Genomic DNA, 57549 nt, shown 5'->3' with positions numbered 1-57549 from the left:
CCGAGGCCGTCGAGGCCACCCTCACCGGTCCTGAGATCCAGATCGCCTTCAACCCCCAGTTCCTCCTCGACGGACTGCACGCGGTCGGCACCCCGTGGAGCCGCCTGTCCTTCACCCAGCCGAGCCGGCCCGCCGTCCTCAGCGGCCAGGCCGAGGCCGACGGCGACGCCGACGCGACCTACCGCTACGTGCTCATGCCGGTCCGCTTCGCGAGCTGACCCACCCCTCGCGTCACCACGGCGGTATGCCGTCCGGCTGGCGTAGCCTCGAACAGCCCAGCCCCGCTCCTTCCGCAGAAAGGCACGCGACATGCAGCTCGGTCTCATCGGTCTCGGCAAGATGGGCGGCAACATGCGCGAGCGCTTGCGCCGCGCAGGGCACGAGGTGGTCGGCTTCGACCGCAACCCCGCCGTCGCCGACGTCAAGACCCTGCCTGCGCTCGTCAAGGCGCTCGAGGCCCCGCGTGTCGTGTGGGTCATGGTGCCGGCCGGCGACCCGACCCGCGAGACCGTCGCCAAGCTCGCCGACCTGCTCGAGCCCGGTGACCTCGTCATCGACGGCGGCAACTCCCGCTTCACCGACGACTTCGAGAACGCCAAGCTCCTCGGCGCGAAGAAGATCGGCTACGTCGACTGCGGCGTCAGCGGCGGCATCTGGGGCCTCGAGAACGGCTACGGCCTCATGTGCGGTGGCGACAAGAAGTGGGTCACCCGCGCCATGCCGATCTTCGACGCGCTGCGGCCCGAGGGCCCGCGCGACGAGGGCTTCGTCCACGCCGGCAAGGTCGGCGCCGGGCACTACACGAAGATGGTGCACAACGGCATCGAGTACGGCCTCATGGCGGCCTACGCCGAGGGCTTCGAGCTGCTCGAGAAGAAGGACATCGTCACCGACGTGCCCGGTGCCTTCAAGGCGTGGAGCCGCGGCACGGTCGTGCGGTCCTGGCTGCTCGACCTCATGGTCGACGCCCTCGAGGAGAACCCCCACCTCGATGACGTCTCCGACTACACGAACGACTCCGGCGAGGGCCGGTGGACCGTCGAGGAGGCCATCGCCCTCTCGGTGCCGATGCCGGTCATCTCGGCCTCGCTCTTCGCCCGCTTCGCCTCGCGCCAGCAGAGCTCGCCGACGATGCAGGCGGTCGCAGCACTGCGGGGCCAGTTCGGCGGTCACCAGGTCATGACGATCGCCGAGGGCGACAAGCTGCGCGCCGGCGACGTGCCGACCACCGCGAAGCGCTCCGCGCGCAAGGAGTCGCCGACGAAGCAGGCCGCCAAGCGCGGCGCTGCCAAGAAGGCGAGCGCCGGGGCCCAGGCTGCTGCCTCCCGAGCCAACGTCGGCGCCGCGAAGACGGCCGTCGCCTCGGGCACGGCCACCTCGACGAAGGCGACCGACACCGCCGACTCGGCCCGCGGGCAGAAGCGCGCCGCGAAGAAGACGTCGAAGTCCTGACCAGGATCGCCGGTCCTTCTTGCACGTCCGCCACCTGACCCTCAAGGACTTCCGGAGCTATCCGAGCGCGGAGCTCGCGTTGAGCCCGGGGGTCACGACGTTCGTCGGGCTCAACGGGCAGGGCAAGACCAACCTCGTCGAGGCGATCGGCTACCTCGCCACCCTCGGGTCGCACCGGGTGGCGACCGACCAGCCGCTCGTGCGCTTCGGTGCCAGTCAGGCGATCGTGCGCGGCGCCGTCGTGCGCGACGACCACGAGACGATGGTCGAGCTCGAGATCACGCCCGGCCGCGCCAACCGGGCGCGCCTCGGGCGGTCCCCCGTGTCACGGCCGCGCGACGTGCTCGGCACCCTGCGGACGGTGCTCTTCGCTCCCGAGGATCTCTCCCTCGTCAAGGGCGACCCGTCCGAGCGACGCCGCTTCCTCGACGAGCTGCTCGTGCAGCGCCAGCCGCGCTGGTCCGGGGTGCGCTCCGACTACGACAAGATCCTCAAGCAGCGCAATGCACTGCTGAAGTCCGCAGCCCCCGTGCTGCGCAAGGGATCCCGCCGCCAGCCCCGCCCGCCGCGTGACGGGGAGGCACCGATCGACGAGGCGCGCGAGTCGGCGCTGCACACGCTCGACGTGTGGAACGACCACCTCTCGACCGTCGGCTCCAGCCTGCTCTATGCCCGGCTGCGGCTCCTGCGCGACCTCGTGCCCGACCTCGCCGACTGCTACGACGCCGTCAGCGCCGCGCCGTCCAACGCACGGGCGACCTACCGCAGCTCGCTCCACGAGGACCTCGCCGCGCGCATCGCGGCTGGCGAGGTCCCCGAGATCGACGAGCTGCGCACCGCGATGCTCGAGACGCTCGACGCCGTGCGGTCCAACGAGATCGAGCGCGGCATCTCGCTCGTCGGACCGCACCGTGACGACGTCGTGCTCTCGCTCGGCGACCTGCCCGCGAAGGGCTACGCCAGCCACGGCGAGTCGTGGAGCTTCGCGCTGGGACTCAAGCTGGCGGCATACCGCCTCCTGCGGCGCGACCTCGGCGACGACCCTGTGCTCGTGCTCGACGACGTCTTCGCCGAGCTCGACTCCGGGCGCCGCGAGCGGCTCGCCGCCCTCGTCAGCGACTGCGAGCAGGTGCTCATCACGGCCGCCGTCGGCGCCGACGTGCCCGAGGTCCTGCGTGAGCAGGGCAGCACCGTCGTCGTCGAGCTCGGCCACGTCCTTGCCCCGGACGACGCGTTCGACGAGGCCGGGTCCGATGAGTGACGACCCGCCCACGCCGGACTCACCCCCGGCAGCAACGCCGGACTCACGTGCGGACCCGCTGCCGGAGCCGACCGATGCCGACACCCGCATCGCCGACGCCGCGGCCTCCGCGCTCGCCCGCGCGCGGGCAGCCGCTGCCGAGAAGGGCCTGCGCCCGGGCATGAAGCCCAAGCGCCGCCGGCGCATCCAGGGTGACGGCGCCACGCTCTCGGGCAGCGCGCGCGACGGCCGCGACCCCGCGTTGCTCGGCGACCAGCTCGACCGGCTGCTCGTCGACCGCGGGTGGAAGATCGACGTCGCCGTCGGCTCGGTCATGGGGCGCTGGCCCGAGATCGTCGGGGCCGACATCGCCGCGCACGTCGAGCCGGTGAGCTTCACCGACGGCGTGCTCACCGTGCGGGCCGACTCGACCGCGTGGGCCACGCAGATCCGGCTGCTCGCCTCGTCGCTGCTCGCCCGCGTCGAGGAGGAGATCGGCGCCGGCGCGGTCACCGAGCTGCGCGTCGTCGGCCCCTCGGCGCCGTCGTGGAACCGCGGCACCCGCCGCTCCCCCGACTCGCGCGGCCCCCGCGACACCTACGGCTGACCCCCGATCGACAGAGCAATCCGTCGCCCTCCCGATCGCCCAAACCCCGATCGAAAGAGCAATCCGTCGCCCTTCCAGGCTCCGTGAGGGGGCCGCACCCAGGGGACGGATTGCTCTTTCGATCGCGCGGGTGTCGGTGTTCCGTCGCAGACTGTCGTCCATGACCCGATCGACCGCACCGCGCTGGCCCGCCATCATCCCGCCCTACATGCTCGAGGCGCTGGCCCAGAGCGACGAGCCCCTGGTCGCACGGCGGGCCCAGGAGTCGCTCGAGCACGACGCCGAGCTGCGGGCCTCGCGCCGCACGCCCACGGCGCGGCCGACCCGCACCCGGGCACCCCGCCGCGACGACGTCGGAGACGGGGCTCCCGGTGCCCACGGCACGGGTCCGCACCGCACGATCTCCGACGCCAAGGGCTCCCAGCAGCTCCCGGGCACGACCGTGCGCACCGAGGGCCGGCCGCCGACGGGCGACATCGCGGTCACCGAGGCCTACGACGGTCTCGGCGCCACGTGGCAGCTGTGGTCGCAGGCCTACGACCGCGACTCCCTCGACGGCAAGGGCATGCCGCTGCTCGCCACCGTCCACTACGGCCGCAACTACGACAACGCCTTCTGGGACGGCTCGCAGATGGTCTTCGGTGACGGTGACGGCGTCATCTTCGAGCGCTTCACGAAGAGTCTCGACGTCATCGGGCACGAGCTCGCGCACGGCGTCACCGAGCACACGGCCGGTCTGCTCTACCAGGGGCAGTCGGGGGCGCTCAACGAGTCGATCTCCGACGTCTTCGGCGTGCTCGTCAAGCAGCACAGCCTCGGGCAGAGCGCCGAGCAGGCCGACTGGCTCGTCGGCGCCGAGCTGCTCAACCCATCGGTGGCGGGTCGCGCCCTTCGCGACATGCGCAACCCCGGCACCGCCTACGACGACCCGCGCCTCGGCACCGACCCCCAGCCCGCCCACATGGACGACTACGTCGAGACCCGCGACGACAACGGCGGCGTCCACATCAACTCCGGCATCCCCAACCGCGCCTTCGTGCTCGCCGCGCTCGCGATCGGCGGCAACGCGTGGGAGGCGCCCGGCGCCATCTGGTATGCCGTCCTGTCGGGTGACGGCATCAGGGCCGACTGCGACTTCGCCACCTTTGCCGGTCTCACGGCGGCGGCCGCCGGCCGTGCCCACGGCGAGGGCTCGTCGCAGCAGGTCGCGGTCCGGTCGGCCTGGGAGCAGGTCGGTGTGCTGGAGCCCAGCACCACACCGCCCGCGCCGGGCGCCGGTGGCTCCGGACAGGCCGGCGACGGCAGCGGGGCATCCAGCGGTGAGGCGCCGGGTGGCGAGGCACCCGGCAAGGGCCGACCCCGGGGTGAGGAACCCACGAACGAGGGGCCGAGCGTCGACGCCCACGTCGTGCTCCGGCGCACCGGGGGCTTCGCGGGCCTCGTCCGTGAGCGCCGGCTGGCCCTGCACGAGCTCCCTGAGCGCGACGCGAAGGACTGGCAGCACCTGCTCTCGGCCCCGACGCTGCAGCGCATCGCCGCCTCGACCGAGCGCACCCATCCCGACGCCTACATCTACTCCGTCGTCTGCGACGAGGCCGGGTGCGACGTCACGCTCCAGGAGCCGCACCTGCCCGAGGCGATCCACTCCCTCTTCGAGCGCACGCTGCGCACCGACTGAGACCCGCCGCCATCGCCTCCGGGTCCGGCTTCCACCTCGCTCGGAGGCCCCGGAGCACCGGGGACGGGGCGGATCCGAGGAAGCGCCGGAGGGGCGCCGACGCCCCCATTCGTGATCCTCCCCTCGGATCCGAGGGTTTCGGGGCCGGAAAGTGGCTCTCCTGTGCGTCAGGAGGCACGTCAGGGGTGCGCAGACCGTTAGAATGACAGGGACTCGGCTCGAGCGTGTCGTCATCTCGCTCGAGCCGTCCATGTGTCGCCACTGCGGGCGACCGCATGCCCGGGCCGACGCGCCCGGGCCTGCCGTGCACAACCGAGGAGAAACGTGTCCGAGGCCGATCAGACGCCCGACCAGATGCCCGACCACAGCCTGCCCCCGAGTCTCCCACCTGTCGACGCCACGGCGCCCGACGTGCGCCCCAACGGTGTCGACTACGACGCGAGCGCGATCACCGTGCTCGAGGGTCTCGAGGCCGTGCGCAAGCGTCCAGGCATGTACATCGGGTCGACCGGCCCCCGCGGTCTGCACCACCTCGTCTACGAGATCGTCGACAACGCCGTCGACGAGTCGCTCGCCGGCTATGCCGACACGATCGATGTCACCCTCCTCGCCGACGGCGGCGTCCGGGTGCGCGACAACGGCCGCGGCATCCCCACCGACATCCACCCGATCGAGAAGATCAGTGCCGTCGAGCTCGTCCTCACGCAGCTGCACGCCGGCGGCAAGTTCGGCGGCGGCGGCTACAAGGTCTCCGGTGGCCTGCACGGCGTCGGCAGCTCTGTCGTCAACGCCCTCTCGACGCGCCTCAAGGCAGCCGTGCGCCAGAAGGGCCACGTCTTCCGCATGAGCTTCACCCACGGCGTGCCCGACGGTCCCCTCGAGCAGATGGAGGCGACCGAGGAGACCGGCACGACGATCACCTTCTGGGCCAACGACGAGATCTTCGAGACGGTCGACTACGACTTCGAGACGATCCGGGCCCGCATGCAGCAGATGGCCTTCCTCAACAAGGGCCTGACGATCAACCTCGTCGACGAGCGCGTCGAGCGGCCCGAGGTGGGCGATGACGACGTCGACCTCGACGACATCGACAACGAGATCACCGAGGTCGAGCAGGACGACGAGGCCGACGAGTCGGTCGCTGCCGCCGCGACCTCCGGTGAGAAGAAGAGGGTGACGGCCAAGAAGGTCAGCTACCGCTACGACAACGGCCTCGTCGACTACGTCAACCACCTCAACAGCAGCAAGCGCAGCGAGCCCGTGCACCCCGAGGTCATCTCGATCGAGGTCGAGGACACCGAGCGCTCCCTCAGCCTCGAGCTCGCGATGCAGTGGACCAACGCCTACAGCGAGTCGGTCCACACCTACGCCAACGCGATCAACACCCACGAGGGCGGCACGCACGAGGAGGGCTTCCGCGCGGCGATGACCAAGCTCATCAATGACTTCGCCCGCCGCCAGAACCTCCTCAAGGACAAGGACGAGAACCTCACCGGCGACGACGTGCGCGAGGGCCTCACCGCGGTCATCTCGGTCAAGCTCGCCGAGCCGCAGTTCGAGGGCCAGACCAAGACCAAGCTCGGCAACTCCGAGGTCAAGGGCTTCGTCCAGCGCGCCATGACCGACGAGTTCGGCCACTGGCTCGGCGCGCACCCCAACGAGGGCAAGGACATCGTGCGCAAGTCGGTCCAGGCGGCCGCCGCGCGCATGGCCGCCCGCAAGGCCCGCGAGGCCACGCGCCGCAAGGGCCTGCTCGAGTCGGGCGGCCTTCCGGGCAAGCTCAAGGACTGCCAGAGCAAGGACCCCCGCATCTCCGAGGTCTTCATCGTCGAGGGCGACAGCGCCGGCGGCTCGGCCACCCAGGCCCGCAACCCGCACACCCAGGCGATCCTCCCCATCCGCGGCAAGATCCTCAACGTCGAGAAGGCGCGCATCGACAAGATCCTCGCCAACAACGAGGTCCAGGCGCTCATCTCCGCCTTCGGCACCGGCATCGGCGAGGACTTCGACATCGACAAGGCGCGCTATCACAAGATCGTGCTCATGGCCGATGCCGACGTCGACGGCATGCACATCCGCACCCTCCTGCTGACGCTGCTCTTCCGCTTCATGCGTCCGCTCATCGAGGCCGGCTACGTCTACCTCGCCCAGCCGCCGCTCTACCGCCTGCGCTGGAGCAACGCGCCGCACCAGTTCGCCTACAGCGACCGCGAGCGTGACGGGCTCCAGCAGATCGGCGAGGGCAAGGGCTGGCGCCTGCCCAAGGACAACCCGGTCCAGCGCTACAAGGGCCTCGGCGAGATGAACTACGCCGAGCTCGGTGAGACGACGATGGACGTCAAGACGCGCACCCTCCTCCAGGTCACCCTCGAGGACGCCGCGAAGTCCGACGAGGTCTTCGCCGTCCTCATGGGCGAGGACGTCGAGTCCCGGCGCAGCTTCATCCAGAAGAACGCCCGCGACGTGCGCTTCCTCGACATCTGACCCGTCGAGTGCTCACTTCCTGACCCTTTGCAGGGCCCGCCAGCCCCGCTGGGACGGTCAGGAAGTGAGCACTCGACGGAGACGGCATACCTCCTGCGTGGCACTGCACTGCACTGAATCTGACTGAGAGACTAAGGGACTGACGTGAGCGACGACCTGCCTCCCATCGATGGAGACGACGTCAACGAGACGCCCGACGAGACGACCGAGCTCGATGACGTCGACGAGTCCGTCGACCAGGGCACCGCCCCGATCGAGCGCGACGACGACGAGACCGACCGTGTCGAGGCCGTCGACCTCAACAACGAGATGCAGCGCAGCTACATCGAGTACGCGATGTCGGTCATCGTCAGCCGCGCGCTGCCCGACGTGCGCGACGGCCTCAAGCCGGTGCACCGGCGCATCGTCTACGCGATGTACGACGGCGGCTACCGGCCCGACCGCGGCTACAACAAGTGCGCGCGTGTCGTCGGCGACGTCATGGGTCACTATCACCCGCACGGCGACTCGGCGATCTACGACGCCCTCGTGCGTCTCGTGCAGGACTGGTCGCTGCGCTACCCGCTCGTCGACGGCCAGGGCAACTTCGGCTCGCGCGGCAACGACGGCGCGGCCGCCCCCCGCTACACCGAGTGCCGGATGGCCCCGATCGCCATGGAGATGGTGCGGGACATCGAGCAGAACACCGTCGACTTCGTGCCGAACTACGACGGCAAGACGCTCCAGCCGGCCGTGCTGCCGAGCCGCTTCCCCAACCTGCTCGTCAACGGCTCGGCGGGCATCGCCGTCGGCATGGCGACGCAGATCCCGCCGCACAACCTGCGCGAGGTCGCAGCCGGTGCCGAGTACTACCTCAAGCACCCCGAGATCGGCCGCGAGGAGCTGCTCGAGCACCTCCTGACGATCATCAAGGGCCCGGACTTCCCGACCGGGGCGCTCATCATGGGCCACCGCGGCATCGAGGACGCCTACCGCACCGGACGCGGATCGATCATCATGCGCGCCGTCGTCAACGTCGAGGAGGTCGGCAACCGCCAGGCCCTCGTCGTCACCGAGCTGCCCTACCAGGTCAACCCCGACATGCTCGCGATGAAGATCGCCGACCTCGTCAAGGACGGCAAGGTCTCGGGCATCGCCGACATCAACGACGAGACGTCGGGCCGCACCGGCCAGCGCCTCGTCATCACGCTGAAGCGTGACGCCGTCGCGAAGGTCGTGCTCAACAACCTCTACAAGCACACGCAGCTGCAGACGACGTTCGGCGCCAACATGCTCGCGCTCGTTGACGAGGTGCCGCGTACCCTGCCGCTCGACGGTTTCATCCGGCACTGGGTCGACCACCAGATCGAGGTCATCGTCCGGCGCACGACCTTCCGGCTCAACAAGGCCGAGGCCGACATCCACCTCCTGCGGGGCTACCTCAAGGCCCTCGACATGCTCGACGAGGTCATCGCCCTCATCCGCGCCTCGCGCACGGTCGAGATCGCCCGCGACGGCCTCATCGAGCTGCTCTCGATCGACGAGGTCCAGGCCGCGGCCATCCTCAACATGCAGCTGCGCCGCCTCGCCGCCCTCGAGCGCGAGAAGATCCAGCAGGACCACGACGCCCTGCAGGAGATGATCGACGAGTACCGCGCGATCCTCGCCTCGCCGCAGCGCCAGCGCGACATCGTCTCGGAGGAGCTGCAGGCGATCGTCGACAAGTACGGCGACGAGCGACGCACCGAGATCGTGCCCTTCGACGGCGACATGTCGATGGAGGACCTCATCCCCGAGGAGGACGTCGTCGTCACGATCACCCGTGGCGGCTACGCGAAGCGCACCCGGGTCGACCAGTACCGCTCGCAGAAGCGCGGCGGCAAGGGCGTGCGCGGCGCGTCGCTGCGCGGCGAGGACGTCGTCGAGCACTTCTTCACGACGACGACCCACCACTGGCTGCTCTTCTTCACCAACCTCGGCCGGGTCTACCGCGCCAAGGCCTACGAGCTGCCGGAGGGCTCGCGCGACAGCAAGGGCCAGCACGTGGCCAACCTGCTCGCCTTCCAGCCGGGTGAGCAGATCGCCCAGGTGCTCGCGCTGCGCGACTACGAGGCGGGCGACTACCTCGTGCTCGCCACCCGCGCCGGGCTCGTCAAGAAGACCCGCCTGACCGACTACGACTCGCCCCGCTCGGGTGGCCTCATCGCGATCAACCTGCGCGACGGCGACGAGCTCGTCGGGGTCGGCCTCGCCTCCAACCGCGACGACCTGCTGCTCGTCTCGCGCAAGGGCCAGTCGGTGCGCTTCACGGCGACCGACGAGGCGCTGCGCCCGATGGGCCGCTCGACCTCGGGCGTCACGGGCATGAAGTTCCGACCCGGCGACCACCTCCTCGCGATGGCCGTCGTCGAGGAGGGCGAGAGCCCCGACGTCTTCGTCGTCTTCGAGAACGGCCTCGCCAAGCGCACCCCGGTCTCGGAGTACCGCCTCCAGGGCCGCGGCGGTCTCGGCATCCAGGTGGCCAAGCTCTCCGACAAGGGCGGCGACCTGGTCGGCGCCCTGACCGTGAGCGAGACCGACGAGGTCATGGTCGTCATGGAGAAGGGCAAGATCGTGCGCTCGCGCGTCGACGAGGTGCGCCACACCGGCCGCTCGACGCAGGGCGTGAAGTTCGCGACCCCCGACAAGGGCGACTCGATCGTCGCGGTCGCCCGCAACGCGGAGTCGGCCACGGAGGCCGAGCTCGAGGAGGCGGCTGACGGCATACCGGCTGGTGGTGCTCATGGCGTCGATGAGGACACGACCGGCGTGTCGGACGCGTCCGCGGACGGGGCGCCCGCTACGGTTCCCGGCCCCGATGGCGTACCGTCGGACGGGACCGGGACCAACGACGCTTCGTCCGAGGGCGACAGCGGAGGTGACGAATGAGCACGACCAGCGAGGGCGGGTCACTCGGGAAGACCCAGTGGGGATCTGACCCGACGGGCCCCATCACGAGCAGCGGCTCGTCGAGCAGCTCCGCCTCCACGCAGGCCGTGAGCACCTCGTCGAGCAGCGGATCCAACAGGTCCGGCGGCTCGGCGGGCAGCTCGACGACCTACTACGGCAGCAACGGCGCGAGCTTCGACTCGGGCTCGCAGGCGGCCGTGGGCTCGGGCGCCTCGGCGCCGAACACCTCGGGAGCCGACACCGGCGGCACGCCGCTCACCCGTGGTGCCGTGACGACGCAGACGGCCCCGACGAAGAAGGTCGCCCCCGCAGCAGCGGCTGCCCGGCCCGCCGCGCGCAAGGCCAAGGGCCCGCGCCGGGTCCGTCTGGCCGTCGCCCGTATGGACCCGTGGTCGGTGATGAAGATGAGCTTCCTGCTGTCGGTCGCGCTCGGCATCGCCGGCGTCATCCTCACGGCGGTCCTGTGGATGATCCTGTCGACGATGAACGTCTTCAGCGACATCGAGGGCGTGCTCCAGTCGCTCCAGACGACGACGTCCGACCCGTTCTCGATCAAGGACTACGTCGGCTTCGGCCGGGTCGTGTCGCTTTCTATCGTCATCGGCGTCATCGACGTCATCCTCATGACGGCCATCGCGACGGTCATGGCCTTCCTCTACAACATCTGCTCCGCCCTCGTCGGAGGCGTGCAGCTCACGCTCACCGACGACTGAGCAGCCAGCTCTCACAGCCCTGTCGGGGCGATCACGTATGCCGGGTGGCCCGCCACCCGGCATACGTCCGTCTGGGGGTTGTCGGCCCCACCACATCTGGCGGCGGCTGGGTCCGAACGCCCACCAGCGGGGGCCGTTTTGTGCGAGGGTCGGGGCATCAGGTAACGTTTCCCCTCGCGTCCGGTCGTCGGATTCTGCTGGTCCGGGCGGGCGCGCGACGGTGACGATGGGCCTATAGCTCAGACGGTTAGAGCGCTTCCCTGATAAGGAAGAGGTCGGAGGTTCAAGTCCTCCTAGGCCCACCATCACCTACCGTCACTGCACCAGGAGGAATCCATGCTCAAGCGACTCGTCATCATCGGCGCAGCAGTCGGCGGAGCGATCTTCCTGCGGAACAAGGCCAAGCAGCAGCAGGCCGAGCAGGACCTCTGGACGGCAGCGACCGACGACGTGCAGGCCCCGGTGGCACCCGCCGCCCCGGCAGCGACGCAGACCAGCGTCCCGGCCGACGCAGCAGCCGCCGGCGATGACGCACCGGCTGCTTCCTGAGCCGATCCGCTCGGGGTCGCAGCACCCAGCACCACCGAGGGGCCATGGCGCAATTGGTAGCGCACCTGCTTTGCAAGCAGGGGGTTAGGGGTTCGAGTCCCCTTGGCTCCACCACATCTCACCTCCGGCAAACGCACAACGCCGGCGTGAAGCTCTGCACAGGATGAGTGACTATCCTGACAAAATGCCTGACTACGTTGCGTCGTCATAGCCGTCCTCGCGCTCGTGTTGAGAACCGGAAAGACGGCGTCCATCACGCTGGCACGGGCCGCAGCTCGTGCCGATAGACCGTGTCGGTGACCACCGTCCCCGGCGTGGCCCATGAGGCGCAAGATCTTCTCAGTAACAAGCCTGCGCTCGGAGAGGATCGACACGAACGAGTGCGCAGTTCGTACGGCCTCCAGCGCGTGACGTCAGTCCCGGCACCAAACTTGAGCGCGTCCCGGAACATTCGCCGTACGTTGTGTGCGTCCTGCTCGATTCCGAATCTCGACGGAAACGTAAGGTCGTGGTCCTCCCACCGCGCCCCCGCTCGCTCACACCACACGGCTTGGTTCTGACGATGCCGTCTGAGCACAGCGACGACGTATCCCGAGACTGCGAGCGTCCGTCGAGACTTCCGCGTCTTCAAGGCGCCACCGGCGCTGACCGAGCGCCACACCTCGACGTGCAGCACCCCTCGCCTTACGCGAACCTCCGCAGCGAGATCCGAGCTCGCATCGACGATGCCTGGGAACGGTGCCTCGAAAACCCGGGGGCTTCCGCGCGCACGCTTTGCGGCCTGCAGCAGCGGATCAGCCAACGCGGGATCCCGTACGCAAAGCGCCTACGGGCGCCAGCCTCTTCGCGGCCCACACACGAATCGGAGCAACATCCCTCATCCTCATGCACAGCGACCGCCAATGCATGAATGGAGAACGGTCAACTCGCGCCGCCCTGGGGCAAACTCCCTGGCGATCAGACGGGCCCGAGCGAGAAGGCGGTCTTTGAGGTGCTCGTGATGGAACTTCTCAACTCGGCTCTGACCGAACGGCATTCAGCAGATCGACAAACACCAAAGCCATGGGAAAATGGTCACCAGCCATTGACGCCGCGGCTGCCGCTGGGAAGTCTGTGTGTTGCGGTCGGGGCCGCGCCGAGAGAAAGGCCTCGAGGCCGTACCTGGCGCATACGAAGACTCCCCACAATCGCGCGGTCCGACCGTTGCCGTTTGCGAACGGGTGAATGCGCACCCATTCCCCATGCGCCCACGCCGCCAGTTCCAGAACGACGAATTCGTCGGAATCGCCCAACTCCGCACCGAGCGGAAACCGAGAATCAGCGCCAGCAAGCTTGCGCTTTAGCTCTTCTATGAAACTCGTTATCTCCCGACTCACGTTCCGGGCGGGCACCCCCGCCAAGTAACCCACCCCCGTACGGACGCCCACCTCGTAGGCGCGGAGCATCGGTCGTCGTGAGTCGCCGCGGAAGCCGCCTCGGTACTCGGCCTCGGGCACGTGGGTCCCTCGAAGGAGGTCCACATGCGGCTCTTCCCATATGAGTGTGGGGTGAGCGCGACACGCGAGGCGGCGGCCTGAGCCGGGGATGGGTCGAGGTCCCGGAGGATCAGAGGACTCTTACCTCTCCTGATCTCTAGGACCTCGACGTGCCCGAGCCTACGTCGTGCTGCTCTGCGCTGGGCGGCTACTGCGACCGTTGTGACCTTCTTGTCGGCCTGGACGGCTTGCGCGTGACTGCCGTGGCCCGCGACGACCGCGGCGGGTTGACCATCACCGTGGAGTCCGAGCCGGCCTTGATGGGCTGCCCATCCTGTGGGGTGGTGGCCCACGGTCACGGACGCCTCGAGGTGCGGCTGGTGGACGCCCCGTGGGCCGGGCGGCCCGTGACGGTCGTGTGGCGCAAGCGACGCTGGGTCTGTCCCGAGTCGTCCTGCCCGCGGGTCTCGTTCGTCGAGCAGGACGAGCGGATCGCGCGGCCGCGGGCGCTGCTCACGGTGCGGGCGTGCCGGTGGGCGATCGAGCAGATCCGGCGGGAGCACGCCTCGATCCATGGGCTCGCCCGGCAGCTCGGCACGACCTGGGACACGGTGTGGACCTCGATCCGGCCGCTGCTGCAGGCCGCCGCCGCGGACGAGTCCCGCTTCGCCGGAGTCACCACCCTCGGGGTCGACGAGCACGTGTGGCACCACGTCAACCCGATCAAGCGGGGACCGAAGGCGCTGACCGGAATGGTCGACCTGACCCGCCAGCCCGACCCGAAGGAGCCCGGCAAGACCGTCGTGAAGGCACGGCTGCTCGACCTCGTCGTCGGCCGCTCCGGCCCGGCCTACGCCGGCTGGCTCAAGCAACGCGGCGAGGAGTTCCGTAGCTGTGTCGAAGTGGCGACCCTCGACCCGTTCCGTGGCTACAAGAACGCGATCGACGACCAGCTGCAGGACGCCGTCGCCGTGCTCGACGCCTTCCACGTGGTCAAGCTCGCCGGCCATGCCGTCGACGAGGTCCGGCGTCGGGTCCAGCAGGAGATCCACGGCCACCGCGGCCGCAAGAACGACCCGCTCTATCGGATCCGGAACATCCTGCACGCCGGCGCCGAGCACCTCACCGAACGCCAACAGGCCCGCCTGTCCGCAGCGATCGCCGCGGACGAACGCCACGACGAGGTGTGGGTCGCCTACCAGTGCGCCCAGCAGGTCCGCTCCGCCTACCACCAGGCCAGCCACGCCCGGGGCCGCGTCGTCGCGGAGAAGATCCTCGCCAGCTTCACCTCCTGCCCGATCCCGGAGATCGCCCGCCTCGGCCGCACCTTGGCGCAGTGGCGTGAGGCGTTCCTCGCCTACTTCACCACCGAAGGCGCGAACAACGGCGGCACCGAAGCCATCAACGGTCTCATCGAGCTCCACCGACGCGTCGCCCGCGGCTTCCGCAACCGCGAGAACTACCGCCTGCGAATGCTCCTCATCGGAGGGGGCCTCAACCTATGACCCCACACTCATATGGGAAGAGCCCCACATGCCAGCGGCTTGCCCAATCTCGCCGAGGAGCCTCTCGTCTCTGACTGTGGTCAACGATTTGCGCGACCAGAGCAGCCCCATTCGCCTCGAGCGTTGGAAGGTCAGCCGGCAGGTCTGCGTTCCACGGAGTCGGCGCTTTCGGTCGCCCTCGCCCCCCTGCCGCCCCCGCGATGGCTGTCTCCTAGTCCTCGATGTGCTTTGCGCCCAGCAAATCCTCACCACCGTACTCCGGAGCACGCCCGATTGTGCCTGAACGTAGACGTTGTATGGCGGCCGCTCTAAGTTCACTCGTCGCCTCTGACATGACGGTCTCGAACGAGTTCTGGCCATCAGCCATCCGAGACAGCCTTGATGGGGTGCCAGTCGTGAACCAGTGAAGCGCGGCCTCCGGGCCCAGTTGGGTGGTGAGCGAAGTCAGGGCTGCCCTCAGCCGTAGAAGCCGCCGAAGGGTTACTGGTCTGGGAACCGCATCCGGGTTCCGTAGCCAGTTGTAGTAGGTCTGTTCTGAGACGCCCACAAGCCGCGACACATCAGCGTTTGCCAAGTTAAAGAACTTGGCCAACGCCTCCCAAGCATTCGCGCCAGCATGCTTGGGCGAGTCAAGCTCGGACTCGACTCGAGGATACTCTGTTGCCCTCTTGCCCATTTCTTGAACTAGTGATGCAAGCGCCGTGGCAGTCGTTCGACGAGCAACGTCGGTGAACGCATCGACAAAGTTCCGCGTAGAGAGCTCCGCGAGAAGGACAGCGCGGCTGCGCCCTGACGTGCGTTCGAGATGTGACAGGAGGTCACTTACAAGGGGAGTTTCGCTGACCTTCCATCCGCTGAGTGTGGCGATGGCGACGCTACTGCTTGTGGGGGTCCTAGACGGATATTCGTCCCAACTGGACGCGTGCTCGAACTCGGAGAGGTCGTGGACACTCGTTGGTTCAAACAGAATCGTCAACTCTTTCTCCTCCCTCTATTAGTGCTGCTAGGCCTATCTCGCTAAAGGAGGCCTCGAATAGTGAGGTTACCGTTCGGTTCAATTCCTCGAGGAGGTTCGACACGTTCTCAACGGCAAAAGGCATGCCCGCCTCACGATAAGCGTCAAAGTCTAGAAGGAAGCAAAGCTCTTCGTCCGGGGCGCGTACGGTCCCATAGCGCGCATTTAATATGCAGCCACTCCCAAGGTCAAGAACGCTCCGGCCATCGACATCCTGGCTCGCCTGGGCGAGCTCCGGCACAGTCAGGGGACCACACAGCCACGGAGCCACGAACTCTGAAAACTCTGCGGGACGTTCGAACTTCCGGCCAGCGAGCCGAGTACCCCTGACGATGTTCACGTATCGGAGCCCGACGCGCGCTTCCAGTTCTGGCTCAGCTTCTTGACTGACAAAAGTGACCAGTTCCTGGAACCTCGGGAGGAACTCCGTCCACGTTGTGTACCCCGTCGTCTCCAGTGCGAAGGCATCAGGTTCCAAGGTGATGTGCCAGTCATTTGCCTCAGAACTCAGCCGGTGACCGCGGCGACGGTCCACTTCGAGCTGCTCGACCTGAATACCGCTGGCCTGTTGTATCAGCTGAGTTCGCGGACCTGACAAGCGAGTTATCTTTGGGTACGCCTCGCTAAAGCCCTCCCGCAGGCGGAGCGCGAGACGAGGCTCGGCCAGACGGAGGTTCTCCTCGATCCGGACCTGGCACACGACGAGGGACAGCGGAGATCGAGCGAGACGGCGTACTACGGGTGCAGGCAGTTGGAGGGTCATGCGTGCCTCTTCATGGTCGCTATGGTGCCGTATTTATAGTGTAGTTGAAGTGGTTTTCGACAAGGTAGCAGGGCAACGGGTCGTCTCGCGTCGGTGACTCACCGGCCGAGGTGATGGCGGCGCATCCACAACGAAGCCGGAGACCTGCCCACGAATCTCGCCCCCAACGACCGATCCACGACCCGGGCGTCACACATCCGCTGGCGCGTGCTTGTCGCACATCACCCGGCACAGGACTTGGGATCCCTCTGCGAGCGCGTGCGGATTTCTGTACTGGCTCAAGCGCGCCTCCCACGCGAAGAAGCGGTACTCCGCGTGGGGACCCCCGCTCCGGCGCTGGCGCACCTACGCGCACCTCAGCTCACCCCGCTCCTGCTACCGGTACGGACCGTTGCCGATGTGAAGGCCACCACTACGTGAATCGTGTGAATACGGACACGCCCAGCTTGAGCTCCGGCTATGGCCGCAGCCAGGAGGGAGTCGATGCTGAGACGTGCGATTCCGCCGCTCGGCGCAGCGTTCATCGCCGGCTGCCAAGCCGTTTCCGCAAGCCTCGCCTCGCGGGCGCCCCCACCCTCACGACCACGGCGACAATGACCGTGACCATCACGCACGAGGTCACGATCACCTTGCCGGCCGTAACCGTGCGCCACCACCGCCGCACCTTCACGGAGACTGTGGCAGGGGCCCTTCCCGACCGACAGACGCCACCGATGAGTACCTCGCGTGGCGTCGGGCGCATCGGGCGGCCGCTTACAATGACGGCGCAGCGGTGGTTCAAGCGTGCGTGAGCGGCGGGCTCTGGATGTCTTGACCAATCACCGCCCGCCGGGGTGGGGGTGGAGTTGCGACGGCGAACCATCGCGAATCGCTGGCAACTGAGCTAGGGACCACCGTCACGACACTTCGTGCAAACGACTATCAGCCCTGGGGGAGTAGGGAACCTCAGACGACGACGCTCGCCATCGCGAAGTCTGCGGCGGGCATCGAGGTGCGTAGGCGCCACGTGATGGCAATGGGACGCTCGCCCCGGTGCTCCACATAGTCCGCCTCACCCAGGAACACGTAGGGCGCACCTGTGCCGAACGCGGAGACCTTCCGCGCCCTCGTGAACAGCAGGACGTGACTGCCCTCAGCCCGGTGGTTGAGGTAGCGCTGACCGGTCCTCGAGGCGACTGTCGTTCCGGACTGCGACTCCCAGTGGAAGAGCTGTGGACTGATCGCGTAGTCCTCGTACATCGTCGTCGGTGAGTACTCCGCCTCCGACTTCTCCAACGTCACGAGGAACGCGTCGGCGCCTGCCTTAGGAGCGAAGAGGACTCCTTCACGGAAGCTGTTCGCCTTGCGGCCGTCGATCGAGACGTAGTCGAGGGCGGCAACGATCTCCTCGCGTGTGTAGCGGGCATGCACCCGGAGGGGTCTTTGCCACAGGTCGCCGGACAGACGAGACGTGACGCGCTCCGCTCCCTCCAGCCCGAGACCAATGACTGCCCGAAGGTCCTCTCGAGCAGCGACCTCGCGTCGAAGGGCGTCGAGAGCTGCATCGTAAGAAGCGAATCCGCCGCCGTCCGGCCAGAGCGTGAAGATGAGCATGCGCCCGAACGCCTGATGGATTGGGTCCGCGTCGCCGTAGCGCGGAGCGTCGTCGGCGAGCCAGGTCAGGTAGGCAGCCGCCCTGTCGGGGTCGTCCACGTGGCACAAAGCGCGTACCCGCTTGAGAAGGGCCTCCTCGAGAGGTCCGGGTGCGGCAACATCACGACCGGCCTCTCGGCGCAGGCGTGCCCAGGAGCGCCCAGCGCCAGACACGACATCAGACAGCTCGACACCAGCGTCGTGCAGGTACGTCCCGAGGTCGTCGGTGGGGTGAGCGCGCAGCTCGGACGCCAAGCTCGGCCACCGCCTGGTCACCTGGCTCTTGATGTTCTCGAGCACGAGCCGCTGACTCTGTCGGTCGAGGATGATCTGGGTACCGGCCGGAAGGAATGGGAATCCGTGCTCGACGTCGCCTTGGAGGGCAGCACGAGTGCTGCCGGTCATGGCCCGGAATCGCTGGTCGAACCGGAATTCCTTGCGGTGGTGACCGACGAAGTCGAGCGCGGTCAGGACTGCCTTGTCCCGGGCGCGACGCAGACCTCGACCCAGCTGTTGGAGGAAGACCGTCGAGCTTTCGGTGGGACGCAGAAACAGCACCGTGTTGATGGCGGGCACGTCGACGCCCTCGTTGAAGACGTCGACGGTGAAGACCACCTTGAGGGCGCCGGTGGCGAGGTCATTAACTGCGTCGTCGCGCTCTGCCGAAGGCGTATCACCAAGCACTGCGGCCGACGCCACCCCGGCCTCGTTGAAGACACGCGTCATGTACCGCGCGTGATCGCGCGAGACGCAGAACCCCAGTGCCTTCATGGTGCTGAGATCGGCGACTTTGTCCCGAACCGCCTTGAGGATGATCCGGGCACGTGCGTCATTGCCCGTGAAGAGGTTCGACAGCTCAGCCAGGTCGTACGCCCCGGCCTTCCAGTCGACGCGGGTCAGATCCATCCCATCGGCGACGGCGAAGTAGTGGAACGGCGTCAGAAGATCGGCCTTCAAGGCGTCCCACAGACGCAGCTCGGCTGCCGTGCGCCCCTTGAAGAAGGACCGCACGTCGAGGCCATCCCCACGTTCGGGAGTAGCGGTGAGCCCCAGCAATTCTCGTGGGGTCAGGTGATCGAGGATGCGATGGTAGGTGGTTGCTTGCGCGTGGTGGAACTCGTCGATCACGACGACGTCATACGCGTCGGCCGGCACGTTGGTGATCCCGTAGGCCGACAGGGATTGCACAGAGGCGAACACATGGTCCCAACGCTCGGGTCGATGCCCGTCCACGTAGAGCTCGCCGAAGTTGGCGTCGCTGAGAACCTCTCGGTAGGTGCGCAGTGACTGCTGGAGGATCTCGCGCCGGTGCGCGATGAAGAGCAGTCGGGGCAGCGCTGGGCGACTAGCAGCCAGCCGCCGGTAATCGAGGGCTGCCACAACCGTCTTACCGGTGCCAGTTGCAGCGACGAGCAGGTTGCGGTGGCGGTCGTGGACGGCTCGCTCGACATCGAGCTGGTCGAGCATCTCCTGCTGGTAGGAATACGGCCGCACCTCGAGGCCTGAGAGCGTCAAGGTGATCCTGTCGTGGACTCGCTTCCCGGACGCCTCGGCCAGAGCATCGTCCAGACGGTCTCGATCGAGCGCGGGGTCGTAGGTCTCGAACGTCTCGTCGTTCCAGTAGCTGTCGAACGTCGCCAGGAACTTCTGCAGCAGCGCCGGGGTGGAAACCGCGGACAACCGCACGTTCCACTCCACACCGTCGAGCATCGCCGCGCGTGAGAGGTTGCTCGATCCGACGTATGCCGTGTCAAACCCCGTGTTGCGACGGAACAGCCACGCTTTGGCGTGCAACCGCGTGCGCTGCGCGTCGTACTGCACCTTGACCTGCGCACCAAAGTCCCGCACCAGCCGATCCAGGGCGGCACGCTCGGTGGCGCCCATGTAGGTCGTGGTGATGACGCGCAGCGGTGCTCCACGATCTCGGAGCAGCTCCAGGCGATCTTCCAGGAGTCGTAAGCCGTACCACTTGACGAAGGCCATGATGACGTCGGCGCTGTCGGCACTCGCCAACTCGGCCCGGATCTCGTGCCCCACCCCCGGCTCTCCAGGCGCGTTGGTGAGAAGTGCGGCATCCGACAACGGCGTGGACGGCCGGTCAACGACCAACCCGAAAGACTGACCGGCGCCGGGCTGCGAGAGCACCGCGAGGAGCTGCCCCGCCTCCGCCAAGGAATCCTGCTGCGAACCCAGGTTCTCGACCAGCCGATTGACGAGGGCGAGTCGGCCTTCCGCGCTCCTTTCCGCGCGCAAGGCACGCAGCGTGACATCCCGAACGTGGCGGGCGAGAACCTCTGGCTCATCTGCCTCGTCCACCAGGCCGCGGTGAATCCCTGGGGCGGGCAGCCCTTCGAGTCGCTTCTCCAAGGCCCGCGTGATCAAGCTTTCGTAGAGGCCCTCGAGCAGACTTTCGTCCCCATTCGTCACCTGAGGCAGCTTGCCAGGCCAAGGCAAGGAAATCCGTCACATCGCTCCGAGACCGACCGAGGTGCCCGACCGGGTGCCCGGTGCGAAGGGCCGTCAGCTCGTCCGGTGCCAGGTGACGTGCGCGTCATCGGTGAGCGTGTCGGTCGCGGCGTCGTACACGTAGCCCAGCACGAGCCTCTCCCGGAACACGTTGCCCCCAGGCAGGCACGTGAGCGTGCCGACCATCGTCAGGGTGTCACCGTCCGGGTATCCGGGCCCCTTGACCATGGCCGGATCGCCGCCGCAGGCGCTGCTGGCGACGTCGTCGAAGTAGGACATCGAGTACACGTGGGCGCCTGACCCGACGATGGTGAGTGTCTGGTTGCTGCCGTCGGTGTCGATAGACGTCCAGGTGCCGGCGAGAGGTCCGCTGGCCGCCGAGGCCGTAGGCGCGAGAACGGCGCCCGCGACGACGAGGACGGCACTGAGTGCGAGGGCTTGGCGAGTTCGCTTCATGAGATGACACCTTCCTGGTGGGCGTGAGTGTTGCCCCCGAAGCCCCCGAGCTCCCCCGTTTCTCCCCAACTCCCGAGTGTGCTCCTGGCTCCCCGGCTCCGTCACGGCTTCCGCCCACATCGCCGCTCGCGACACACAGCCGAGGCGGAGGTTCGTCACCGATCGCGAGAGTTGCACCGAAACGACCGCACGGCCGCAATGACCTGACCGGCCCGCCGACCGACTGGCGCGCAACCTGCGTAGTGTCGAGAGCGCACCCATCGAGCCCCACCGAGAGGACACACTGTCGTGACTTCCGTCCTGCATGTCGCCACCACCGGCTCCGACCAGGCAGACGGGTCCGAGGCCAGCCCCCTCCGCACGATCAACCACGCCGCGCAGCTCGCCCAGCCGGGTGACACGGTGCTCGTCCACGAGGGCGAGTACCGCGAGTGGGTCAAGCCCAAACGAGGCGGCCTCAGCAACACCCGCCGCATCACCTACGAAGCCGCCGCCGGCGAGCACGTCGTCATCAAGGGCTCCGAGCGCATCACCGGTTGGCAGAAGGACGAAAACGCCTCAGCTCCAAGCGAAGACGTCTGGACCGTCACCGTCCCCAACGAGCTCTTCGGCGACTTCAACCCCTTCGCCGAGGAGATCGTCGGCGACTGGGTGGTCCGCCCCATCGAGGACGGCCAGCGCAAGCACCTCGGCGACGTCTACCTCGACGGCCGCAGCTTCTACGAGGTCGGCAGCCCCGACGAGGTCCGCCACCCCACCCGCCGCACCGAGGTCCGCGACGACTGGACCGAGCGGACGGTCCCCATTCACGACCCCGACCAGACGGCATACGTCTGGCACGCCCGTGTCACCGCTGACACGACGACGATCTGGGCGAACTTCCAGGGTGCCGACCCCAACGAACGCCTCGTCGAGATCAACGTGCGCCGCTCGGTCTTCTACCCCACCGAGCACCACGTCGACTTCATCACCGTCCGCGGCTTCGAGCTCTGCCAGGCCGCCACCCCCTGGGCGCCCCCGACGGCCGACCAGCCCGGGCTCATCGGCCCGAACTGGGCCAAGGGCTGGGTCATCGAGGACAACGTCATCCACGACGCGAAGTGCGTGGCGATCTCCATCGGCAAGGAGGCCTCGACGGGCGACAACAACTACACCCGCCGCGGCGACAAGCCCGGCTACCAGTACCAGCTCGAGTCCGTCTTCTCCGCCCAGCAGATCGGCTGGGACAGGGAGCACATCGGCAGCCACGTCATCCGCCGCAACACGATCTACGACTGCGGCCAGTGCGCGATCGCCGGCCACCTCGGCTGCGTGTTCTCCTCCATCGAGGACAACCACATTCACCGCATCGCCCTCAAGCGCGAGTTCTACGGCCACGAGATCGCCGGCATCAAGCTCCACGCGGCCATCGACGTCGAGATCACCCACAACCGCATCCACGCCTGCTCGCTCGGCATCTGGCTGGACTGGCAGACCCAGGGCACCCGCGTCGCGCGCAACGTCCTCTACGGCAACTCGCGCGACCTCTTCGTCGAGGTGAGCCACGGCCCCTACGTCATCGACCACAACCTGCTGGCCTCCCCGGTCTCCATCGAGTCCTTCAGCCAGGGCGGCGCCTACGTCGGCAACCTCCTCGCCGGCACCCTCGGCCTCATCCGCGTCATGGACCGCGCCACCCCCTACCACCGCCCGCACAGCACGCAGGTCGCCGGCTACGCCGTCATCTACGGCGCCGACGACCGCTGGATCGGCAACGTCTTCGCCGGCGGCGAGATCGACGACGCCTACGGCACCGACGCGCACACCTTCGACGGCGCTTGGGTCGGCACCGCGGGCTACGACGGCCACCCCTCGACGTTCGACGACTACCTCGCGCTCATCGACGCGCAGCCGCCGGGCGACCACAACCGCTTCCCCGACGTGCCGCAGCCCGTCTACATCCGCCACAACGCGTATGCCGGCGCCGCCCGCCCGTATGCCGCCGAGGACGCCCCGCTGCACCTGTCGTCCGCGTCGTTCACCGTCGTCGATGAGGGCGACGCGGTCTGGCTCGAGGCCGACCTGGCGGAGGAGTTCGACGGGCTGCGGGTCGGGCTCGTCACCGGCGCCGACCTGCCCCGGGTGCGCTTCGTCGACGCCGACTTCGAGGAGCGCGACGGCTCGCCCGTCGTCATCGACCGCGACCTGCTCGGGGAGCGCAAGCACGCCGACGGGTCCTATCCGGCGGGTCCGCTCACCACCCTGGCATCGGGCACCTCCCGCATCCGCGTCTGGTGACCGTACGCGTGTGGTGACCGGCCCATCACGTCAAGCCTCGCGGGAGCGGCCGTCCCGTCGACCGATGAGGACGGCCGCCACGGCGAGTGCGAGGTCGGCGACGACGAGGACGGGCAGGCCGTGCGACTCCTCGGACCTCGTCGTCAGCGCCACCCACTGCGAGAGGGAGTAGCCGAGGGTCCCGATCGCCCACGTGGCCAGCAGCACACGCCCGACGGCGACGGGGCGCACGACCACCGCTCCGACTGTCGCGATCATCGTGAGCACCGCCCAGACGTAGGCGACGCCCGCCTGGTAGCCGGTGTCGCCGATCGAGCCCAGATACGCCGCGAACCCGGCGATGAGGATCGTCGTGATGGCGCCGAGCGCCACAGCTGCGATCGACCCGGGGTCCCGCCAGACGACGCGGCCGAAGGGCACCGGGTTGCGCCACGCCGCCACCACAACGGCGACGACCCCGCAGGCGACGAGGACCGCCAGCCCCGCCACGGCCAGCGACGCGCCGACATCCTGCGCATCCGTGCTCAGCGCTGCGAGCTCGCCGGCGAAGCCCAGGAGGGTCGCCCCGGCGACGGCTGACACCGCGAGCAGGAAGCCGAGCGCCACCTCCGTGCGCACCCGCGGGGCGAACATCGTGACCCCTGCTGCCACGGCCATCAGCCCGGGAGTCACCATGGTCAGCACCAGGCCGGGGGCGTCATCCGCGAAGGTCTGCCCGTATCGCCAGGGCAGCATGAGGCTCGCGAGGAGGAAGAGCCCGCCGACGATCGCCGTCAGGCCGGCGACGACCCGCAGCCGCTGTCTCGGTTGCGCCCCAGGCCCCTCGGTTTTCCGATCTGCCATCCCCGCCGGCGCGCCCGCCGGCTCGGTGCGGGGGGGCACGGCCGTAGGACGCTCACCTATCGCCCCCGCCTGCACGCTCGCCCCGCTGCCGCCGCTCGGCACGGCTGACCCGCCCGTGGGCACCTTCTCCGAACTCGCGGCACCCAGCACCGATGCGGTGACGGGAACCACGACGGAACCGGTCGGGCTCGACACGGTGAGGCTGCCGGCATACGACCGGCCGGTGGGCGAGAAGGTCACGGTGACGAGCCCGCTGTCAGCAACAGCGGCGAGTGGTGGCACGGCCTCGACGCTCACCTCACGCGCGAGCGGTACCCCGGTCACCCTCAGCTCGCGGCGGACCTCGAGCACGTCGTCGGGTGCGAGCTCCCCGAAGTCGACGACCGGCGGGCTCACCTGCGGGGCCGCCCAGGTGATGACGCTGCTCGCGTCGTCGGCGACGACCTTCGCGTCCGTCGAGGCGACGACTCGAAGGGCCTCGAGCGCGCCGAGGGCAACCGCGAGGTCCGGGTGGGCCAGCCGATCACGCAGCTCGCTGACTGCTCCGCGGCGGTAGGTCGGGTCGGGCTCTCGAAGCGCAGCGGCGATGGCGTCGGGGATCGGCGCGGCACGCAGTCGGCGCCGACGGCTCCTGGCGAGATAGAGCTCACCGGACATCTCGACATCCCGGCCGGGCGTCTGTCGGGGATTCACCTCCTTGACCCGGTCGAAGACGTAGTCATAGAGCTCGTTGAGCGAGATGAGACCGTCCTCGTCACGGTCGGCATCACCCGTTCGCAGACCCTCGACCACGGCCGAGGTGAAGACGGACGGCGAGCTCTCGAGGTCCGAGGCGAGGGTGGTCCCCTCGAACGCATACTCCATGGCGCTCGAGGCGCTGATGACCGCCCGGCCCCGACCTCCCCCGAGCCGACCCGCCGGAAAGCTGTCCATGACGTTGACGGGGCCAGCCGCCCGCACCGTCACCCCCTGGCCGAAGGCACCGCCGTAGCAGCAGTCAAGGAAGAGGACGATGCTGCGGGCCCTCGAGCTGCGCATGCACCGCTGGATGAAATCCGCTGCGACGGCGGTCGATCCGAGTCGATCGGGTCGGGTGTTCCTCGCCGCGATGAAGAGCTCGCCGGCGTCGCTCTTGAGGCCGTGCCCGGAGAAGTGCAGCAGCAACAGGTCGTCCGGACGGCTGTCGGCGAACAGGTCGTCGATGTGAGCCTGCACCTCGTAGGACGCGGCGTTGTGCACGACCGACACGTCGAAGCCGCCCACCTCGGGGTCGCCGAGCACGTCGGCGAGGGCGCGCGAGTCCGCCTGCGGCGCTCGCAGCTGACCCAGGCTGGGGTGGTCGTAGGTGTCGTTGGCGATGATGAGCGCCCGCCGGGAGCCGGTGGCACCGGCGGGGCCGGCCGGGCCAGCTGGGCCACCCAGGCCGCCGGCAGCGCCAGCACTCGCGCCCGCTGTCATGGCGACTCGCGGACCTCGTGGCGCGCGATGAAGAGGTCGACGAGACGCTGCTGCTCGCCCGTCGTTGCTCCGGTGAGCTCGAGCGTCTCGCCGGAGATCTCCAGGCGCACGGTCCGCGGCGCTGCGTGGCCGCGGCCGAGCCAGTCGCGGACCGACGCGATCAGCGCACTGAGACCGCCTGAGCCGAGGATCGCGATCGCCAACGTGCTCACACTGGCGGCATCCACGCCCCGCGCCCCGGTCGGGACGTCGGTGGGCGGGCTCTCCGTCACCTCGAGGACGGGCTCCTGCACGAGCTGCGCGCGCAACTGCCGGTGGAGCAGGTCGGTGCGCGCCTCATCGGCCCCGCTCTCGGCGAGCCACAGCTGCACGGTCCTGGCCATCGGTCCCACCTCACGGCGCCGAGCTCCTACGCGACCGATGGTACTCGCGTGGCGTGATCCGGTCCGGCTCTCCGCGGCGGCGTCCCCCTTGCTCCTCGGCGCTGACTCAGCCCTTGGGGGCGTGCCGCATCAACGCAGTCCTCAGAGGCGGGTCAGCTTGGAGTAGGGGCTTGCGACGCGCACCCGCTCGGAGCCGAACGCGACGATGACGCAGCCCCCTCCGACGGCCTTGACCTCGCCGAGGCCGTACTTGTCGTGCGCAACGCGGTCGGCGACGGCAAGCGTCGGCACCTCATCGGCAATGCGCTCGGCGAAGGGGCTGGACTTGAGGCGGCTTCGTGGAGTGTTCACCTCCCCATGATCCACCCTCGACAAGGTCGCCACGCCGCACGCCCGGACACGACTTGGGCAACATTCTTCGGGCCCCACGCCCTCCGCCCTGGTCTTCCCGCCGATTCCCGGCCCCTCACCGACAGGATCTGCGGCCCGTTCGACAGCCTTCGACACCGCCCCTTCCGTTGACCCGGCGCCCACGCCCCGACCCGGGCAGACTGCCGTCATGAGCGGGAGCGAGGGCACGTCGGCGTCTGACCTCACCGAGGCGCTGGGTCGCCAGGGGGTATGCGTCGTCGCGGGCTGGGCGACCAACGCGGCAGGCCTCGTGCACGCCAAGTCGATGCCTGTCGCCCGCACGGACGCCTTCGTCACCGCCGGCGCCGGGATGTCACCCGTCCACCACGGCTACGCCCTCGACGGCACGATCCAGCTGACGCCGTTCTATGACGCCGTCGGCGACCTGCGGATGCGGCTCGTGCCCGAGGCCGTCCGCGTGCTCCCCGGAGGTCTGGCCGTCGGGCCGACCCACGTCGTCACGCAGGACGGCGAGCCAGACCCGACCGGGCCCCGCCACGTCCTCACCCGTGCTGTCGAGCGGCTCGCCGAGGCAGGCCTGACCGCCCTCGTCGGCCACGAGCTCGAGTTCGTCCTCGTCGCTCCCGACGGCTCGCCCCTGCCGCCCGGCGCCTGGACCCCCTACGGCCTGTCGGCGATCGTCGACCGGAGCGCCATCATCGGCGAGCTCCTCGAGGCCGCTGACGTGGCGGGGCTCGGCGTCGAGCAGGTGCACGCCGAGTACGGCGCCCACCAGCTCGAGCTCTCCCTCGCCCCGCGATCGCCGGTCGAGGCGGCCGACTCGGTCATCCTCCTCAAGTCGCTCATCGGGGTCGTCACCCGCGCCCACGGCCTGGCCGCCTCGTTCTCGCCCGTCCCGATCGCGGGCGCTGTCGGCAACGGCGCCCACCAGCACCTCTCGCTCCGGTCCGGCGACGCGAACCTCTTCGACGCCCCGCAGACGCCACCCCTGACACCCGCCGGAGGTCATGCCGTCGCCGGCATCCTCGACGGACTCCTCGGCGCCCAGGCCGTGCTCACCGGGTCGATCCTCTCCGGCCCGCGCCTGCGACCCGGCATGTGGTCCGGCGCGACCGTCTGCTGGGGCACGGAGAACCGTGAGGCGGCTCTCCGCTACCTCCGCGCCGGGCCGGCCAACCCCCACGGCGCCAACGTCGAGGTCAAGGTCATCGATCCCTCCGCGAACCCCTACCTCGCCACCGCCGCCCTCCTCGGCCTCGCCCTCGACGGCATCGAGCGCGAGCTCCCCCTCCCTCCCGAGATCGTCCGCGACACAGGGCAGCTCGACGATGCCGCCCGCGCCGAGGCGGGCCTGACGCTCGTCCTCGACGACCAGGACGCCGTCCTCGACGCCTTCGCCGGATCGGCCGCGGAGCGAGTCCTCGGCGAGCACGCCGCCGCCGCCCTGCTCGCCGTCCGCCGCCACGAGCGCACCGCCTTCGGCGACCTCGACCTGGAGCAGCTCTGCGAGCGTCTCCGGCTGCGTTGGTCGATCTGACATGGGGGCGCCGTGGGAGGGCCCCGCACGCGACCTGCTCGCCGAGCTCGGCACCATCGCGCTCATCGACCACCACGTGCACGGCGCCTTTCGTGCCTCCCCGAGCGAGGCGGCATACGGCAACGCCCTCAACGAGGCGGACACCGACCCGCTGCCCCCGGGCGTCGATCCCTTCGACAGCCAGGTCGGCTTTGCGATCCGCCGCTGGTGCGCGCCGGTGCTCGGGCTCGAGCCCCACGCGACCCCCGACGCCTACCGGGCGCGGCGGGCGGAGCTCGGTGAGGCCGAGGTCAACCGCCGCTTCCTCACCGCTGCGGGAGTGAGCGACTGGCTCGTCGACACCGGCCACCGCGCCGACGACCTGCTCACCCCCGCGCAGCTGGCCACCGCGAGCGGCGGCCGTGCGCACGAGGTGGTCCGCCTCGAGGCCCTGGCCGAGCAGCTCGTGTCGGCGGACACCCCACCGCAGAGGTATGCCGCCGCCTTCCGCTCGCTGCTCGCCGAGCGGGTGCGTGGCGCGGTCGCCGTCAAGTCGGTGATCGCCTATCGCGCGGGCTTCGACGTCGACCTCACCCGGCCGAGCGACGCCGTGGTCGCCCGGCACGCCGCGGCCTGGGCGCGTGATGCTGCGAGAGCAGGGTCGGTGCGGCTCACCGACCCGCGGCTCATCGCCTTCGGCATCCACGAGGCGATCGAGCTCGGTCTGCCCCTCCAGCTCCACGTCGGGCTCGGCGACCGCGACATGGACCTGCGCCGGTCGGACCCGCTGCTGCTCACCGACTTCCTCCGCCAGCCGGCCGTGCGCCGGGTGCCGGTCCTGCTCCTGCACTGCTACCCCTTCGAGCGGCAGGCCGGCTACCTCGCCCAGGCGTTTCGCAACGTCTACCTCGACGTGGGTCTCTCGGTGAACTTCGTCGGCGCGCGCTCGGCCTCGCTCGTCGCCCGCAGCCTCGAGCTCGCGCCCTTCGACAAGGTGCTCTACAGCTCCGACGCGTGCGGTCCGGCCGACCTGCACCTGCTCGGTGCCCGGCTGTGGCGCCGGGCGATCGCCCGGGTCGTGGGCGGCTTCGTCGCGGAGGGCGACTGGTCGGCCCCCGACGCGAGCCGGGTCGTGCGGATGGTTGCGCGAGACAACGCGCTGCGCGCCTACCCCCGCCTCAGCAGATCGAGTGGGTGAATCCTCTGGCGCCGAGGCGGCTGCAGTGTCATGCTCGAAGGAAGCAGGGCTTGCAGGACGGCCGTCGCGCCCAGGCGCACAACGCAGGATCGACGGCTCGTGGGCGTTTTGCGGAGAAAGGTCGTTTTCAGATCCTCCCGATGTGATGCAATCTTCACCGAACCCCTCGCGCAACCACCCGTTGTCGTTCTACGATGGTGGGTAGCGAAGGGTTGGGCCCGCACGAACCGCGCCCAGCCCTTCTGCTTGTGCTGGCTCGCACTGTCCCCCTGTCGGTGCGAGCCGGCTCACGCAGAGAAGGACCCGGATGCCTTTGGCACCCGGGTCCTTCTCTGTCTGGCGACTGGTGCCGCGCGGGGTCGTCTCCCGCGCGGCCAGCGGTCAGCTCGGGCTGTCGCCCTCGTCGGCGAGGCGGGCCTTGGCCGAGCCACGCGGTGAGGACTTCGTCGAGGCGCCGTTGATGGTGCCACCCTCGACGGCGTCGGAGGTGATGGCGTCGGAGTCGGGCGTCGCGTCGACCGCGGTGACCTGACCGTCGAGCTCGTCCGTCACCTCGTCCTTGACGCCGATGGCAGCGTCCTTCGCGTCGCCCGCCGCGTCGACGGCGACGTCCTTGGCATCGGCAGCGGTGTCCTTGGCCTCGTCGACCGCCTCACCGGAGTGGTCCTTGGCGTCGGCGATGGCCGACTGACCCTTGGCCGCGAGGTCGCCGGCCTTGTCCTTGGCCGCGTCGGCGAGCTCGGCGCCCTTCTCCTTGGCCTTGGCGGCAGCGTCGGTGACGGCCTCCTTGGCCGCCTCGACCTGCACGGCGGCCTTGTCCTTGAGCGTGCTGCCGGTCGAGCCGTAGCCGCTCGTGCCAGCCGCACCGGGAGAGGTCTCGAGGGGCGTCGCCCACGGGTCGTCGGCCTTCTGCTGCTGCTTGCGGAACGCCGCAACCGCAGCCACGGCGGCTGCCGCCAGACCGATGCCGATGAGCCACTTCGCGCGGCTGCGACGACGCTTGGCGACGGCCTCACCGGTGAGGACGGCATACGCGTCCTTGCTCCGGTCGCCGGCGACGTACGCGGCCTCCCTGGCGTGCTCGAGGTGCGGACCCGCAGCCTCCATCGCCTGGTGCGACCCGGCGGCGATCGCGGCGGACGCGGTCGCGAGGGCAGCACCCACCTTCGGCAGCACCGTCTCGACGAAGCTCGCCTGGGCGGCCTCCACCTTCGGCTTGGCCCGGTCGGCGGCCTCGTGCAGCGCCTCGCCGGCCACCTCACGTGCCTGGTAGGCGAGGTCGGCCAGGCGTTCCTTCGGGGTCTCCGTGGCGTCCTGGATCACGGGCGTCGCCGCAACCCTCGCCTCGATGAGCTTCTCCTTGGCCACCGCTGCGGCATCACTCGCCTGGTCGGCTGCGGTGCCCTTGAGGGCGTCGAAACGCTCCCCTGCGGCATTGCTGACGTCGATTGCCGCTGCGCGTGCCTGGTCTACAGCCGCCTCCGTGCGGGACTGCTTGGTGCGAAACATGCGTCCTCCTAGGTCCAACCGTCCTTACCCATCCTGCCAACATCCGCCACGCGACACACCGCCCTTGGCGTATGCCGTGTCGTCGCGGCGCAGATCACAGTCCGTGAGGCGGTGGCGGGGTCGCGCCCGGCCCCCCGGCCGTCGGCGGGCGCGGAGCGTCCGGGTCGAGGGGGAAGGTGCTGGCTCCGGGCGAATCCGGCTCTGCTGCAGGCGATCCCGCAGGAGGCGGGGTTGACGTGGTCTGCGGGTTGCTCGGCGAGCCCTCCGCGACCTTGTCGACTCCCTTGCCGACGGCCTCCTTGGCCTTGGCAACCTTGTCGGCGTACTTCCCCTCGGTCTTGGTGTCGACGGTCGTCGCGGCCTTCTCGACGAAGCCGTCGATCTTCTCGCGGTGCTGGGCGGTCACGTCCCCCGCCTTCTCGCGGGTCTGCTTGGCAGCGGCGGTTGCCGCCTCCTGCAGCTCCTTGGCCTTCTTGTCGAGCTCGAGCTCCTCGGCCTTCTTCTTCAGCTTGTCCAGGAACGACATCAGGGTCCTCTCGTCTGTTCGGTCTCGTGTCGTGTGCTTCTGGTGTCGTGCAGTTGTCTCTGGGCAACGACCCGCCTGGCGCGCACGTGCCCGACCGGACGGCATACCTGCGCGTCGTGCAAGGATTGGCCCATGAAGGCAACGTTGCACACGAACCACGGAGACATCGTCCTCGAGCTCTTTCCGCACCAAGCGCCCAAGACCGTCGAGAACTTCGTCGGCCTCGCCAAGGGTGAGAAGGACTACAAGGACGATGCGGGCCGCACCTCGCCCACGCCGTTCTACGACGGGCTCATCTTCCACCGCATCATCCCCAACTTCATGATCCAGGGCGGCTGCCCCGTCGGTCAGGGCTTCGGTGGCCCGGGCTACACGTTCGACGACGAGATCAGCCCCGACAAGGACTTCACGAAGCCCTACATGCTCGCCATGGCCAACGCCGGCAAGCGCATGGGCAAGGGCACCAACGGCTCCCAGTTCTTCATCACGACCGCGCCCACGACGTGGCTGCAGGGCAAGCACACGATCTTCGGTGAGGTCGCCGACGGTGCGTCGCGCGAGGTCGTCGACAAGATCGGCGCCGTGGCGACCGGCCCGAACGACAAGCCGCGCGAGGACGTCATCATCAACTCGGTCACCATCGAGGACTGAGCAACCCACCCGCACGACCCTGAGGCCCGGCCGATGGCCGGGCCTCACGAGACAGACGAGACGGCAGGGATTCCTTTGTCCAACAGTGGAATCGGTGGATCCGGGGGGAACTGGGGCCCCGGTGGCCAACCCCCGGTGGGCACCGGCCCGGTGAACCCCCCTGTCGTGCCGCCTGTCTGCCCGCGCCACCCCGACCGCGAGTCCTACGTGCGGTGTCAGCGCTGCGGTCGCCCGACGTGCCCCGAGTGCCAGCGACCCGCCGCTGTCGGCATCCAGTGCGTGGACTGTGTCCGGGAGGCCGCTCGCACGAGCCCGACGGCCCGCACCGTCTTCGGGGGGCGTGCGACCGACGGCCGACCGGTCGTCACCCTGACGATCATCGGCCTGTGTGCTGTCGTCTACCTGCTCCAGCGCGTCGCCCCCACCATCACCGACCGCTTCTCCTTCGTGCCGGCTCTCGGCTGGACCGAGCCATGGCGCTTCGTCACCGCGGCCTTTCTGCACTCGCCGTACACCGTCTTCCACATCCTGCTCAACATGTTCGCGCTGTGGTCGCTGGGGCAGTACCTCGAGCCGATGCTCGGTCGGGCCCGGTTCGCCGCGATCTACCTCCTCAGCGGCATCGGCGGCCAGGTGGCCGTCGTCCTCCTCGCGGGATCTCCGACGATCGTCGGCCTCAACACGGGCATCGACGAGGCCTGGCTGACGCCGGTCGTCGGGGCGTCGGGGGCCATCTTCGGCCTTTTCGGAGCCCTGCTCATCCTCAACCGCCACCTCGGTCGCTCCTCGGCGGCGATGTATGTCGTCATCGCGATCAACGCGGCGTTCGGCTTCCTGTACCCCAACATCTCCTGGCAGGCGCACCTCGGGGGCTTCGTCGTCGGCCTCGCGTGCGCGGGGGTCGTCGTGGCGTTCCGGGGGCGCCGGCCGCAGCTCGTCTGGGCGGCCCTCGGCGGCATCGCCGTCGTGCTCGTCGCCGTCACCGTCGTGAAGTACCTCAGCATTCCCGATGTCATCCGCATGATCGACTCGAGCACCTTCAGCTGAGGCGCTTCCATCTGGCGGCCACCGCTGGCACGTGCTGGCCGGTGACCGGACGGCAGCGGCCGAGCACATCGTCGATGTGCTCGGCCGTTCTGCGTGTGCGGGCGGGTCTGGGAGGGCTGGGGGTCCGCTTCTGGTTGTCCACCGCTGTGGACAACGCTGTGGACGTAGTTACAGCCGTGTCATTCATGCACAGGGTGGGGAAAACCTTGTGGATAACCTGTCGATCAGGGTGTGGACCGGTGTGGACGAGGGTCCGGACCGGTTCCCTCAGCCCGCGCAGGCCGTCCCGGCCGTGCATCGTGGGGTCAGCGCCAGCGCATCGTCATGATGAAGCCGCCCATGAGCAGGGCGAAGCCGATGCCGAGGTTCCAGACGCCGATCGCCTCGATGGGGTACTTGTAGGCCGTCACGTAGTAGACGACGATCCACAGCAGTCCGAGCACGAGCAGGGTGATGAACACCGGTGCCCACCAGGTCGGGTTGGGCTCGGTCGCCTTGCTGCGGGGCGGCGGGGTGTAGGTGGTCGACTTGTGGTCTCGACCCTTCGACTCGGGCACTGCTCTCTCCTTGCTGTGAGGTGAGCCAAGGGTAACCAATGGCGATGCCGACCGTGGCCGGCCAGCGGACGCGGTGACCTCGCGACGCCTCGGGGCAGGCGCACGAGGCACAATGGTGTCGGCGCGGAGGGCCCGCGCCGAGCGAGGACCACGATGACGAGCGCCACCCCGCCTGTCGACTCCCCGGAGCCGCAGACGGACGAGCCGGCCGAGGGGCAGCAGACACCGCCCACGGCCGCTGCGTCACGCCCGCGCCTGACCTGGCGGCTCGTCGTGCCCGTCGTCACCGCTGCGGCGGGCCTGATGTTCGCGATGAGCTTCCAGGCGGCCCAGGGCAGTGACCTGCGCGCCGACCGCGACCTGCCCCAGCTCATCATGGACGGTGACGCGAAGGTGTCGGCCAAGGCCGCCCAGCTCGACGCCCTGCGCGCCGAGGTCGACACCCTGTCCAAGACGAGCGCACCCTCGGACCAGCGTCTCGCGAGTCTGGGCGAGCGCGCCGATGCGCTCGCCGAGACCGCCGCGACGACGAAGGTGCGAGGCAGCGCCATCGAGGTCACCCTCGACGACGCCCACCGCACCGTCGACTCCCTGCCCGACGGCTTCACGGCCGACGACATCGTCGTGCACCAGCAGGACGTGCAGGCCGTCGTCAACGCCCTGTGGGCCTCGGGCGCCGAGGCGATGATGATCCAGGACCAGCGCGTCATCTCGACGAGCGCCGTGCGCTGCGTGGGCAACACCCTCATCCTCCAGGGCCGGGTCTATGCCCCGCCCTATCGCATCACGGCCATCGGCGACGTCGAGCGCATGCAGCGCGGCCTCGACGGCGACACCGCCGTCGGCATCTACAAGCAGTACGTCGACGCCGTCGGCCTCGGCTGGTCGCAGAAGTCGCTGGGCACGGTCGAGTTCCCGGCCTACTCCGGCTCGGTCGACTTCCAGTTCGCCACCCCCCTCGAGTGAGAGCCAGATGACCCGCATCCTGGTCGTCGACAACTACGACAGCTTCGTCTACACGATCGTCGGCTACCTCGAGCAGCTCGGCGCCGAGTGCACCGTCGTGCGCAACGACGCGGTGGCACCCGAGGAGGCGGCGGCATACGACGGCGTCGTCGTCTCGCCCGGCCCCGGCACGCCCGAGGAGGCGGGGGTCTCGATGGCGATCATCGAGGAGTGCGCCCGGCTCGCGAAGCCGATGTTCGGCGTGTGCCTCGGCCACCAGGCGCTCGGCGTCGTCTGCGGCGCCACGGTCGACCGCGCGCCCGAGCTGCTCCACGGCAAGACCTCGCTCGTGCACCACGACGGCATGGGCGTCCTCGAGGGGCTCCCCGACCCCTTCACGGCGACGCGCTACCACTCGCTGACGATCGACCCCTCGACCCTGCCCGACGAGCTCGTGGCGACGGGCCACACCGACTCGGGCCTCGTCATGGCGGTGCGCCACCGCGACCTGCCCCTGCACGGCGTGCAGTTCCACCCCGAGAGCGTCCTCACCGAGGGCGGCCACCGCATGCTCGCGAACTTCCTCGCCATGTGTGGCGACACCGGAGCCGTGGCGCGCTCCGAGGGACTCAGCCCCCTCGTCACCGCCGCCGTCTGACCCGGAACCCGCCCGTGGCGGAGTCCGGGGACCTCCGGCCCTTGCGGGTGCAGCAGCCCGGGTTACGTTCGAAGTGAGGGAGCCTGCGGGCGGTGATCGTCCCGGGGCGATGGGGCGCAAGCAGCGTCCGGGTGGGCGTCGGACGGAAGGATCTGACCGCGATGACCAAGGAGCTGCACACGAGGAGCACGCACGTCGACGCCCCGGTGGAGAAGGTCTTCGACTACGTCAAGGACCCGCACCACTTCTTCGAGGCGTTCGACGAGGAGTGGCGCCGCCACATGGCGATCGTGGACGTGCACATGACGCCGGAGGGAGTCGGCACGACCGCCAGGCTGATGGGGCGGATGTTCCTCGTCTTCCACATGGAGTGGACCCTGACCCGCGAGGAGTACGTCCCCAACGAGCGCATCGTCGACAAGGCCAACACCGGCGGGGTGTGGAGCTTCACGTTCGCGCCCGATGAGACCGGCACGATGCTGACCGGGTCGTTCGGCTGGGACAGCAAGGTCCCGATCGTCGGTGAGGTCATGGACCGGTTCGGCTGGAACGGCGACAGCGACCTCGACCTCATGCTCGCCAACCTCAAGAAGGCGATCGAGACCTGACGCCCGTCAGCACGGACCCCTGACCGGTGGCACCCGCCCACTAGGAGGTCAGCCGCACACCTTCGGGCCGGGCGCGCACCGCGTACGAGGTGTGCGTGGCCCTGAGGTGTGCGGCTGGCGCCGGGGTCAGGGTGCCGGGGTCAGGGTGCCGTCGTCGCGGTGTCCGTCGGCGTGCCGGTCGGCGTGTCGGTCGTGGGCGGGGGCGCCGTGACGGTCACCGTCGGGATCGGGGTGGCCTTGGCCTTGGCGACCTTGACCTTGATGTCGGTGCCGGCCTTGACGACCGCGCCCTCGCGGGCCACCTCGAGGACGGTGCCCGGCGTCTTGTCGGACTCGACGTCCTCGCGCACCGGGTTGACCCCGGCGTCGTTGAGCGTGGAGGCGGCGATCGCCCAGTCGCGGCCGACGAGCCCCTGCGGCACCTGCACGTTGCCGGTGGCGTAGTAGACCTTGATCGAAGAGCCCTGAGCCACCTGCGCGTTCGCCGGCGGGTCGGTCTTCGTCACCTTGTCCTTGGGCTGGTCGGGAGTGTTCTCCTCGACGAAGTCCGAGACCGTGAAGCCCGCATCCTCCAGCGCCTTCTGGGCCTCGTTCTTGTCGAAGCCGGTGACGTCGGGCACGGACCCGTTGTCAGGACCTCGTGACACGACGAAGCGGATCGTGGAGTTCTCGGCGACCTGGGTGCCCGCGACCGGGTCCTGGGAGATGACATCGCCCTCGGCCACGGTCGTGCTGGCAGCGGTCGACTTCTGGCCCTGGAGGTTCGCCGTTTTCAGGGTGTTGAGCGCTGTCTCCTCGTCCATGCCGGTGATGCGTGGCACGGCCACCTTGACGACCTCGGGGGTCTGGTTGCCGAACCACGTCGCCGCACCCCAGCCGATGAGGCCGAGCACGAGCAGCGCGAGCACGACGATGACGGCCGTGCGCCTGCCGCTGCCCGACCGCTCCTCGTCCTCGTCGCGGCCGACGGGCGGCAGGGCGCCACCGCCGAGCGCGGGCTGCACCGCGGTCGGGGTGCCCGCGACGGCATACGCCGAGGGCAGCGTCTGGGTTGCCGCTGCCCCGACGGCCGCGCCGGTCGCGAGGGCCGCGGCGCTGATGGGGCGGCCGAGGCGAACGTTCTCGAGGTCGACACGGAAGGCGGAGGCGTCCTGGTAGCGCACCTCGCGGTCCTTCTCGAGGGCGTGCAGCGTCACGGCGTCGAGGTCGCCGCCGACCTCGTGGTTCCACACGCTCGGGGGCTGCGGCAGCTCGCCGACGTGCTGGTAGGCGATCGCGACGGGCGAGTCGCCGACGAAGGGCGGACGGCCGGCGAGCAGCTCGAAGAGCAGGCACCCGGTCGAGTAGAGGTCGGAGCGCGCGTCGACGGTCTGGCCCTGCGCCTGCTCCGGCGAGAGGTACTGCGCGGTGCCGACGACCGACTGGGTCTGGGTCATCGTCGCGGCGGTGTCGGCGATGGCGCGCGCGATGCCGAAGTCCATCACCTTGATGGCGCCGGTCGCGGTCACCATGACGTTGGCGGGCTTGATGTCGCGGTGCACGATGCCCATGCGGTGGCTGTAGGCGAGGGCGTCGAGGATGCTCTCGGTCACGCGGATCGCGTCGCCCGGATCGAACTGGTGGCGCCGTGACAGCTGCTGGCGCAGGGTCTCGCCGTCGACGTACTCCATGACCATGTAGGGCAGCGTCGTCGGGTGGCCGCCCGGGCCGGGGACGGTCGACTCGTCCTCCCCGGAGTCGAAGATCGCGACGATCGACGGGTGGTTGAGGCCCGCCGCCGACTGCGCCTCGCGCCGGAAGCGCATGAGGAAGTTCGCGTCGCGGGCAAGGTCCGACCGCAGGATCTTGATGGCCACCTGCCGCCCGAGCCGGCTGTCGTGCCCGAGGTGCACGTCGGCCATGCCGCCGCGGCCGATGAGCTCACCGACCTCGTAGCGTCCGCCGAGGATGCGGGGTGGGGTGGTCACGTCCATTGCCTCTGTCGCCTCGTTCGGGGGGTGCGGGTCGGTGCGCCGGTCGGTCGGCGGCGTCTCGTCGGCCGGAGCGGGTGCTCGGCCGGGCCCCACGTCGGTGGGACCGCCCGGTCCACCCTGCAGCGCCTCGGTCTCGTCTTGGCTCATCTGCCGTTGCCCTTCCCCTTGCCGTGTCCCTTGCCGTTGCCCGCCTTCTGCCCCGAAGGCGGCGGCACGGGTGCGACCGTCGCAGGCGTCTGCGACGCTGCTGCCTTGGTCGAGCTCTTGGTGGTCGTCATGCTCGTGATGGTGCTCGTCGGGCTCGCCGTCGACCCGGTCGGAGCCGGTGTCGTCGGAGCAGGGGCCGGGCTCGTCGAGGCCGCCGGCCGCGCCGCGCTCGGCTCGCTCCCACCGAGGGCCGAGCCGAGAGCGACGGCCCCGCCGCCGATGACGAGGGCTGCCGCAGCGGCGACCCACGCGATCCTGCGCCGGTCGGGGCGCCCGGGTCGCACTCCCGTGTGTCCCGGTGCCGTATGCCGTGCCGCCCGGCTCACGGGAACGCCGCTCGCCGCGTCGGCGACGACAGGAGTTGGCAGCCGCCGGGTCGCGGTCGGTGCCAGCTCCGGCGGTGCCGGCTCGTCCCACGTCCAGTCCATGGCTCCCGTGCGCTCGTCCGCTGACGGAGCCATGGTTGTGGTCGGCTCGGCCGTGGCGGGGAGGGCTGCGGTCGCGGCGAGTGCGCCGGACGGCATACCGGAGGGGTCGGAGGCGGGGACGCCGAGCAGCTCCAGCCCGACCGTGTGAGCGTCAGCCGGCCGCTGCTCGGGGTCCTTGTGCAGGCAGGCGGCCACGAGGTCACGCAGGTCGGCGGGCACGGAGTCGGGCAGCGGCGGCGGCTCGTCGGTGACGTGCGCCCGTGCCGTGGCCACCGGGGCGCCCCGGTCGAACGGCTTGGCGCCCGTGATCAGCTCGTGCGCGACGACGCCGAGCGCGTAGAGGTCGCTCGCGGCGGTCGCGGCGTGGCCGAGGGCTTGTTCGGGGCTGAGGTAGTCGGGCGTGCCGAGCACCTCGCCGACGAGCGTGTGGCCGGCCGTGTCGTCGGCGCGCGAGATGCCGAAGTCGGTGAGCTTCGCCCGACCGTCGGGCGTGACGATGATGTTGGACGGCTTGACGTCGCGATGGACGACGCCGGCGGCGTGGGCGGCCGCGAGAGCCAGCGCCGACTGCCCGACGATCCGGCGCACCTCGTCGGCCGGGAGGGCTCCGCGCTCGCGGATGAGGTCGGAGACGGTGTGGCCGGGCACGAGCTCCATGACGATCCAAGCCCGGTCGTCCTGCTCGCCGTAGTCGAAGACCGACGCGATGTGGGGGTGGTGGAGGCCGGCGGCGTTGCGGGCCTCGTCGCGGAACCGGGCGGTGAAGGCGTCGTCATCGACCCCGTCGGCCCGCATGACCTTGACCGCGACGTCGCGGCCGAGCACCTCGTCGGTCGCCTGCCAGACGTCGCCCATGCCTCCCGCGGCGATGGGGGCGGTGAGCACGTAGCGTCCGCCGAGCACGGCTCCGGGCACGAGCACGGACGGGTCGGAGTTCGCGGGGGTCGCGCAGTTCGCGGGGCCGGTCACTTGAGCACCGCCTCCATGACCGCCTTGGCGATGGGGGCGGCGACGCGGCCGCCGCCGACCTCGCTGCCGGTGACGCCGCCGTCCTCGACGACGACGGCCACGGCGACCTGCGGGTCGTTCGCCGGGGCGAAGCTGATGAACCACGCGTGTGGCGGCTTGCCGGGGTCGTGCTGCGCGGTGCCGGTCTTGCCGGCCACCTCGACGCCGGGGATGGCGGCGCGGACGCCGCTGCCGTTGTCGACGACGGAGACCATCATCTTCGTCAGCGTCGACGCCGTCTCGGGCGAGGTCGCCTGCGACAGCTCGACGGGGTCGGGGGTCGACTCGATGACGTCGAGGTTGGCGCTGCGGACCGAGTCGATGAGGTAGGGCGTCATGACCTTGCCCTGGTTGGCGATGCCTGCCGCGACCATGGCCATCTGGAGCGGCGTCGTCTTGACCTCGTACTGTCCGATCGCCGACTGCGCCGCCTGCGGGGCGTTGAGGTCGGGCGGCACGGTGCTCGTCGAGACCCGCATAGGGATGGTCAGCGAGTCGCCGAAGCCGAACTTCGCCGCCTGGGCTCGGATCTTCTCGCCGCCGAGCTCGAGGCCGAGAGAGCCGAAGGCCGTGTTGCACGAGATCTCGAGGGCGTGGATGAGCGTCGTCTTGTTGTTCGGACCGCAGGCGCGGCCGTTCTCGTTGGGCAGCGTCGCGGTCGTCAGCGGCAGGTCGAGCACGGCCGGCCCCGGCACCTCGGAGTTCTCGTCGCTCAGCAGGCCCGTCTCGAGGGCGGCCGCGGCCGTGACGACCTTGAAGGTCGACCCCGGCGGATAGAGCTGGTTGATGGTGCGGTTGAGGTAGGGCTTGGTCGGGTCGGTGGAGAGCTTCTCCCAGGCGTTCGCGGCCTTGTTCAGGTCATGGCTCGAGATCGGGTTGGGGTTGTACTGCGGGTGGCTCACCATCGCGAGGATCGCCCCGGTCTTGGGGTCGAGTGCGACGACCGCGCCCTTGCTGGCGCCGAGGGCGTCGTCGGCTGCCTTCTGCGCCTTGGCGTCGATCGTCAGCTCGAGCGTCGCGCCCGCCGTGCGCCGGCCCGTGAGCAGGTCGGTGATGCGCCGCACGAAGAGGCTGTCGGAGTCGCCCGAGAGCAGGTCGTCGGCTGCGTGCTCGAGGCCGTAGGGCGCGCCCACCTGGTAGGAGTAGAAGCCGGTGACCTGCGAGTACAGGTCGCCCTGGGGATAGGTGCGCAGGAAGCGGTACTGGTCATCGACCGGCACGGACTTCGCGATGGCCTGGCCACCGACGATGATCGAGCCGCGCTCGCGGGAGTAGTTGTCGAGCAGGGTGCGCTTGTTGGCGGCCATCGCCCCGAGCGTCTTGACCTGCGCGAACTGCACGACCGTCGAGGCGACGAGCAGCGCGGTGAAGAGCATGGCGATGACCACGGAGATGCGGCGGATGGGGGTGTTCACGACATCCTCACCACCTGCGTGACCTCGGCGGGCGACGGGTCGTCGGAGGCGACGCCGACCGGGATCTCAGGCATCGGGCGACGGGCCTGGTCGGAGATGCGCAGCAGGAGGGCGACGATGACCCAGTTCGCGAGCAGCGAGGACCCACCGAGCGACATGAAGGGGGTCGTCAGGCCGGTGAGCGGGATGACCCGCGTGACGCCGCCGATGACGATGAAGAGCTGGAAGGCCACCGAGAAGGTGAGGCCGATGGCGAGCAGCTTGCCGAAGCCGTCACGCACGCCGAGGGCGGTGCGGATGCCGCGCTCGCAGAAGATGAGGTAGAGCACGAGGATCGCGACCGACCCGAAGAGGCCGAGCTCCTCACCGAGGCTCGAGAAGATGAAGTCGCTCTCGGCGAAGGACGTCAGCCACGGGCGGCCGGCGCCGAGCCCGGTGCCGGTGAGGCCACCGGACGCCATGCCCCACAGGCCGTTGGCGAGCTGGTTGGAGCGCTCGAGGTTGTCGGGCGAGAAGGGGTCGAGCCAGAGGTCGACGCGCTTCTGGAAGTGCGTGAAGGCCGACAGCGCGAAGGCCACGGCAGCGCCGAAGAGCAGCAGGCCGATGGCGATCCACGACACCCGCTCGGTGGCGACGTAGAGCATCGCGACGAAGAGGCCGAAGAAGAGCAGCGCCGTGCCGAGGTCCTTCTGGAAGACGAGGATGAGGACCGCGAGCAGCCAGGCGACGAGGATCGGCCCGAGGTCGCGCCCACGCGGGAAGGTGAAGCCGAGGACCCGCTTGCCGGCGAGCGAGAGCACGTCACGGGTCTGCACGAGGTAGCCGGCGAAGAAGATGGCGAGCGCGATCTTGGCGAACTCGCCGGGCTGGAAGTTGAGCGGCCCCAGGCTGATCCAGATCTGCGAGCCGTTGATCGTCTGGCCGAGGCCGGGCACGAGCGGCAGGAGCAGCAGCACGAAGCCGACCGCCATCGAGACGTAGGTGTAGCGCCGCAGCAGCCGGTGGTCGCGCAGCACGATGATGACCGCGACGGCCAGCGCCACCGCCAGGGTGGTCCAGATGATCTGCCGGTAGGCGTCGCCGTCGGTGCCGAGCTTGCCGCGGGCGAGGTCGAGCCGGTGGATCATGACGAGGCCGAGACCGTTGAGCACCGTGGCGATCGGCAGCAGCACCGGGTCGGCGTAGGCCGCCTTCCAGCGCAGCACGAGGTGCACGGAGAGCACGAGCACGGTGAAGCCGCCCGCGATGGGGATGATGTTGGCCGGCACCGTGCCGTTGCGGTTGAGGTCGGTCGTCACCCACGCGAGCAGCACGATGCCGATCGCGAGGACGAGCAGGCCCAGCTCGGAGTTGCGCCGGGTGCGCGGGGTCAGCGGCTCGACGGTCGTCGTCACGCGGACACCCCCTCGAGCAGGGGGCGCTCAGCCGCACCCGCCGCCGCCGGCGGCGGGGTCGCCGGGGTCGTGAGTCTCGGGAAGGTTGCCGAGCCGCCCGGCGTGACCGGGGTGGTCGGTATGCCGGTGCCTGGCGTCTGCGGGGTGGTGGACCCGGGCGTCGGCGTGGTCACCGACGGGGTGGGCGTGGGGTTCGAGCCGCACGGCGTGCCGGTCGCCGCCATGAGCTGGCAGCGGATCGCCTCGGCGCGCAGCGCCTGCACCTTCGCCTGCGCGTCGGGCAGGTCGCGGGCCGGGATCGTGCGCTGCACGGATCCCTGCACGTCGACCGGGAGGTCGGACATCTCGACGTCGCTCGCGCTCTCGACCCGCGAGAGGCTGATCGGCCCGAGGTCCTGCGACACCCCGCGGAAGATCGCGACGCGACCGGCGTCGGCGGCCACGAAGAACTGGCGCTGGGACCAGGCCCACGCGGCATACCCCCCTGCGGCGAGGATGGCGACGACGACGACGGCACCCGTGACGCGCCTGATGATCCGCGATCGGCGCGAGCGGGGGGCCTCCTCGGCCAGCTCGACCTCGTCGTCGGCCTCGGCGGCGGCCCGCCCGGTCGCCTCGCGCGAGAGGGCGGCGGCCTTGGCGGCCGGAGAGGTGGGGATGGGGCGGGTCTGGGTGCGCAGGCTGCGGCTCGCTGCGGCGCCGACCACCTGCGGCACCGTCGAGGGCAGGTCGTCGCCGTCGGCGTCGACGACGTCGGCCACGATGACGGTGACGTTGTCGCGGGTGCTCGCCTTGAGCGCCACCTCGATGCACCGCTCGGCGGCATCGGCCGGTGATGCGGCCTCGCGGAGGATCTCCTCGATGACGTCGGCGCCGACGAAGTCGGACAACCCGTCGGAGCACAGCAGGAAACGGTCGCCGATCTTGGCCTCGCGCAGCGACGTGTCGGGCTCGTCGTCGGGCTGGCCGGTCATGACGCGGGTGACGACGGAGCGCTGTGGGTGCTGCCCGGCCTCCTCCTTGGAGATGCGGCCCTCGTCGACGAGCTGCTGGACGAAGGAGTGGTCCTTCGTGATCTGGCTGAAGGTGTCGCCGCGGAGCATGAACGCGCGGGAGTCGCCGATGTGGGCCATCGCGAGCTTGTTGCCGGTGCGCAGCATGACGATGGTCGTGCTGCCCATGCCGGTGAGGTCGGCGTTGTCGCGCATCGCCTTGGTCAGCTTGGCGTTGGCGCTGCGCAGCGCCTCCTCGAGCAGGCCGATCGCCTGATCGGCGGTGACGTCCTCGGCATCGAGCGGCGCGAGCTCGCCGACGATCATCGAGCTCGCGACATCGCCCGCCGCGTGCCCGCCCATGCCGTCAGCGAGCACGAGGAGGTTGGGTCCGGCATACCCCGAGTCCTCGTTGCGGGCCTTGGGACCGAGGCCGAGGTCGGAGCGCGCGGCATAGCGCAGGGCGATGGCCACCGATCAGCCCCGGAGCTCGAGGACGGTCTTGCCGATGCGCAGGGTGGTGCCGATCTCGACGGGACGCGCGGAGGTGAGCTTGTCGCGGCCGATGAAGGTGCCGTTGGTCGAGCCGAGGTCCTCGACGACCCAGCCGCCGCGGTTGGTCGGGTCGGGATAGATGCGGCAGTGCCGGCCCGAGGCGTAGTCGTCATCGAGCACGAGGGCGCACTCGGGGTTGCGGCCGATGAGCAGCCCGCCGCTGCGCAGCGGGAGGGTCGTGCCCGTGAGCGGACCCTCCGTGACGACGAGGGTCGTCGGCGCACCCTTGCCCCGGCCGCGGCCCCAGCGCGGAGCGGGGGCACCGTCGGCGGGAGCAGAGACGGGAACGGGCGCACCCGGGGCCCCTGCGGCACCGGCGGCGACTCCAGCAGCGCCAGCGGCACCACCGGCACCGACGGCGGCCGGTTGCGGTGCGCGGGCGGCCTTGCGCTGCTCCTTGGCCTGGCGCTTGGCGGCCTTGCGCTGGCCGCGCCGGCTCACGGCCGTGCCGTAGAGGTCGGTGCGCAGCACCGCGACGACGCTGAAGATGAAGATCCACAGCAGCGCGAGAAGACCCAGCCGCAGCAGGGTGAGGGTGAGCTCACTCATCCGTCACCGCCGCCCGGCACGGAACGTCGCCGAGGTGCGGCCGAGCGTGACGCGGTCACCGTCGTGCAGGCGCTGGCTCGAGATGCGGTCGCCGTTGACGAACGTGCCGTTGGTGGAGTTGAGGTCGCGGATCGAGGTGATGAGGTGCGGCCCGTCGGTCGTCACGCGAATCTCGCTGTGCCGCCTCGAGACTCCCGGATCGTCGACGACGATGTCTGCGGAGTCGTCTCGGCCGAGCGTCGTCAGGCTGCCGAGCAGCGGGTAGCGGTCGCCGTTGATGTCGAGCCACGGGCGCGAGGACGGGTTGGTGCGCGGCGCCGGGCGGGGCGGCACCGGCCGCTCGTCGACGACGGTGCCGCTGGGCACGCGCGGCGGCACGCCGCGGGCCGGGGCGGCTGGGGGCGGCTCGAGGTCCTGGCCGCCGCGCTTCGAGGTGGCCGGGCGCACGCGGAAGACGCCCGTCTCGAGCCCTTCGCCCTCGATGAGGTTGACCTCGAGGGGGCCGTGCGGCTGGTAGCCCTGCGAGTCGGCGTGCTCCTGGGCCGCGGCGACGAGGTCCTCGGAGAGCTCGTCCTCGTAGTCGCCGAGCCGCTCGTAGTCCGTCTCGCTGAGCTCGATCGTGTAGAGGTTGGGCACCATGGCCCGCCCGTGACCGAGCAGCGCCGCGCGGTCGTCCATGGCGCGCCGGATCGCCGAGGCGATCTCGACCGGCTGGACCTCGGACTTGAACGCCTTGGCGAAGGCACCGTGGACCGCCTTGGCGAGCCCGTGCTCGACTCGGTTGATGATCCCCACCGTGGTGTCTCCTTCTGCCTCTGAGCGCTTCATCGTAACGGGCGGGGCACCCTGCAGCCCCCACCGACAAGCCCGCAGCACGGCATACGTGCGCGGGCTGTGCCGCGGCTGTGGACGTCACGCCCTGGCGTCCACAGCCACGGGCAGCGGGTTTGCCGCGAGCGGCAGTCGTGGGACGATCACACGGGGTGCCCGCACCGGGTGGCCGCGCAGGTCGGGCCCCCGGTGGGCGCGGCAGAACTGCGGCAGACGGCAAGGAGTGCTCGATGAGCAAGGATGAGACGGGAAGCGACGAGGTCCGGGGGCTGCCCGGATACCCGGCCAACAACTCGATCCCGAGCGGATTCGCACTGCCGATCCCGCTGGCGCCGGCGCCGACCCACCTCGAGGAGGCCGAGCCGGCCGACCCGTGGTCGTCCACGTGGGAGGACACGTCGTGGCACATCAGCGGCGACACCGACGAGACGACGAACGGTGTGCCCGCGTCGGGCGTCGTCAACGGGGCTGACGGTGTCGACGCTGTCGACGGGGTCGACAGCACCGACTGGTCCGACTCCTACGAGTACGGCGGTGAGTACCCCGCCGGCTACGGCCAGTACGAGCAGAACGGCTCGCACGGAGACGCCGCTGCGACATGGACCACGGCCGACGACGGCCTGGACGGCGCCTCGGCGCCGGCGAGCTGGGAGACGTGGGAGCCGTCCGACGGCTCGACCGAGGGGGACACAGTCATGAGCACGAACCACTGGGCCGAGCGGCAGCACGATGCCGACGTCGCCGACGCCTCGCAGGAGGAGTACTCCGGCTGGACGCCGGCGGGCTACGCCGGGGGCGACGTGTCGCCGACCATCGGCTCCACCGACCACACCGCCGCGATGCAGGCGTATGCCGCCCGCCCGGCCCTCGACCCAGACGTGGCCGCCGCCGTCGAGGAGGGCTACGTCGACCCTGCCGAGCTCGAGCGGTCGACCGCGCTGCGCGGGCCGTCGGACCCCGACACCGGCTACGACCTGACGCCCGTGCGGTCGCGCGCCGGCACCTCCGAGCGGCCGAGCGCCGAGGACCTCATCACGGCCCGGTCCAAGGGCGAGCGGCAGAAGGTCAAGGCCAACTCCGGGCTGCGCAAGGCCTTCGGCCTGGGCCCGAGCGTCAAGGAGCTGCTCGAGCGCGACCGGGTCGACCGCATCGCCCGACCCCTCAACGGCCGCAAGACGATCATGGTCATCAACACCAAGGGCGGCGGTGGCAAGACGCTCGTCACGATGATGCTCGCGAGCTACCTCGGCCGCTACCGCTCCGGCTCGGTGCTCGCGTGGGACAACAACGAGACCGAGGGCACTCTCGGCATGCGTGCGCCCTCGCAGCCGCACCACCGCACCGTCGTCGACCTGCTCGCGGCGCTCCCGCAGATCGCCCGCGACCCGAACGCCGGCACGAGCGAGCTCGAGCACTGGGTGCGCGAGCAGCGCGGCCTCAGCTTCGACGTGCTCGCCTCGGCCGACGACGACGAGGCGATGCGCATCATCGGTGAGCAGGAGTTCGAGGACCTCCACACGCAGCTGTCGCGGTTCTACCGGATGATCGTCATCGACACCGGCAACAACCGCCTCTCGCCCAACTGGCTGGCGGCGGCGGCCCGGGCCGACATGCTCGTCTTCGCCACCTCGCTCAAGGACGACACGTCGGTCGTCGCGGCCAAGAACCTCGACGCCCTCGTGACGATGGGGCGGGGCGACCTCGTGCGCAACGCCGTCTGCGTCATCTCGCACACCTCGGCGAAGGGCAACGACGTCGGGGCCGGCGTGCACACCCGCGAGCACTTCGAGCAGTGGGTCAGGGCCGTCGTCGACATCCCCTACGACCCGATGCTCGCTCCGGGCCTGCACCTCGACCCGCTCAAGATCGCCAAGAAGACGCACGAGGCGTGCATGGAGATGGCGGCCGTCGTCGTCGACGGTCTCTGACAGAGTCGTGTCGCTCATCGCGATGACCGGCGCCGCCGGTCGCATCGCGACGGCCATCCGGCCCCTGCTGCTCGAGGCCGGGCACTCCCTCGTGCTGTGCGACGCCGCCGAGGTGTCAGCCGTGACGCCGGGCGAGCGGGTGGTGCGTGCCGACCTGCGTGACATCGACGCGCACGTCGCCGCCTTCGTCGGCGCTGACCTCGTGGTGCACCTCGGCGCCCTGGCCGACGAGCGTCCCTGGCCCGACCTGCTCGCCGTCAACGTCGACGGCACCCGCGCGGTGTGCGAGGCGGCGCGGCTGGCCGGGGTCGACCGGCTGCTCCTGGCGAGCTCGGTGCACGCGGCGGGCTACCTGCCTGCTGACTCGACCGCAGCCTGCGACGGGATGCCGCTGCCCGCTCCCGACACGTACTACGGCGTGAGCAAGGCGGCGGTGGAGGCACTCGGGGCGCTCTTCGCCGGGCGCTTCGCGATGACGGTGGTCAGCGCCCGCATCATGGCCTTCAGCGCTCGCCCCGTCGGCGCCTACGGCCTGCACTGGTGGCTCTCGCCCGCCGATATGGCGCGGCTCGTCCTCGTCACGCTGACGACGCGAAACGGTGGACACCACGTCGTGTGGGGCGTCTCCCGCAACACGCGCAGCCACGTCGACCCGGCTCCGGGGCTCGCCATCGGCTTCGACCCGCAGGACGACGCCGAGCTCCACGCCGCCGAGATCGAACGCAGCGGTCCGGCCGGTTCACCCCGTCTGCTCGGTGGTGTGTTCGCCGATGCCGACTACCGGCTCGGTGAGCCGCACGGCGGCCCGACTGCGCCGCGCTAGGAGTCCTGCGCGAAGGCACGGTAGGCCGCCGCGGCAGCCTCGAGGTAGCGCTGGATGGCGGCGCGCTCGCTCGGGGTGAAGTCCTCCGAGACGGCGTCGAGCCGCTCGAGCAGGTCGGCGAGCTGGCCTCGCACCGCGGCCTTGGCGCTCTCGGTCGGCACGAGCCGCACCCGCCGCCGGTCTGCCGGGTTGCGCTCGCGCAGCAGGTGGCCGGCGGCCTCGAGCCGGTCGATGAGGTCGGTCGTCGCTGCGGGAGTGATGCCGAGGCGCGAGCTCAGCTCTCCGGGCCCGAGCTGCTCGGCGGCATACGCGATGTGGCTCATGGCGGCGAGGTCGGTGGGGTGCATCGTCATGCGGCGCGCGAGGGCCGTGCTGGCCTCGGAGCCCGCGGTGGCGAGGTCTCGCAGCGCCACGGTCTCCGGGGCATGCGGTGGCCGCCCGGAGGCGCCACTGCTTGACGGACCTTCCATCTGGCGATTGTATGGCCGTGACAGATACTACGGTCGTCTAACTATTAGGCAGGATGCGCCGATCCGGCCCTCGCAGAATCGAGGTCATCGTGTCCGACGGGAACTCACGCCGCCGCTGGTACGGGCTCGTCGCCATCAGCATCGCGGTCGCTCTCATCATCGTCGACTCGACGATCGTCAACGTGGCCGTGCCGAACATCGTCAACGATCTCGGCCTCACCTCGTCGCAGGTGCAGTGGGTGCAGGAGTCCTACACGCTCGTCTTCGCGGCCACCCTGCTCATCTGGGGTGCGCTCGCCGACCGCATCGGGCGCCGGCGGATGCTGCTCATCGGCGTCGTCGTCTTCGTCGTCGCGTCCGGGCTCGCCGCCGTCGCGAACTCGGGCGAGGCGCTCATCGGCGCCCGGATCATCCAGGGCTTCGGCGGGGCGATGATCCTGCCGACGACGCTCTCGCTCATCAACGTCGGCTTCACCGGACGCGACCGCGGCATCGCCTTCGCCGTGTGGGGCTCGACGATCGGTGGCATGGTCGCCCTCGGACCGCTGCTCGGAGGGTGGCTGACGACCTCCTTCTCGTGGCGGTGGGCCTTCGGCATCAACCTGCCGATCGGCCTCATCATCGTGGCCGGGGTCCTCCTCTTCGTCGACGAGTCGCGCGCCGACGAGGACCGGGGCATCGACGTCGTCGGCGCCCTGCTGTCGGCGGTGACCTTCGCGTCCCTCGCCTTCGGGCTCATCGAGGGGCGCACCTACGGCTGGTGGAGCAGCACGAAGCCGTTCGAGCTCGGCTCGTGGACGTGGCCCTTCGCCATCTCGCCGGTGCCGGTCGCCTTCGCCATCACGCTCATCGCGGGGAGCATCTTCGTCGTGCGCACCCTGCGACGCACCGCCGCGGGACTGCCGACCCTCTTCCGCTTCGACCTGTTCGGCATCAACTCCTTCCGCAACGGCAACATCGCCGCGCTCATCGTCAGCCTCGGCGAGTTCGGCATCGTCCTGTCGCTGCCGCTGTGGCTGCAGAACGTCCTCGGCTACACCGCCTTCCAGACCGGTCTCGTGCTGCTCGGCCTGGCCATCGGCTCGTTCACCGCCAGCGGGATCTCCGCCGCGCTGAGCCGTCACCTCCAGCCCGCCGCGATGGTCCGCGCGGGCATCGTGGCCGAGATCGTCGGCATCGCGGCCCTCGGCCTCGTCATCAGCCCGACGTCGTCGTGGCTCGCCGTCGTGCCGTGCCTCTTCGTCTACGGCTTCGGCGTCGGGCTCGCGACCGCCCAGCTCACGGGCGTCGTGCTCGTCGACGTGCCGGTCCAGCGCAGCGGCGAGGGCTCCGGCCTGCAGTCGACGGCGCGGCAGATCGGCTCGGCGCTCGGCATCGCCATCCTCGGCACCGTCCTTTTCACCACGGCGGCGGTGAGCCTGGAGAACGGCCTCGAGGACCTCGGGGTGCCGCCCGCTGCCCGCACCGGCATCGTCAACGCCGTCGTCGACAGCGCCGGCGGGGCCATCCCGGGGCTGTCGGGCGACCCGCGCACCGCAGCCGCGGCCCCCGTGGCGCAGCAGGCGTTCTCCGACGCGACGCGGAATGCCGCCTTCACCGCCGCCGGCTTCCTCGTCCTCGGGCTGCTCGCCACCCTCTCGCTCGGCGACCGCCCTCGTGGGCGGCACGCACCGGGGTATGCCGCCCAGGAAGGCCCCGCAGACACCCCCGCTCTCACCTAGGGCTGAGACCCAGACGGGGACATCACACGGCACGGCGCCTCTGGGGTGCGCCGTGCCGTGTGGTGTGGGAGCGGGACCGAGCCCACGGGGCGCCACCCGGTTTGGCGATCCGGCGCGGCATACAGCACACTGTGTCCTTGTCACGCGCGAGTGGCGGAACGGCAGACGCGCTGGCTTCAGGTGCCAGTGTCCGAAAGGGCGTGGGGGTTCAAATCCCCCCTCGCGCACGCGATGACGAGGGGCCCCAGTTCACGGAACCGGGGCCCTTTGCGCTGTCGTGGGGGCCCTTCGTCATCGCGTATGGACAGGTGGATTTGGGAGGAGCCGGAGCGAAGCGGAGGCGACGGTTCCCCCCTCGCGACAGTTCTCCTCCGCGCCTGAACCCGCACTGTCCGGCTGGGAGCGTTACTCAATCCATCGGCAAGGCAGATGTTCGCGGGCCCGCGTCGGCGGGTATGGGAGGCCCGTGCCTCGGGGGCACGGGCGGGAGTGTGCCGCCCACGCGATGCGGCCACCACCGCACGCGGTCCCGTACCATTCCTGCTGACGAAGGCCTCCGAGATGTCGAACGACGTGCACCTTCTGTCCGAAAGGCCCGAGGTGCTGACATGAACCGTTTGCAGGAAGGATTCGTGCTCGGCCACCGCTATCGCCTCGAGAAGCGGATCGCCTCCGGCGGCATGGCTGACGTCTGGGCCGGCACCGACGACGTGCTCCAGCGCAGTGTCGCGGTCAAGGTCATGCGTCCCGACGCGGACCACGAGCGGCTCTTCGCCCTTCGCTTCCGCGACGAGGCGGTGCACTCGGCAGGGCTCATGCACACCAACATCGCGACGGTCTTCGACTACGGCGAGGACGACGGGCTCGCGTTCCTCGTCCAGGAGCTCGTCGACGGTGAGCCGCTGTCCAAGATCCTCGCCGAGCGCGCCCCGCTCGACTCGGGTGAGGTGCGCTCGATCCTCGGGCAGGCCGCCCTCGCGCTCGGGGTGGCCCACGAGGCCCGGGTCGTGCACCGCGACGTCAAGCCCGCCAACATCCTCGTGCGACCCGACGGCGTCGTGAAGCTCACCGACTTCGGCATCGCGCGTGCCCTCGACGCCAGCGGTCACACCCAGCACGGCGAGATGCTCGGCACGCCCAACTACATCAGCCCCGAGCAGGCCCTCGGTCACGCCGCGACCGGCGCCAGCGACCTCTATGCCCTCGGCGTCGTCGGCCACGAGATGCTCTCGGGCAAGCGTCCCTTCGACCGGGGCACCCCGATCGCCACAGCTCTCTCGCACGTCAACGAGCCGCCGCCGCCACTCCCTGACGAGATCCCGCAGGACCTGCGTGAGCTCATCGCCGACTGCCTAGAGAAGGACCCGGAGAAGCGCCCGGCCAACGCCAACGACATCGCGGTCCGCCTCGGCCTCGGCGACCAGGAGGCGATGGGGCTCGCGCTCGGCTTCGCGCAGGCGCTGACGAGCTCGGCCGGCGACCTCGAGGACCAGCTCGCCGCCACCCAGTTCATGGCGAGCCCCGTCCAGGACTGAGCACGCGAGATGGAGCGCACGCGCCGGTGCCCAGCGCCGGCCTGCGGCCCGTCCAGGGCTGGCGCGCCCGCCGTCGCGACCTAGGCTGGACTCATGGCAACCCTGCCGCTCTTTCCTCTCGGCACCGTCCTCATGCCGGGCGCCCAGCTGCCGCTGCAGATCTTCGAGCCGCGCTACGTCGCCCTGCTCCGTGACCTGCTCGCGGGGCAGGACGAGCGCTCGCCGCTCTTCGGGGTCGTCGCGATCCGCGAGGGCTACGAGGTCGGCGACGACGGCGTCCGGGCGCTGCACCCCGTCGGGTGTGCGGCCCTGCTGACCCAGGCCGCGGCCCTCGAGGGCGAGCGCTTCCTCGTCGTCTCCGTCGGCACCGACCGCTTCCGCCTCGACGGCATCGACCCCGCGGCGACCACGCCCTACGTGACGGGCGACGTCACCTGGCTCGACGAGCCCGAGGGTGACGACCTGCGCGTCACCGCCCTCGCCGAGCGCGTGCGGGAGCAGCTGCTCGCCTTCGCCGCCCTCCTCGGGCAGGACGAGCCGGAGCTCCCCGAGGACAACCGGCTGCTGTCGTACGCCGTCCCGCAGGTCGTGTCGCTCGACCTGCCCGACCGGCAGTCCCTCCTCGAGAGCACCGACACGGAGTCCCGCCTGCGACTCGGCCTCGCCCTCGTGCGGCGCGAGTGCGAGTTCGCGACGGCGCTGGGGGCCGTGTCACCACCGCCCCACCCACCGATGAACCTCAACTGAGCCCAGGCATCTCGCCCGCCCGGGAGAACCGGCGTCGTAGGGTCGGGGGCGTGTTCACGACTCCTCAGGTCAACCTCTACTCGCGCGACGTGGAGCGCACCGCCGCCTTCTACGCCCACCTCGGCTTCGTCGAGTCCTTCCGCACCCCGATGCTCGGTGCGGCCGAACACATCGAGCTCAAGCTCGAAGGACTGACGCTCGGGGTCGGCTCGGCCGAGGCGGGGCGCCGCGACCACGATCTCGACATCCGGCTCGACGAGCGGGGACGCGGCGCCGAGATCGTGCTCTGGACCCACGACGTCGAGGCGGCCTTCGCGCTTGCGACGCGCATCGGGGCCCGTGTCCTGCAGGAGCCGCACGACGTGCGCGGCCTGCGCATCGCCTACGTCCTCGACCCCGACGACAACCCGGTCGAGTTCGTCCAGCACCGCGACGTCAGCGACCCCCCGACCACGCAACCCATCGCGTAGCCGCGTCAGGCGGCGACCTCGGCGGGCCGGATGCTCCGCCAGGTGAGCACCCCGGCCACGACCGTCACGACGACGAGGGTGATGGCCAGCCACACCGGCAGGTCGACCGCGAGCAGCACGATGACCGCGACGAGAGCCACGGCCCCCGCGACGAGCGGGGTGTGGTGCCATGCGACCGCCGCACCCCAGGCCCGGCTCGCCGTACCGCCGACGGATCGCCTCAGGCCCGTCGCCCGCGGGCCGCTGCCGGTCACTGCCGTCACGATGACTGCGGCGAGGGCGAGCCAGCCGATGATGCGCAGGATGTCGCGCAGCCGGTCCGTCACCGCCGTGACGACGGAGCCCGCGGCCCCACGGTTGGCCGGATTGAGACCCGAGATGGCGTAGTCGCTGCCTACCCGCACCGCGACGAGGGTGAGGAGTGCTGCCACGAGGACGCCGCCGAGGGTGAGCATCGTCGCGCGCCAGCGGCGACTCGCGAGCAGGACTCCACCGATGAGCAGGCCGAGGTTCACGACGAGCAGCACCCAGGGCAACCCCTTGATGAGCTGGTAGGTGGTCTTGGCCTGGCTGAGGCGCTGGCCGTCGCCGACAACGATCGTGCCGCCGACCTCCGGGAGCTTGGACGCGCCCGGCACGCCGGCGTCCTCGAGGGCGACCTTGACCTTTGCGGAGAGAGCCGACAGGTCCACGACGAGCTCGCCGCTGTTCTGCTGGGTGAGCACCGCGGTCTCGCCCTCGAGCAGGCGGATGAGCTGGGTGTGCGCCACCTGGTTCGCGCCCGTCCAGACGTTGGCGAAGGCCTCACTCGTCACGACCTGGTCGACGATCCGCCGCACCAGAGCCTCGGTGCGGTCCTGGATCGGAGACTGGAGCAGGCTGAGGGCCTGCGCGAGCTGGGGCGGCGTCCCCTTCTCCACGAGCGCATCGGTGAGCGAGCCCATGATGTCGAGCTTCGACAGCTCCGTCATGATGCGATCCGTCAGCTGCACCTCGACGGCGGCCTGCACCTCCGGGTCGCTCGCCAGTGGACCGACGACGGAGAGGTAGGAGTCGGTGTTGGTGACGGTGTCGCGCACCCAGAAGGAGGTGGCGGTCACCGGCACGAGCACGCAGCCGATCACGATCATGAGCGCCGAGAGGATGGAGAGCCATCGTCTGCGGGGCGAGACCGGCTCTGCCGTGGGATGCACGGGCGTGCCCGGAGGTGACGCAGTGGTGGTCGGCGTCGTGGGGACCGGGACGGTGTCGCCGTTGGAGCTCATACTCCCAGCGTGGCTCCCCGCGGCGCCGGGGGCCTCATCCGTGGGGAGTGATTCCCGCTCAGCGCAGAGCGTGCAGCACCTCGACGGCGACGACCCAGGTCGCGGCGGCACAGACGAGGACGAAGCTCGCGTTCCACACCGCCCGCGGGAGGTGGCTGAGGGCCGCGAGCACCCCCGGGTCGCTGCCGGAGCTGTGGTCGCCGAGCACGGCCGACAGGTGGCGCCAGGCGCCCACGAGGAGCACGCACCCGAGGCCGAGCAACACCTGCGGCTGCAGGGTGTCGCTGCGCCACCACCAGAGTGCCCCGAGCCAGGAGAGGGCCGCGAGGACGACGAGCACCGTGAGGGCCGACCGCACCCGGATGAGCGCGAAGAGGAGGATGACGATCATGGCGGTGATGACGGGCGCCGACCAGCCCCGCAGCGCCGCCCAGACGACGCCCGCCCCGAGCAGGGCCGGCATCGGGTAGCCCGACCACGTCGAGACGATGCGCCCGGGCCCGCGGGAGGGACCGCGCGTCACCGCGTGCCCCGACATGTCGCCACGCAGCACGAAGCCGGTGAACTGTCGGCCGGCGACGATCCCGACGCCTGCGTGCCCGAGCTCGTGCACGAGGGTCACCCCGAGGCGCACGACCTGCCACACCGGCGGCGTGATGACGACGATGAGGGCGAGAAGCAGCACGATCGTCAGCTGGGGTGCGTTCAGCGCGACCTCACCCGACGCCGGGCGGGCACGGGCCGCGATTGCGTCGAACCACTCCACGGACAGCAGAACCTAGCCGACGGTCCTGTCACGTCGGACCGGGCCTCCGGCACGAACCGTCAGCCGATGAGCGCGCCGGGGTGCCGCGAGGTCAGCACCTCGAGGAGGAGACGGTGCAGCTACACGTCGACGCCCGACGCCTCCCCCAGTCGCACGACCGCCCCGGTCCACGCGTCGAGCTCGGAGGGCCTGCCCTCGAGCAGGTCGCGCTGCAGCGAGGTCGTCGCGTCGGCGGGCTGGTCGTCGACGAAGGCCATCGTGCCGGCGACGACCTTCTCGGGCAGGTGGATGCCGCGGGCCCGGGCCAGCGTCTCCACCTCGCGCATCGCGTCCTGCAGCAGGGCTCGACGAGCCGGGTTCGAGCGGAGCTCGCCGATCGTCGCGTCGAGGGCCGCCCCGAGCCCACCGAAGGGCACGACGAAGAGCATCTTCGACCACAGCTCCGCCCAGATGTCGTCCGGCACGGGCGAGACGGCGCCGGATGCCGTCACGGCCTCGCGCAGCCGGGTGACGCGTGCCGAGGGGGCCCCGGGCAGGGTCGACCACTCGTCGAAGGCGAGCGACGCCGGCCCTCCCGCGTGGGTGATGCGCCCCGGTGCGTCGATGTAGGCGAAGATCTTGGCGATGCCGGGCAGCACCGCCTCGCGCCCGACGACCGCGGCGACCTGGTCGGGGGCCTCGACGCCGTTCTGGGTGGTGACAACCGCCGTGTCCGACCCCATGAGGGTGGGCAGCACCTCGAGCACGGGCGCGAGCTGCCACGTCTTCACGGCGAGCAGCACGGTGTCGACCTCGCCAATCGAGGCCGGGTCGTCGGTGACGCGCGCCGGCTCGACCGTGAAGTCGCCTGCCACGCTCGTGACGACGAGCCCGTGGTCACGGATCGCCTCGAGGTGCGGCCCGCGCGCGAGGAACGTGACCTCGTGGCCGGCTGCCGCGAGCCGCCCGCCGAAGTAGCCGCCGATCCCACCCGTGCCGAGCACCGCGATGCGCATGAGCGTGCCTCCTCGTCGCCGGGCCCGCCGTCGGACCCACCGGACCATCATCGCGCCGCGCTCACCGCTGGCGGTAGCGTCGGTGAGCGACGTCTCGTCGGGACGCATCGGAGACAGGACATCAGCCCATGGCGCGGTCATGAGAGTTCTCGTCCTGTCGGACACCCACGCCCCGCGGCGGTGGAGGGCGTGCCCGCCGGCCCTGCTGCCCGAGCTCGACGCCGCCGACGTCATCCTCCACGCGGGCGACGTGTGCACCCCCGACGTGCTCGACCTGCTCGCCGGCTTCGCGCCGCTGCACGTCGTCATGGGCAACAACGACGTCGCCGAGGTCGCCGAGTGGGGGGCTCCCGAGACCCTCGAGCTCGAGCTCGCAGGCCTGCGCATCGGCATGATCCACGACAGCGGGCAGCGGCAGGGCCGCACCGCCCGACTGCGCCGGCGCTTCCCGACCGCCGACCTCGTCGTCTTCGGGCACTCGCACATCCCCCTCGACGAGACGGGCGACGGCGTGCGCATCCTCAACCCCGGCTCGCCCACCGACCGCCGTCGTCAGCCGGCAGGCACCTTCGCCGTCCTCGACGTGCGGGACGGCACGCTCGTCGAGGCCCGCATCGAGCAGCTTCCACGCTGACGGCGAGGTCAGAGCTCGCGCACGTAGCAGAGCATCCGGTAGTCGGTGCCGGGCTCGATGTTGGCGAAGCCATGCCGCTCGTAGAAGCGGCGGGTGTCCACATCGATCTCGTCGACGTTGATGTGCATCTCGCCGGCCCCGCGCTCGCTAACCCTGCGCAGCGCGTCGACGAGGATCAGCGTGCCGATCCCCCGGTCCCGCAGCGTCGGTCGCACGTACAGCTCCTCGAGCTGAGCGAGCGGCCCGTCGTGGTAGGGCGTCGGTCGAAGGGTGAGCAGCGCCAGGCCGACGGGGATCGGGTGCGCGTCGGGTCCGTCGGGTCCGACGGGTCCGTCGTGGAGGTCGGCCTCGGCGAGCAGGACGAGCACGTCGTCCCGCATCAGCAGCGACCGGAACCGCGTCGTGAACTCCGCGGCCGTAGGGCCCGACGTCTCGAACTCGTCGTTGAAGTCGCGCAGCATCCCGCCGACCGTGGAGGAGTCCGCGACCGTGGCGAGCCGCACCGACGCCCGAAGCGGGCCGTCGACCAGCGGCGGCTCCGGCGGCTCCGGCGGCTCCGGCGGCACCACCGGTGTCACCAGCCCCAGGAGCCGGGGCCGCCCTTGAACGGGCCGACGACGCGGTCGGTGATCCAGCCGCCGTAGAAGCCGCCCTCCTGCGGCCGGACCCGCTCGCCGTCGACGAAGCACGCGTCGACGAGCCCGGGCATGACGGCGACGTGACCGGCCAGGACGGCATACGCCGCAACCGGTGTCGGGTAGTGCCACGCGGCCCGAGGAGCCCGCCGCCCACCACCGACGACGTCGAAGTACGCCGCGCGTCCCTTCCACTCGCACCACGCCGTGGCTGCCCTCGACGGGAACGAGGCGCCGGGCACGAAAGGCGCCCTGGGAAGGTAGTAGTGTCGGCGGGTGGCTCGTCTCGAGGACGCGCAGCGACGACCGGGTGCGGGCGACGACTCACCCCGAGGGCACCTCGACCGAGCTCGTCGCTCGGCTCCACGGCGGGCGGGCGCGGGTAGTCCCAGACCGACTCCTGCCCGGGCCCTGCGGCAGGCGCCCGGCCGGCTCACGAGCTGCTCCCGCAAGATCTCCTCGAGCCCGCGGGCGAGCGGTCGATGTCGGAGACGTTCGTGTAGGGCGCGAGGCCCTCCGCAGCCCACCCGTGGGCCGAGCCCGAGGTGGTGGCTGCACTCCCACGCGTAGAAGTGCCCGGCGGGCGCGTTGACGCCGCGCTCGGCGAGCCCCGCGCGCAGGTCCTGCGGGTCGTGGCCCTCGACGGTGATCAGCAGCGTCGGCGTGCGCCGCTTCGCGAGGCGTATGCCGTGAGGCC

At 70.3% G+C, this 57549-nt stretch carries 48 protein-coding genes, 3 tRNA genes and 1 pseudogene (1 of these 52 only partly in view); 28 read left to right on the top strand and 24 right to left on the bottom strand.

The genetic code is table 11. The annotated features are described in order from the left end of the window. From dnaN to FBY41_RS21920, 11 genes are all read left to right on the top strand, one after another. A protein-coding gene (gene dnaN, locus FBY41_RS21970; protein WP_141847232.1) for a DNA polymerase III subunit beta crosses the window boundary here: on the top strand, positions 1 to 218 show its end. The gene continues 910 nt to the left of window position 1, outside the view; the window shows 218 of its 1128 coding nt (coding positions 911-1128); its start codon lies off the left edge, out of view; it ends in the stop codon at positions 216 to 218. A gap of 91 nt (positions 219 to 309) precedes the next feature. Further along, positions 310 to 1452: a phosphogluconate dehydrogenase (NAD(+)-dependent, decarboxylating) gene (gene gnd, locus FBY41_RS21965; RefSeq protein WP_141847229.1), complete on the top strand. Its 1143-nt coding sequence runs from the start codon at positions 310 to 312 to the stop codon at positions 1450 to 1452. Between the two features lie 19 nt (positions 1453 to 1471). After that, complete coding sequence (gene recF, locus FBY41_RS21960; protein WP_141847227.1) at positions 1472 to 2713, top strand: DNA replication/repair protein RecF; 1242 nt, start codon at positions 1472 to 1474, stop codon at positions 2711 to 2713. Next, positions 2706 to 3299, top strand: coding sequence for a DUF721 domain-containing protein (locus tag FBY41_RS21955; RefSeq protein ID WP_141847224.1), 594 nt, complete (start codon positions 2706 to 2708; stop codon positions 3297 to 3299). Before recF ends, FBY41_RS21955 begins: the two co-directional genes overlap by 8 nt. Positions 3300 to 3459: 160 nt before the next feature. Continuing rightward, on the top strand, positions 3460 to 4977 hold the full coding sequence (locus tag FBY41_RS21950) for a protealysin inhibitor emfourin (protein WP_141847222.1): 1518 nt from the start codon (positions 3460 to 3462) through the stop codon (positions 4975 to 4977). 354 nt (positions 4978 to 5331) lie between these two features. Next, positions 5332 to 7461, top strand: a complete 2130-nt coding sequence (gene gyrB / locus FBY41_RS21945) for a DNA topoisomerase (ATP-hydrolyzing) subunit B (RefSeq protein ID WP_141847460.1) — start codon at positions 5332 to 5334, stop codon at positions 7459 to 7461. Positions 7462 to 7770: 309 nt separating this feature from the next. After that, complete coding sequence (gene gyrA, locus FBY41_RS21940) at positions 7771 to 10368, top strand: DNA gyrase subunit A (RefSeq protein ID WP_375869900.1); 2598 nt, start codon at positions 7771 to 7773, stop codon at positions 10366 to 10368. Beyond that, entirely contained in the window at positions 10365 to 11102 is a 738-nt protein-coding gene (locus FBY41_RS23695; protein WP_260439971.1) for a DUF3566 domain-containing protein, read from the top strand. The genes gyrA and FBY41_RS23695 overlap by 4 nt, the downstream gene beginning before the upstream one ends. Before the next feature lie 228 nt (positions 11103 to 11330). Then, positions 11331 to 11407 (top strand) — tRNA-Ile (locus FBY41_RS21930). 31 nt (positions 11408 to 11438) lie between these two features. After that, positions 11439 to 11651, top strand: a complete 213-nt coding sequence (locus FBY41_RS21925) for a DLW-39 family protein (RefSeq protein WP_141847218.1) — start codon at positions 11439 to 11441, stop codon at positions 11649 to 11651. 38 nt (positions 11652 to 11689) lie between these two features. Continuing rightward, positions 11690 to 11765: transfer RNA gene (locus FBY41_RS21920), tRNA-Ala, on the top strand. Between the two features lie 896 nt (positions 11766 to 12661). Here FBY41_RS21920 and FBY41_RS24310 read toward each other — a convergent pair. Continuing rightward, positions 12662 to 13096 carry a Fic family protein gene (locus FBY41_RS24310; protein ID WP_141847458.1) on the bottom strand — a complete coding sequence of 145 codons (435 nt, stop codon included), beginning with the start codon at positions 13094 to 13096 and terminating at the stop codon, positions 12662 to 12664. Between the two features lie 200 nt (positions 13097 to 13296). On the opposite strand from FBY41_RS24310, the gene FBY41_RS21910 reads away from it, so the two are divergent. Further along, complete coding sequence (locus FBY41_RS21910) at positions 13297 to 14631, top strand: ISL3 family transposase (RefSeq protein WP_446496954.1); 1335 nt, start codon at positions 13297 to 13299, stop codon at positions 14629 to 14631. Between the two features lie 211 nt (positions 14632 to 14842). On the opposite strand, the gene FBY41_RS21905 is transcribed toward FBY41_RS21910, so the two are convergent. From FBY41_RS21905 to FBY41_RS21890, 4 genes are all read right to left on the bottom strand, one after another. Beyond that, a complete protein-coding gene (locus FBY41_RS21905) occupies positions 14843 to 15607 on the bottom strand; it encodes a hypothetical protein (RefSeq protein WP_141847215.1) in 765 nt (254 codons plus the stop codon). Next, positions 15591 to 16409: a TIGR04255 family protein gene (locus FBY41_RS21900; RefSeq protein WP_141847213.1), complete on the bottom strand. Its 819-nt coding sequence runs from the start codon at positions 16407 to 16409 to the stop codon at positions 15591 to 15593. Before FBY41_RS21900 ends, FBY41_RS21905 begins: the two co-directional genes overlap by 17 nt. 945 nt (positions 16410 to 17354) lie before the next feature. Further along, positions 17355 to 20447 (bottom strand): DUF3427 domain-containing protein, encoded by a 3093-nt coding sequence (locus tag FBY41_RS21895; RefSeq protein WP_141847456.1) that lies wholly within the window; start codon positions 20445 to 20447, stop codon positions 17355 to 17357. Positions 20448 to 20561: 114 nt separating this feature from the next. Continuing rightward, positions 20562 to 20963 (bottom strand): hypothetical protein, encoded by a 402-nt coding sequence (locus FBY41_RS21890; protein WP_141847211.1) that lies wholly within the window; start codon positions 20961 to 20963, stop codon positions 20562 to 20564. A gap of 288 nt (positions 20964 to 21251) precedes the next feature. On the opposite strand from FBY41_RS21890, the gene FBY41_RS21885 reads away from it, so the two are divergent. After that, the gene (locus tag FBY41_RS21885; RefSeq protein ID WP_141847209.1) at positions 21252 to 23240 is read left to right on the top strand and encodes a right-handed parallel beta-helix repeat-containing protein; all 1989 of its coding nucleotides are present in this window, start codon (positions 21252 to 21254) and stop codon (positions 23238 to 23240) included. 30 nt (positions 23241 to 23270) lie between these two features. Here FBY41_RS21885 and FBY41_RS21880 read toward each other — a convergent pair whose 3' ends face one another. The 3 genes from FBY41_RS21880 to FBY41_RS21870 all read right to left on the bottom strand — a co-directional run bounded on the left by FBY41_RS21880 (position 23271) and on the right by FBY41_RS21870 (position 26275). Further along, entirely contained in the window at positions 23271 to 25541 is a 2271-nt protein-coding gene (locus FBY41_RS21880; protein ID WP_141847207.1) for a caspase family protein, read from the bottom strand. Next, positions 25538 to 25924: an effector-associated constant component EACC1 gene (locus FBY41_RS21875; RefSeq protein WP_141847205.1), complete on the bottom strand. Its 387-nt coding sequence runs from the start codon at positions 25922 to 25924 to the stop codon at positions 25538 to 25540. The genes FBY41_RS21880 and FBY41_RS21875 overlap by 4 nt, the downstream gene beginning before the upstream one ends. A 141-nt stretch (positions 25925 to 26065) precedes the next feature. Next, the gene (locus FBY41_RS21870; RefSeq protein WP_141847203.1) at positions 26066 to 26275 is read right to left on the bottom strand and encodes a hypothetical protein; all 210 of its coding nucleotides are present in this window, start codon (positions 26273 to 26275) and stop codon (positions 26066 to 26068) included. Between the two features lie 208 nt (positions 26276 to 26483). Between FBY41_RS21870 and FBY41_RS21865 the strand changes: the two genes are divergently transcribed. Continuing rightward, positions 26484 to 27833, top strand: coding sequence for a glutamine synthetase family protein (locus FBY41_RS21865; RefSeq protein ID WP_141847201.1), 1350 nt, complete (start codon positions 26484 to 26486; stop codon positions 27831 to 27833). Between the two features lies 1 nt (position 27834). Then, entirely contained in the window at positions 27835 to 29010 is a 1176-nt protein-coding gene (locus tag FBY41_RS21860) for an amidohydrolase family protein (RefSeq protein WP_141847199.1), read from the top strand. 381 nt (positions 29011 to 29391) lie between these two features. Here the strand turns inward: FBY41_RS21860 and FBY41_RS21855 are convergent, their stop codons facing one another. Both FBY41_RS21855 and FBY41_RS21850 read right to left on the bottom strand, forming a co-directional pair. Next, on the bottom strand, positions 29392 to 30519 hold the full coding sequence (locus FBY41_RS21855; protein WP_141847197.1) for a hypothetical protein: 1128 nt from the start codon (positions 30517 to 30519) through the stop codon (positions 29392 to 29394). A gap of 94 nt (positions 30520 to 30613) precedes the next feature. Next, positions 30614 to 31045 carry an antitoxin gene (locus FBY41_RS21850; protein ID WP_141847195.1) on the bottom strand — a complete coding sequence of 144 codons (432 nt, stop codon included), beginning with the start codon at positions 31043 to 31045 and terminating at the stop codon, positions 30614 to 30616. Positions 31046 to 31177: 132 nt separating this feature from the next. Between FBY41_RS21850 and FBY41_RS21845 the strand changes: the two genes are divergently transcribed. Continuing rightward, complete coding sequence (locus tag FBY41_RS21845) at positions 31178 to 31696, top strand: peptidylprolyl isomerase (RefSeq protein ID WP_141847193.1); 519 nt, start codon at positions 31178 to 31180, stop codon at positions 31694 to 31696. A gap of 279 nt (positions 31697 to 31975) precedes the next feature. After that, on the top strand, positions 31976 to 32743 hold the full coding sequence (locus FBY41_RS21840; protein ID WP_311769427.1) for a rhomboid family intramembrane serine protease: 768 nt from the start codon (positions 31976 to 31978) through the stop codon (positions 32741 to 32743). Positions 32744 to 33048: 305 nt separating this feature from the next. Here the strand turns inward: FBY41_RS21840 and FBY41_RS21835 are convergent, their stop codons facing one another. Then, a complete protein-coding gene (locus tag FBY41_RS21835) occupies positions 33049 to 33300 on the bottom strand; it encodes a cell division protein CrgA (protein ID WP_141823846.1) in 252 nt (83 codons plus the stop codon). 153 nt (positions 33301 to 33453) lie between these two features. Between FBY41_RS21835 and FBY41_RS21830 the strand changes: the two genes are divergently transcribed. The 3 genes from FBY41_RS21830 (at position 33454) to FBY41_RS21820 (ending at position 35511) form a co-directional block, all read left to right on the top strand. Beyond that, positions 33454 to 34266: a DUF881 domain-containing protein gene (locus FBY41_RS21830; RefSeq protein ID WP_141847189.1), complete on the top strand. Its 813-nt coding sequence runs from the start codon at positions 33454 to 33456 to the stop codon at positions 34264 to 34266. Between the two features lie 7 nt (positions 34267 to 34273). Further along, complete coding sequence (locus FBY41_RS21825; RefSeq protein WP_141847187.1) at positions 34274 to 34903, top strand: aminodeoxychorismate/anthranilate synthase component II; 630 nt, start codon at positions 34274 to 34276, stop codon at positions 34901 to 34903. A 161-nt stretch (positions 34904 to 35064) separates the two neighbouring features. After that, positions 35065 to 35511: an SRPBCC family protein gene (locus tag FBY41_RS21820; protein ID WP_141847185.1), complete on the top strand. Its 447-nt coding sequence runs from the start codon at positions 35065 to 35067 to the stop codon at positions 35509 to 35511. 140 nt (positions 35512 to 35651) lie between these two features. On the opposite strand, the gene pknB is transcribed toward FBY41_RS21820, so the two are convergent. The 7 genes from pknB to FBY41_RS21785 are packed head-to-tail and all read right to left on the bottom strand — an operon-like array spanning position 35652 to position 44827. Continuing rightward, positions 35652 to 37631, bottom strand: a complete 1980-nt coding sequence (gene pknB / locus FBY41_RS21815) for a Stk1 family PASTA domain-containing Ser/Thr kinase (RefSeq protein WP_260439969.1) — start codon at positions 37629 to 37631, stop codon at positions 35652 to 35654. Continuing rightward, entirely contained in the window at positions 37628 to 39088 is a 1461-nt protein-coding gene (locus tag FBY41_RS21810; RefSeq protein ID WP_141847183.1) for a serine/threonine-protein kinase, read from the bottom strand. Before FBY41_RS21810 ends, pknB begins: the two co-directional genes overlap by 4 nt. Beyond that, the gene (locus FBY41_RS21805; protein ID WP_141847181.1) at positions 39085 to 40542 is read right to left on the bottom strand and encodes a peptidoglycan D,D-transpeptidase FtsI family protein; all 1458 of its coding nucleotides are present in this window, start codon (positions 40540 to 40542) and stop codon (positions 39085 to 39087) included. Before FBY41_RS21805 ends, FBY41_RS21810 begins: the two co-directional genes overlap by 4 nt. Continuing rightward, positions 40539 to 41936 (bottom strand): FtsW/RodA/SpoVE family cell cycle protein, encoded by a 1398-nt coding sequence (locus FBY41_RS21800; RefSeq protein ID WP_141847179.1) that lies wholly within the window; start codon positions 41934 to 41936, stop codon positions 40539 to 40541. Before FBY41_RS21800 ends, FBY41_RS21805 begins: the two co-directional genes overlap by 4 nt. After that, positions 41933 to 43402 carry a PP2C family protein-serine/threonine phosphatase gene (locus FBY41_RS21795; protein WP_141847177.1) on the bottom strand — a complete coding sequence of 490 codons (1470 nt, stop codon included), beginning with the start codon at positions 43400 to 43402 and terminating at the stop codon, positions 41933 to 41935. The genes FBY41_RS21800 and FBY41_RS21795 overlap by 4 nt, the downstream gene beginning before the upstream one ends. Before the next feature lie 3 nt (positions 43403 to 43405). Continuing rightward, complete coding sequence (locus FBY41_RS21790; protein WP_141847175.1) at positions 43406 to 44032, bottom strand: FHA domain-containing protein FhaB/FipA; 627 nt, start codon at positions 44030 to 44032, stop codon at positions 43406 to 43408. Between the two features lie 3 nt (positions 44033 to 44035). Then, positions 44036 to 44827, bottom strand: coding sequence for an FhaA domain-containing protein (locus FBY41_RS21785; RefSeq protein ID WP_141847173.1), 792 nt, complete (start codon positions 44825 to 44827; stop codon positions 44036 to 44038). Positions 44828 to 45093: 266 nt separating this feature from the next. Here FBY41_RS21785 and FBY41_RS21780 point away from each other — a divergent pair, with 266 nt between their 5' ends. Both FBY41_RS21780 and FBY41_RS21775 read left to right on the top strand, forming a co-directional pair. After that, entirely contained in the window at positions 45094 to 46791 is a 1698-nt protein-coding gene (locus FBY41_RS21780) for a MinD/ParA family ATP-binding protein (RefSeq protein WP_141847171.1), read from the top strand. Positions 46792 to 46798: 7 nt separating this feature from the next. Then, entirely contained in the window at positions 46799 to 47614 is an 816-nt protein-coding gene (locus FBY41_RS21775; protein ID WP_141847169.1) for an NAD-dependent epimerase/dehydratase family protein, read from the top strand. On the opposite strand, the gene FBY41_RS21770 is transcribed toward FBY41_RS21775, so the two are convergent. After that, positions 47611 to 48084: a MarR family winged helix-turn-helix transcriptional regulator gene (locus FBY41_RS21770; RefSeq protein WP_141847167.1), complete on the bottom strand. Its 474-nt coding sequence runs from the start codon at positions 48082 to 48084 to the stop codon at positions 47611 to 47613. The two genes, FBY41_RS21775 and FBY41_RS21770, sit on opposite strands and share 4 nt — an antisense overlap. An 89-nt stretch (positions 48085 to 48173) precedes the next feature. On the opposite strand from FBY41_RS21770, the gene FBY41_RS21765 reads away from it, so the two are divergent. The 5 genes from FBY41_RS21765 (at position 48174) to FBY41_RS21745 (ending at position 52557) form a co-directional block, all read left to right on the top strand. After that, positions 48174 to 49805 (top strand): DHA2 family efflux MFS transporter permease subunit, encoded by a 1632-nt coding sequence (locus tag FBY41_RS21765; RefSeq protein ID WP_260439968.1) that lies wholly within the window; start codon positions 48174 to 48176, stop codon positions 49803 to 49805. Between the two features lie 144 nt (positions 49806 to 49949). Then, positions 49950 to 50032: transfer RNA gene (locus FBY41_RS21760), tRNA-Leu, on the top strand. A gap of 381 nt (positions 50033 to 50413) precedes the next feature. Further along, positions 50414 to 51340 (top strand): serine/threonine-protein kinase, encoded by a 927-nt coding sequence (locus tag FBY41_RS21755; RefSeq protein ID WP_141842931.1) that lies wholly within the window; start codon positions 50414 to 50416, stop codon positions 51338 to 51340. A gap of 93 nt (positions 51341 to 51433) precedes the next feature. Beyond that, the gene (locus FBY41_RS21750) at positions 51434 to 52087 is read left to right on the top strand and encodes an LON peptidase substrate-binding domain-containing protein (RefSeq protein WP_141842929.1); all 654 of its coding nucleotides are present in this window, start codon (positions 51434 to 51436) and stop codon (positions 52085 to 52087) included. A 50-nt stretch (positions 52088 to 52137) separates the two neighbouring features. Beyond that, on the top strand, positions 52138 to 52557 hold the full coding sequence (locus FBY41_RS21745) for a VOC family protein (protein WP_141842927.1): 420 nt from the start codon (positions 52138 to 52140) through the stop codon (positions 52555 to 52557). Positions 52558 to 52562: 5 nt separating this feature from the next. Here the strand turns inward: FBY41_RS21745 and FBY41_RS21740 are convergent, their stop codons facing one another. The 3 genes from FBY41_RS21740 to FBY41_RS21730 form a co-directional block, all read right to left on the bottom strand. Continuing rightward, positions 52563 to 53822, bottom strand: a complete 1260-nt coding sequence (locus FBY41_RS21740; protein WP_141842925.1) for a hypothetical protein — start codon at positions 53820 to 53822, stop codon at positions 52563 to 52565. Positions 53823 to 53880: 58 nt separating this feature from the next. Further along, the gene (locus tag FBY41_RS21735; protein ID WP_141842923.1) at positions 53881 to 54588 is read right to left on the bottom strand and encodes a M50 family metallopeptidase; all 708 of its coding nucleotides are present in this window, start codon (positions 54586 to 54588) and stop codon (positions 53881 to 53883) included. Between the two features lie 119 nt (positions 54589 to 54707). Then, the gene (locus FBY41_RS21730; protein ID WP_260439623.1) at positions 54708 to 55724 is read right to left on the bottom strand and encodes a 2-dehydropantoate 2-reductase; all 1017 of its coding nucleotides are present in this window, start codon (positions 55722 to 55724) and stop codon (positions 54708 to 54710) included. Between FBY41_RS21730 and FBY41_RS21725 the strand changes: the two genes are divergently transcribed. Continuing rightward, positions 55723 to 56217, top strand: coding sequence for a metallophosphoesterase family protein (locus FBY41_RS21725; RefSeq protein ID WP_141842921.1), 495 nt, complete (start codon positions 55723 to 55725; stop codon positions 56215 to 56217). The genes FBY41_RS21730 and FBY41_RS21725 overlap by 2 nt on opposite strands. An 8-nt stretch (positions 56218 to 56225) precedes the next feature. On the opposite strand, the gene FBY41_RS21720 is transcribed toward FBY41_RS21725, so the two are convergent. Both FBY41_RS21720 and FBY41_RS21715 read right to left on the bottom strand, forming a co-directional pair. Beyond that, a complete protein-coding gene (locus tag FBY41_RS21720; protein WP_141843287.1) occupies positions 56226 to 56678 on the bottom strand; it encodes a GNAT family N-acetyltransferase in 453 nt (150 codons plus the stop codon). A 113-nt stretch (positions 56679 to 56791) separates the two neighbouring features. Further along, positions 56792 to 57219 (bottom strand): annotated as a pseudogene (locus FBY41_RS21715) (DUF427 domain-containing protein). Positions 57220 to 57549: the final 330 nt, after the last annotated feature.

The organism is Humibacillus xanthopallidus (genome assembly GCF_006716675.1).
In the GTDB taxonomy this organism is placed as follows: Bacteria; Actinomycetota; Actinomycetes; order Actinomycetales; family Dermatophilaceae; genus Humibacillus; species Humibacillus xanthopallidus_B.
This window is presented reverse-complemented; position numbering and strand designations above follow the sequence as displayed.

Bases quoted from the DNA above. Each gene is read 5' to 3' on its own strand.
- FBY41_RS21950 (WP_141847222.1), top strand. From the start codon at position 3,460: ATGACCCGATCGACCGCACCGCGCTGGCCCGCCATCATCCCGCCCTAC.
- FBY41_RS21720 (WP_141843287.1), bottom strand. From the start codon at position 56,678: ATGCTGCGCGACTTCAACGACGAGTTCGAGACGTCGGGCCCTACGGCC.
- FBY41_RS21890 (WP_141847211.1), bottom strand. From the start codon at position 20,963: ATGAAGCGAACTCGCCAAGCCCTCGCACTCAGTGCCGTCCTCGTCGTC.
- FBY41_RS21825 (WP_141847187.1), top strand. From the start codon at position 34,274: ATGACCCGCATCCTGGTCGTCGACAACTACGACAGCTTCGTCTACACG.
- gnd (WP_141847229.1), top strand. From the start codon at position 310: ATGCAGCTCGGTCTCATCGGTCTCGGCAAGATGGGCGGCAACATGCGC.
- FBY41_RS21925 (WP_141847218.1), top strand. From the start codon at position 11,439: ATGCTCAAGCGACTCGTCATCATCGGCGCAGCAGTCGGCGGAGCGATC.
- FBY41_RS21900 (WP_141847213.1), bottom strand. From the start codon at position 16,409: ATGACCCTCCAACTGCCTGCACCCGTAGTACGCCGTCTCGCTCGATCT.
- FBY41_RS21780 (WP_141847171.1), top strand. From the start codon at position 45,094: ATGAGCAAGGATGAGACGGGAAGCGACGAGGTCCGGGGGCTGCCCGGA.
- FBY41_RS21855 (WP_141847197.1), bottom strand. From the start codon at position 30,519: ATGTTTCGCACCAAGCAGTCCCGCACGGAGGCGGCTGTAGACCAGGCA.
- FBY41_RS21875 (WP_141847205.1), bottom strand. From the start codon at position 25,924: ATGGCCAGGACCGTGCAGCTGTGGCTCGCCGAGAGCGGGGCCGATGAG.
- FBY41_RS21850 (WP_141847195.1), bottom strand. From the start codon at position 31,045: ATGTCGTTCCTGGACAAGCTGAAGAAGAAGGCCGAGGAGCTCGAGCTC.
- FBY41_RS21770 (WP_141847167.1), bottom strand. From the start codon at position 48,084: ATGGAAGGTCCGTCAAGCAGTGGCGCCTCCGGGCGGCCACCGCATGCC.
- FBY41_RS21880 (WP_141847207.1), bottom strand. From the start codon at position 25,541: ATGACAGCGGGCGCGAGTGCTGGCGCTGCCGGCGGCCTGGGTGGCCCA.
- FBY41_RS21730 (WP_260439623.1), bottom strand. From the start codon at position 55,724: ATGACCGCGCCATGGGCTGATGTCCTGTCTCCGATGCGTCCCGACGAG.
- FBY41_RS21845 (WP_141847193.1), top strand. From the start codon at position 31,178: ATGAAGGCAACGTTGCACACGAACCACGGAGACATCGTCCTCGAGCTC.
- FBY41_RS21725 (WP_141842921.1), top strand. From the start codon at position 55,723: ATGAGAGTTCTCGTCCTGTCGGACACCCACGCCCCGCGGCGGTGGAGG.
- FBY41_RS21860 (WP_141847199.1), top strand. From the start codon at position 27,835: ATGGGGGCGCCGTGGGAGGGCCCCGCACGCGACCTGCTCGCCGAGCTC.
- pknB (WP_260439969.1), bottom strand. From the start codon at position 37,631: ATGAGCCAAGACGAGACCGAGGCGCTGCAGGGTGGACCGGGCGGTCCC.
- FBY41_RS21820 (WP_141847185.1), top strand. From the start codon at position 35,065: ATGACCAAGGAGCTGCACACGAGGAGCACGCACGTCGACGCCCCGGTG.
- FBY41_RS21750 (WP_141842929.1), top strand. From the start codon at position 51,434: ATGGCAACCCTGCCGCTCTTTCCTCTCGGCACCGTCCTCATGCCGGGC.
- FBY41_RS21865 (WP_141847201.1), top strand. From the start codon at position 26,484: ATGAGCGGGAGCGAGGGCACGTCGGCGTCTGACCTCACCGAGGCGCTG.
- FBY41_RS23695 (WP_260439971.1), top strand. From the start codon at position 10,365: ATGAGCACGACCAGCGAGGGCGGGTCACTCGGGAAGACCCAGTGGGGA.
- FBY41_RS21830 (WP_141847189.1), top strand. From the start codon at position 33,454: ATGACGAGCGCCACCCCGCCTGTCGACTCCCCGGAGCCGCAGACGGAC.
- gyrB (WP_141847460.1), top strand. From the start codon at position 5,332: ATGCCCGACCACAGCCTGCCCCCGAGTCTCCCACCTGTCGACGCCACG.
- FBY41_RS21755 (WP_141842931.1), top strand. From the start codon at position 50,414: ATGAACCGTTTGCAGGAAGGATTCGTGCTCGGCCACCGCTATCGCCTC.
- FBY41_RS21955 (WP_141847224.1), top strand. From the start codon at position 2,706: ATGAGTGACGACCCGCCCACGCCGGACTCACCCCCGGCAGCAACGCCG.
- FBY41_RS21790 (WP_141847175.1), bottom strand. From the start codon at position 44,032: ATGAGTGAGCTCACCCTCACCCTGCTGCGGCTGGGTCTTCTCGCGCTG.
- FBY41_RS24310 (WP_141847458.1), bottom strand. From the start codon at position 13,096: ATGCTCCGCGCCTACGAGGTGGGCGTCCGTACGGGGGTGGGTTACTTG.
- FBY41_RS21740 (WP_141842925.1), bottom strand. From the start codon at position 53,822: ATGAGCTCCAACGGCGACACCGTCCCGGTCCCCACGACGCCGACCACC.
- gyrA (WP_375869900.1), top strand. From the start codon at position 7,771: ATGCAGCGCAGCTACATCGAGTACGCGATGTCGGTCATCGTCAGCCGC.